The 56,903-nt window shown below is 58.9% G+C and carries 50 protein-coding genes, 1 tRNA gene and 1 riboswitch (2 of these 52 cut by a window edge); of the genes, 27 read left to right on the forward strand and 24 right to left on the reverse strand.

Annotated elements, in window-relative coordinates:
- From JHD62_RS00505 to JHD62_RS00520, 4 genes are all read right to left on the reverse strand, one after another.
- Nucleotides 1-548 carry the 5' portion of an enoyl-CoA hydratase/isomerase family protein gene (locus JHD62_RS00505; protein WP_199101328.1) on the reverse strand. Its footprint begins 250 nt before the window's first position, so only the first 548 of its 798 coding nucleotides appear in the window; its start codon is at nucleotides 546-548; its stop codon lies off the left edge, out of view.
- A gap of 9 nt (nucleotides 549-557) precedes the next feature.
- On the reverse strand, nucleotides 558-2,156 hold the full coding sequence (locus JHD62_RS00510; protein ID WP_199101329.1) for a carboxyl transferase domain-containing protein: 1,599 nt from the start codon (nucleotides 2,154-2,156) through the stop codon (nucleotides 558-560).
- Nucleotides 2,157-2,324: 168 nt separating this feature from the next.
- A complete protein-coding gene (locus JHD62_RS00515; protein WP_199101330.1) occupies nucleotides 2,325-3,494 on the reverse strand; it encodes an isovaleryl-CoA dehydrogenase in 1,170 nt (389 codons plus the stop codon).
- Nucleotides 3,495-3,633: 139 nt separating this feature from the next.
- Nucleotides 3,634-4,038, reverse strand: a complete 405-nt coding sequence (locus tag JHD62_RS00520; protein WP_045847119.1) for a MerR family DNA-binding transcriptional regulator — start codon at nucleotides 4,036-4,038, stop codon at nucleotides 3,634-3,636.
- A gap of 194 nt (nucleotides 4,039-4,232) precedes the next feature.
- Here JHD62_RS00520 and JHD62_RS00525 point away from each other — a divergent pair, with 194 nt between their 5' ends.
- Both JHD62_RS00525 and JHD62_RS00530 read left to right on the forward strand, forming a co-directional pair.
- On the forward strand, nucleotides 4,233-5,921 hold the full coding sequence (locus JHD62_RS00525; protein WP_199101331.1) for an AMP-binding protein: 1,689 nt from the start codon (nucleotides 4,233-4,235) through the stop codon (nucleotides 5,919-5,921).
- 96 nt (nucleotides 5,922-6,017) lie between these two features.
- Complete coding sequence (locus JHD62_RS00530) at nucleotides 6,018-6,695, forward strand: YecA family protein (RefSeq protein WP_199101332.1); 678 nt, start codon at nucleotides 6,018-6,020, stop codon at nucleotides 6,693-6,695.
- Between the two features lie 90 nt (nucleotides 6,696-6,785).
- Here JHD62_RS00530 and JHD62_RS00535 read toward each other — a convergent pair whose 3' ends face one another.
- Entirely contained in the window at nucleotides 6,786-7,730 is a 945-nt protein-coding gene (locus JHD62_RS00535; RefSeq protein ID WP_370541002.1) for a LysR family transcriptional regulator, read from the reverse strand.
- Nucleotides 7,731-8,007: 277 nt separating this feature from the next.
- On the opposite strand from JHD62_RS00535, the gene rhmD reads away from it, so the two are divergent.
- The 7 genes from rhmD (at nucleotide 8,008) to aldA (ending at nucleotide 14,730) form a co-directional block, all read left to right on the forward strand.
- Nucleotides 8,008-9,207 carry an L-rhamnonate dehydratase gene (rhmD, locus tag JHD62_RS00540; protein ID WP_199101334.1) on the forward strand — a complete coding sequence of 400 codons (1,200 nt, stop codon included), beginning with the start codon at nucleotides 8,008-8,010 and terminating at the stop codon, nucleotides 9,205-9,207.
- Nucleotide 9,208: 1 nt separating this feature from the next.
- Entirely contained in the window at nucleotides 9,209-9,568 is a 360-nt protein-coding gene (locus JHD62_RS00545; RefSeq protein ID WP_199101335.1) for an L-rhamnose mutarotase, read from the forward strand.
- The gene (locus JHD62_RS00550; protein WP_199101336.1) at nucleotides 9,556-10,455 is read left to right on the forward strand and encodes an amidohydrolase; all 900 of its coding nucleotides are present in this window, start codon (nucleotides 9,556-9,558) and stop codon (nucleotides 10,453-10,455) included. Before JHD62_RS00545 ends, JHD62_RS00550 begins: the two co-directional genes overlap by 13 nt.
- Before the next feature lie 4 nt (nucleotides 10,456-10,459).
- Nucleotides 10,460-11,518, forward strand: coding sequence for an L-rhamnose/proton symporter RhaT (gene rhaT, locus JHD62_RS00555; RefSeq protein WP_199101337.1), 1,059 nt, complete (start codon nucleotides 10,460-10,462; stop codon nucleotides 11,516-11,518).
- A 119-nt stretch (nucleotides 11,519-11,637) separates the two neighbouring features.
- Entirely contained in the window at nucleotides 11,638-12,405 is a 768-nt protein-coding gene (locus tag JHD62_RS00560) for an SDR family NAD(P)-dependent oxidoreductase (RefSeq protein WP_199101338.1), read from the forward strand.
- Between the two features lie 9 nt (nucleotides 12,406-12,414).
- Nucleotides 12,415-13,224, forward strand: a complete 810-nt coding sequence (locus JHD62_RS00565) for an HpcH/HpaI aldolase/citrate lyase family protein (RefSeq protein ID WP_199101339.1) — start codon at nucleotides 12,415-12,417, stop codon at nucleotides 13,222-13,224.
- A gap of 81 nt (nucleotides 13,225-13,305) precedes the next feature.
- Nucleotides 13,306-14,730, forward strand: coding sequence for an aldehyde dehydrogenase (gene aldA, locus JHD62_RS00570; protein ID WP_370541003.1), 1,425 nt, complete (start codon nucleotides 13,306-13,308; stop codon nucleotides 14,728-14,730).
- Between the two features lie 241 nt (nucleotides 14,731-14,971).
- Here the strand turns inward: aldA and JHD62_RS00575 are convergent, their stop codons facing one another.
- Entirely contained in the window at nucleotides 14,972-16,756 is a 1,785-nt protein-coding gene (locus JHD62_RS00575) for an acyl-CoA dehydrogenase C-terminal domain-containing protein (protein ID WP_199101341.1), read from the reverse strand.
- A gap of 183 nt (nucleotides 16,757-16,939) precedes the next feature.
- On the opposite strand from JHD62_RS00575, the gene JHD62_RS00580 reads away from it, so the two are divergent.
- The 6 genes from JHD62_RS00580 to JHD62_RS00605 all read left to right on the forward strand — a co-directional run bounded on the left by JHD62_RS00580 (nucleotide 16,940) and on the right by JHD62_RS00605 (nucleotide 23,586).
- On the forward strand, nucleotides 16,940-17,497 hold the full coding sequence (locus tag JHD62_RS00580; protein WP_199101342.1) for a DUF2062 domain-containing protein: 558 nt from the start codon (nucleotides 16,940-16,942) through the stop codon (nucleotides 17,495-17,497).
- Nucleotides 17,484-18,041 (forward strand): NUDIX hydrolase, encoded by a 558-nt coding sequence (locus JHD62_RS00585; RefSeq protein ID WP_199101343.1) that lies wholly within the window; start codon nucleotides 17,484-17,486, stop codon nucleotides 18,039-18,041. Before JHD62_RS00580 ends, JHD62_RS00585 begins: the two co-directional genes overlap by 14 nt.
- A complete protein-coding gene (locus JHD62_RS00590) occupies nucleotides 18,028-18,345 on the forward strand; it encodes a PilZ domain-containing protein (RefSeq protein ID WP_082086463.1) in 318 nt (105 codons plus the stop codon). The genes JHD62_RS00585 and JHD62_RS00590 overlap by 14 nt, the downstream gene beginning before the upstream one ends.
- 346 nt (nucleotides 18,346-18,691) lie before the next feature.
- A complete protein-coding gene (locus JHD62_RS00595) occupies nucleotides 18,692-20,620 on the forward strand; it encodes a PrkA family serine protein kinase (protein ID WP_199101344.1) in 1,929 nt (642 codons plus the stop codon).
- Between the two features lie 144 nt (nucleotides 20,621-20,764).
- Nucleotides 20,765-22,039 carry a YeaH/YhbH family protein gene (locus JHD62_RS00600; protein WP_045847217.1) on the forward strand — a complete coding sequence of 425 codons (1,275 nt, stop codon included), beginning with the start codon at nucleotides 20,765-20,767 and terminating at the stop codon, nucleotides 22,037-22,039.
- A gap of 32 nt (nucleotides 22,040-22,071) precedes the next feature.
- Entirely contained in the window at nucleotides 22,072-23,586 is a 1,515-nt protein-coding gene (locus tag JHD62_RS00605; RefSeq protein WP_199101345.1) for a SpoVR family protein, read from the forward strand.
- Nucleotides 23,587-23,595: 9 nt separating this feature from the next.
- On the opposite strand, the gene JHD62_RS00610 is transcribed toward JHD62_RS00605, so the two are convergent.
- The 4 genes from JHD62_RS00610 to JHD62_RS00625 form a co-directional block, all read right to left on the reverse strand.
- Nucleotides 23,596-24,372, reverse strand: coding sequence for an ATP-binding cassette domain-containing protein (locus tag JHD62_RS00610; RefSeq protein WP_199101346.1), 777 nt, complete (start codon nucleotides 24,370-24,372; stop codon nucleotides 23,596-23,598).
- Nucleotides 24,365-25,333, reverse strand: a complete 969-nt coding sequence (locus JHD62_RS00615) for an iron ABC transporter permease (protein ID WP_199101347.1) — start codon at nucleotides 25,331-25,333, stop codon at nucleotides 24,365-24,367. The genes JHD62_RS00610 and JHD62_RS00615 overlap by 8 nt, the downstream gene beginning before the upstream one ends.
- A 64-nt stretch (nucleotides 25,334-25,397) precedes the next feature.
- Nucleotides 25,398-26,204: a 4-hydroxy-tetrahydrodipicolinate reductase gene (gene dapB, locus JHD62_RS00620; RefSeq protein WP_062789062.1), complete on the reverse strand. Its 807-nt coding sequence runs from the start codon at nucleotides 26,202-26,204 to the stop codon at nucleotides 25,398-25,400.
- Complete coding sequence (locus tag JHD62_RS00625; protein WP_045847138.1) at nucleotides 26,201-26,587, reverse strand: outer membrane protein assembly factor BamE; 387 nt, start codon at nucleotides 26,585-26,587, stop codon at nucleotides 26,201-26,203. Before JHD62_RS00625 ends, dapB begins: the two co-directional genes overlap by 4 nt.
- Nucleotides 26,588-26,684: 97 nt before the next feature.
- Here JHD62_RS00625 and fur point away from each other — a divergent pair, with 97 nt between their 5' ends.
- From fur to JHD62_RS00640, 3 genes are read left to right on the forward strand one after another with little or no spacing between them, the layout of a single operon-like run.
- Nucleotides 26,685-27,119: a ferric iron uptake transcriptional regulator gene (gene fur, locus JHD62_RS00630; protein ID WP_199101348.1), complete on the forward strand. Its 435-nt coding sequence runs from the start codon at nucleotides 26,685-26,687 to the stop codon at nucleotides 27,117-27,119.
- Nucleotides 27,119-27,820 carry a leucyl/phenylalanyl-tRNA--protein transferase gene (gene aat / locus JHD62_RS00635; protein WP_199101349.1) on the forward strand — a complete coding sequence of 234 codons (702 nt, stop codon included), beginning with the start codon at nucleotides 27,119-27,121 and terminating at the stop codon, nucleotides 27,818-27,820. The genes fur and aat overlap by 1 nt, the downstream gene beginning before the upstream one ends.
- Nucleotides 27,807-28,544: an arginyltransferase gene (locus JHD62_RS00640; RefSeq protein ID WP_199101350.1), complete on the forward strand. Its 738-nt coding sequence runs from the start codon at nucleotides 27,807-27,809 to the stop codon at nucleotides 28,542-28,544. Before aat ends, JHD62_RS00640 begins: the two co-directional genes overlap by 14 nt.
- A gap of 60 nt (nucleotides 28,545-28,604) precedes the next feature.
- Here JHD62_RS00640 and JHD62_RS00645 read toward each other — a convergent pair whose 3' ends face one another.
- The 8 genes from JHD62_RS00645 to JHD62_RS00680 all read right to left on the reverse strand — a co-directional run bounded on the left by JHD62_RS00645 (nucleotide 28,605) and on the right by JHD62_RS00680 (nucleotide 34,612).
- A complete protein-coding gene (locus JHD62_RS00645) occupies nucleotides 28,605-29,072 on the reverse strand; it encodes a glycine zipper 2TM domain-containing protein (protein ID WP_045847142.1) in 468 nt (155 codons plus the stop codon).
- Nucleotides 29,073-29,087: 15 nt separating this feature from the next.
- Entirely contained in the window at nucleotides 29,088-30,128 is a 1,041-nt protein-coding gene (locus JHD62_RS00650) for a quinone-dependent dihydroorotate dehydrogenase (protein WP_199101351.1), read from the reverse strand.
- Between the two features lie 100 nt (nucleotides 30,129-30,228).
- Entirely contained in the window at nucleotides 30,229-30,819 is a 591-nt protein-coding gene (locus tag JHD62_RS00655; protein ID WP_199101352.1) for a malonic semialdehyde reductase, read from the reverse strand.
- Between the two features lie 36 nt (nucleotides 30,820-30,855).
- Complete coding sequence (gene motD, locus JHD62_RS00660) at nucleotides 30,856-31,677, reverse strand: flagellar motor protein MotD (RefSeq protein WP_045847145.1); 822 nt, start codon at nucleotides 31,675-31,677, stop codon at nucleotides 30,856-30,858.
- A 24-nt stretch (nucleotides 31,678-31,701) separates the two neighbouring features.
- Nucleotides 31,702-32,640 (reverse strand): S49 family peptidase, encoded by a 939-nt coding sequence (locus JHD62_RS00665; RefSeq protein ID WP_131354940.1) that lies wholly within the window; start codon nucleotides 32,638-32,640, stop codon nucleotides 31,702-31,704.
- Nucleotides 32,641-32,682: 42 nt separating this feature from the next.
- Nucleotides 32,683-33,042 carry a Rieske 2Fe-2S domain-containing protein gene (locus JHD62_RS00670; RefSeq protein WP_199101353.1) on the reverse strand — a complete coding sequence of 120 codons (360 nt, stop codon included), beginning with the start codon at nucleotides 33,040-33,042 and terminating at the stop codon, nucleotides 32,683-32,685.
- On the reverse strand, nucleotides 33,018-33,677 hold the full coding sequence (locus tag JHD62_RS00675; RefSeq protein WP_199101354.1) for an HAD-IA family hydrolase: 660 nt from the start codon (nucleotides 33,675-33,677) through the stop codon (nucleotides 33,018-33,020). The genes JHD62_RS00670 and JHD62_RS00675 overlap by 25 nt, the downstream gene beginning before the upstream one ends.
- Nucleotides 33,677-34,612, reverse strand: a complete 936-nt coding sequence (locus JHD62_RS00680) for an RluA family pseudouridine synthase (protein ID WP_199101355.1) — start codon at nucleotides 34,610-34,612, stop codon at nucleotides 33,677-33,679. Before JHD62_RS00680 ends, JHD62_RS00675 begins: the two co-directional genes overlap by 1 nt.
- Nucleotides 34,613-35,133: 521 nt before the next feature.
- On the opposite strand from JHD62_RS00680, the gene JHD62_RS00685 reads away from it, so the two are divergent.
- Both JHD62_RS00685 and JHD62_RS00690 read left to right on the forward strand, forming a co-directional pair.
- Entirely contained in the window at nucleotides 35,134-38,217 is a 3,084-nt protein-coding gene (locus tag JHD62_RS00685; protein WP_199101356.1) for an Rne/Rng family ribonuclease, read from the forward strand.
- 86 nt (nucleotides 38,218-38,303) lie between these two features.
- Nucleotides 38,304-38,379: transfer RNA gene (locus JHD62_RS00690), tRNA-Asn, on the forward strand.
- A gap of 72 nt (nucleotides 38,380-38,451) precedes the next feature.
- Here JHD62_RS00690 and JHD62_RS00695 read toward each other — a convergent pair.
- Genes JHD62_RS00695 through JHD62_RS00705 form a run of 3 tightly spaced genes read right to left on the reverse strand, consistent with a single transcriptional unit; the run spans nucleotide 38,452 to nucleotide 42,472 of the window.
- Nucleotides 38,452-40,398, reverse strand: coding sequence for a bifunctional diguanylate cyclase/phosphodiesterase (locus tag JHD62_RS00695; protein ID WP_199101357.1), 1,947 nt, complete (start codon nucleotides 40,396-40,398; stop codon nucleotides 38,452-38,454).
- A 29-nt stretch (nucleotides 40,399-40,427) separates the two neighbouring features.
- On the reverse strand, nucleotides 40,428-41,600 hold the full coding sequence (locus JHD62_RS00700) for a hypothetical protein (RefSeq protein ID WP_199101358.1): 1,173 nt from the start codon (nucleotides 41,598-41,600) through the stop codon (nucleotides 40,428-40,430).
- Nucleotides 41,601-41,623: 23 nt separating this feature from the next.
- Nucleotides 41,624-42,472, reverse strand: coding sequence for a metallophosphoesterase (locus JHD62_RS00705; protein ID WP_199101359.1), 849 nt, complete (start codon nucleotides 42,470-42,472; stop codon nucleotides 41,624-41,626).
- Nucleotides 42,473-42,790: 318 nt separating this feature from the next.
- On the opposite strand from JHD62_RS00705, the gene JHD62_RS00710 reads away from it, so the two are divergent.
- Complete coding sequence (locus tag JHD62_RS00710) at nucleotides 42,791-44,410, forward strand: methyl-accepting chemotaxis protein (RefSeq protein ID WP_199101360.1); 1,620 nt, start codon at nucleotides 42,791-42,793, stop codon at nucleotides 44,408-44,410.
- Between the two features lie 39 nt (nucleotides 44,411-44,449).
- Here the strand turns inward: JHD62_RS00710 and JHD62_RS00715 are convergent, their stop codons facing one another.
- Nucleotides 44,450-44,686, reverse strand: a complete 237-nt coding sequence (locus JHD62_RS00715) for a hypothetical protein (protein WP_199101361.1) — start codon at nucleotides 44,684-44,686, stop codon at nucleotides 44,450-44,452.
- A 228-nt stretch (nucleotides 44,687-44,914) separates the two neighbouring features.
- On the opposite strand from JHD62_RS00715, the gene JHD62_RS00720 reads away from it, so the two are divergent.
- Genes JHD62_RS00720 through JHD62_RS00730 form a run of 3 tightly spaced genes read left to right on the forward strand, consistent with a single transcriptional unit; the run spans nucleotide 44,915 to nucleotide 49,415 of the window.
- Entirely contained in the window at nucleotides 44,915-46,669 is a 1,755-nt protein-coding gene (locus JHD62_RS00720; protein WP_082086466.1) for a type I secretion system permease/ATPase, read from the forward strand.
- A complete protein-coding gene (locus JHD62_RS00725) occupies nucleotides 46,666-48,051 on the forward strand; it encodes an HlyD family type I secretion periplasmic adaptor subunit (protein WP_199101362.1) in 1,386 nt (461 codons plus the stop codon). The genes JHD62_RS00720 and JHD62_RS00725 overlap by 4 nt, the downstream gene beginning before the upstream one ends.
- Complete coding sequence (locus JHD62_RS00730) at nucleotides 48,051-49,415, forward strand: TolC family outer membrane protein (RefSeq protein WP_199101363.1); 1,365 nt, start codon at nucleotides 48,051-48,053, stop codon at nucleotides 49,413-49,415. The genes JHD62_RS00725 and JHD62_RS00730 overlap by 1 nt, the downstream gene beginning before the upstream one ends.
- A 70-nt stretch (nucleotides 49,416-49,485) precedes the next feature.
- Here the strand turns inward: JHD62_RS00730 and JHD62_RS00735 are convergent, their stop codons facing one another.
- Nucleotides 49,486-52,218 (reverse strand): putative Ig domain-containing protein, encoded by a 2,733-nt coding sequence (locus tag JHD62_RS00735; protein WP_199101364.1) that lies wholly within the window; start codon nucleotides 52,216-52,218, stop codon nucleotides 49,486-49,488.
- Between the two features lie 61 nt (nucleotides 52,219-52,279).
- Nucleotides 52,280-52,368, reverse strand: a riboswitch (cyclic di-GMP riboswitch).
- Between the two features lie 336 nt (nucleotides 52,369-52,704).
- The gene (gene rlmD / locus JHD62_RS00740) at nucleotides 52,705-54,294 is read right to left on the reverse strand and encodes a 23S rRNA (uracil(1939)-C(5))-methyltransferase RlmD (protein ID WP_199101365.1); all 1,590 of its coding nucleotides are present in this window, start codon (nucleotides 54,292-54,294) and stop codon (nucleotides 52,705-52,707) included.
- Nucleotides 54,295-54,507: 213 nt separating this feature from the next.
- Here rlmD and JHD62_RS00745 point away from each other — a divergent pair, with 213 nt between their 5' ends.
- From JHD62_RS00745 to hslO, 3 genes are all read left to right on the forward strand, one after another.
- Nucleotides 54,508-55,338 carry a L,D-transpeptidase gene (locus JHD62_RS00745; protein WP_233160468.1) on the forward strand — a complete coding sequence of 277 codons (831 nt, stop codon included), beginning with the start codon at nucleotides 54,508-54,510 and terminating at the stop codon, nucleotides 55,336-55,338.
- Between the two features lie 127 nt (nucleotides 55,339-55,465).
- Nucleotides 55,466-56,053, forward strand: coding sequence for an MFS transporter (locus JHD62_RS00750; protein ID WP_199101367.1), 588 nt, complete (start codon nucleotides 55,466-55,468; stop codon nucleotides 56,051-56,053).
- 2 nt (nucleotides 56,054-56,055) lie between these two features.
- Nucleotides 56,056-56,903, forward strand: the 5' portion of a protein-coding gene (gene hslO, locus JHD62_RS00755; protein WP_045847158.1) for an Hsp33 family molecular chaperone HslO. 31 nt of this gene lie beyond the right edge of the window; the window shows 848 of its 879 coding nt (coding positions 1-848); its start codon is at nucleotides 56,056-56,058; the stop codon falls past the right edge of the window.

The following is a 56,903-nucleotide window of genomic DNA, read 5'->3' on the forward strand; positions in this document are numbered from 1 at the left end:
TCATGCACCAGTCCGATACGGGCGGCGGTGGCGGCGTCAATGCGCTCGGCCGACAGGAAGTAGCGCCGTGCCTGCCGCCAGCCGATGGCATCGGCCACATAAGGGCCGATGGTGGCCGGAATCAGGCCCAGCCGCACTTCGGTCAGGCCAAAGCGGGCGGCTTCGGTGGCAATGGCAATGTCACATACGGTAGCCAGGCCGGTGCCACCGGCAATGGCCGGGCCGTGGATGCGGGCGATCACCGGTTTATGGCTGCGGTAAATGGCCTTGAGCATGGCGGCCAGTCGCTGGGCATCGGCCAGGTTTTCTGCCTCGCTGTAACCGGCGGCGCGGCGCATCCAGTCCAGGTCAGCCCCGGCGGAAAAGCTTTTGCCATGTCCGGCCAGCACGATGACACGCACGCTGTCGTCCAGTTGCAGTGCCTTGAAGGCGGCGGTCAGTTCGGCAATCAGGGTTTCGTTCAGCGCATTGTGCAGTTCCGGGCGATTCATCCACACAGTGGCGGCGCTGCCGTTATGACGGATATCGAGAGTCTGATACTGGCTCATGGCACTTCCTTACATGCGGAACACGCCAAAGCGTGTTTTTTCGATGGGCGCGGACAGGGCGGCTTCCAGTGCCAGGCTCAGAACATCGCGGGTCTGGGCCGGGTCGATGATGCCGTCGTCCCACAGCCGGGCGCTGGCGTAGTAAGGGTGGCCCTGGCGTTCGTATTGCTCGCGTACCGGTGCTTTCAGTGCTTCTTCCTGCTCGGCGGTGAAAGCATCGCCCAGTTGTTCCTTCTTGACCTGTGCCAGCACCCCGGCGGCCTGTTCGCCGCCCATCACCGAAATGCGGCTGTTGGGCCACATCCACAGCATGCGCGGGCTGTAAGCGCGGCCACACATGCCGTAGTTGCCAGCCCCGAAGCTTCCGCCAATCAGTACGGTGAACTTGGGTACGCTGGCGCAGGCCACGGCGGTAACCAGCTTGGCACCATCCTTGGCAATGCCGCCGTTTTCATACTTCTTGCCCACCATGAAGCCGGTGATGTTCTGCAGGAAAATCAGCGGAATGCCACGCTGGCAGCACAGTTCTACAAAGTGCGCTCCCTTGAGGGCCGATTCGGAAAACAGGATGCCGTTATTGGCGATGATGCCTACGCGCCAGCCATTGAGCCGGGCAAAACCGGTTACCAGCGTGGTGCCGTAGTTTTGCTTGAATTCGTCAAAGTCGGAATCGTCTACCAGCCGGGCAATGATTTCGCGCACATCAAACGGCTTTTTCGGGTCGGCCGGAATCACGCCGTAGATTTCCTCGGCGGCATGGCGTGGTGCTTTGGGTTCGGTGCGGTCCAGCACGCCTTGTTTGTGCCAGTTGAGGTCGGCCACGATGCGACGGGCAATGCCCAGCGCATGGGCGTCGTTCTGCGCCAGATGGTCGGCCACTCCGGAAATGCGCGCATGCACATCACCACCACCCAGTTCTTCTGCAGTGACGACTTCGCCGGTAGCGGCCTTTACCAGCGGCGGGCCACCCAGAAAGATGGTGCCTTGTTCCTTGACGATGACGGTTTCGTCCGACATGGCCGGTACATAAGCGCCGCCCGCGGTGCAACTGCCCATCACCACGGCAATTTGCGGAATGCCGGCGGCAGACAATTGGGCCTGGTTGTAGAAGATGCGGCCAAAGTGCTCCTTGTCCGGAAACACTTCGTCTTGCAGCGGCAAAAAGGCCCCGCCGGAATCCACCAGATAGACGCAGGGCAGGCGGTTTTCCCTGGCGATTTCCTGCGCGCGCAGATGCTTTTTCACCGTCATCGGGTAATAAGTACCACCCTTGACCGTGGCGTCGTTGGCGATGATCAGGCAGTCCACCCCGGCAATGCGGCCAATGCCGCTGATCAGGCTGGCACCCGGCGCATCGTCGTTGTACATGCCAAATGCCGCCAGCTGGGACAGTTCCAGAAAGGGCGCGCCGGGGTCCAGCAGCAGGTTGATGCGCTCGCGCGGCAGCAGCTTGCCACGGGCTGTGTGTTTGTCACGGGCTTTGTCGCCGCCGCCCAGTGCTGCCGTGGCGACTTTCTGTTTCAAGTCATCCACCAGCGCACGCATCTTGTCGGCATTGGCCTGGAAGTCCGGCGCGCGGGGGGAGAGTTTGGATTCGATGACTGGCATGGAGAGCCTCTTGTTTTTGTGCCGATCCGTCAGGTTTTTTCAAAGCCAAGTAAAGCAAGGCAAAACGAAGAGCGTGGAGAAAGCGGCTGAGGCAAGGTGCGCCGCCGCAGACAGTACATTGGGTACGGCCAGGCGGCGCAACGCGGCATCAGGCGTTTTATCCGGCTCTTAGCGTGTCTCGGCCATCAGTTCGCGGCCAATCAGCCAGCGGCGGATTTCACTGGTACCCGCGCCGATTTCATACAGCTTGGCATCGCGCAGCAGGCGGCCGGTGGCGTACTCATTGATATAGCCGTTGCCGCCCAGGCACTGGATGGCATCCAGCGCCATCTGGGTGGCGTTTTCGGCGGCGTACAGAATGGCCCCGGCAGCGTCCTTGCGGGTCTGGCGGCCGGTATCGCCACGGTCCAGCGCCTGGCCGACGGCATAGACATAAGCACGGCTGGCGGACAGCTTGACGTACATGTCGGCCAGCTTGCCCTGCATCAGCTGGAAGTCGCCAATGGCCTGGCCAAACTGTTTGCGGTCATTCAGATAGGGGACGACGATGTCCATGCAGGCCTGCATGATGCCCAGCGGACCTGCCGACAACACGGCGCGTTCGTAGTCCAGCCCGCTCATCAGCACTTTCACGCCATTGCCTTCGCCGCCCAGTACATTCTCGGCCGGGATTTCACAGTTGTCGAAGAACAGCGGATAGGTGTTGGAACCGCGCATGCCCAGCTTGTCCAGCTTGCTGCCGTGCGAGAAACCGGCAAAGCCCTTTTCCACGATAAAGGCGGTGATGCCTCTGGGGCCGGCATTGATGTCGGTCTTGGCATACACCACCAGGGTGTCGGCATCGCCGCCGTTGGTAATCCACATCTTGCTACCGTTCAGTACATAACGGTCGCCTTTTTTATCGGCGCGCAGCTTCATGCTGACTACATCGGAACCGGCATTGGGTTCGGACATGGCCAGCGCGCCCACGTGTTCGCCGGAAATCAGCTTGGGCAGGTAGCGGGCTTTCTGTTCGGCGCTGCCGTTCTTGCGGATCTGGTTGACGCACAGATTGGAGTGCGCGCCGTAGGACAGGGCGACTGAGGCCGAGGCACGGCTGATTTCTTCCATCACGATCATGTGGGCCAGATAACCCATATTGGCGCCACCGTATTCTTCTTCGGCGGTGATGCCCAGCAAGCCCAGGTCACCAAACTTGCGCCACAGGTCGGCCGGAAACAGGTTGTCACGGTCGATATCGGCGGCGCGCGGGGCGATTTCGGCGTCGGCAAAATCCTTCACGCTCTGGCGCAACATGTCGTAAGTGTCGCCGTGGTCAAAACGCAGGCTGCTGTACATGGTGTTTCTCCTCGGTGCCGGTCGTGGCGGCGGTGCCTGACGGGCTATTGTGATGGTCGCGTTACTGCTTTGAATATTGAATTACGTTTACGTAAGCGTCAATATGGTGTGGTAAAAAAACCTGCACGAGGGCAGGTGTTCAGGCGGGGTTGTCGGCCTTGGTGGTCATCTGGTCGATCACGCCACGGCAGTGTTTTTCCAGCGCGTCGATTTCCGCCAGCACCACGTCGATGTCACGCCGCTGTTCTTCCAGCTGCTCGCGCCTGGCCACCAGCAAATGCAGCAACTTGAGCGACTGGCTGGCTTCATCGCGGGCCAGATCATACAGATCAATGATTTCGCGTATTTCCGACAAGGACAGGCCAATGCGCTTGCCACGCAGGATAAGCCGCAGGCGGGCGCGGTCGCGGCGGGTGAACACGCGCTGGCGGCCATCGCGTTGCGGCTCGATCAGCCCTTGTTCCTCGTAAAAGCGGATGGTGCGCAGTGTGACGTCAAAATCACGCGCCAGATCCGAAATGGTGAAGACTTCCTGTTCTGTCATGGTATCTGCTTTCAGTATTTATACGGATTGTAGCGTTTTTCCCACGGCTTCTCATCATGATAGACGTATTACGTTTACGTAATCGTCAACTTGTGGGATTAATGCCAGAAAAATGGGCCGCGCCATGCAGCGTGGCTGCCGTCGCAAGGGAAACGACGCATCCGGATAAAGAGACCACAACAAGGAGACACACAATGCAGCACGCCAGCTACGTGCACGGAGCCAAGCAGCAGCCACTGATTGGCAAGACCATCGGCCAGATGTTTGACCAAGCCTGCCAGCACCACGCCCAGCGGGACGCCCTGGTAGTACGCCAGCAAGGCATACGCTGGAGCTATGCCCAGTTACAGGAGCAAGTGGACCGGATGGCGTGCAGCCTGATGCGTCTTGGCCTTGAACCGGGCGAGCGCATCGGCATCTGGTCGCAAAACAACGCCGAATGGGTGCTGACGCAGTTTGCCACCGCCAAGGCCGGGCTGGTGCTGGTGAATATCAACCCGGCTTACCGCCGTGCCGAGCTGGAATACGCCATCAACAAGGTAGGTTGCCGTGCATTGATTGCTTCGCCCAGCTTCAAGAGCAGCAATTACATCGAGATGCTGCAAGACTTGCTGCCTGAATTGGCAGGCAGCCAGCCTGGTCAACTCAAGGCCGCCCGCATGCCCAAGCTGGAATGGGTGATCCGCATGGGACAGCAGGCCACGCCGGGCATGTTGGGTATGGCCGAATTGTTGTCAGAACCGACCCCAGCCGAGCGGATGGCTTTGCAGCAGTTGGGTGATCGCCTGCAATTCGATGATGCCATCAACATCCAGTTCACCTCCGGCACCACCGGCAGCCCCAAGGGCGCCACGCTGTCGCATCACAATATTCTCAATAACGCCTTCTTTACCGGACAGGCCATGGGCTTCAGCCCGGCCGACCGGTTGTGCATCCCGGTGCCGCTCTACCACTGTTTCGGCATGGTGCTGGGCACGCTTACCTGCCTCACGCATGGGGCATGCATGGTGTTCCCGGCGGAAAGTTTTGATGCACTCAGCGTGCTGCAAACCGTGCAGGAAGAACGCTGTACCGCGCTGCATGGGGTGCCCACCATGTTCATCGGCTTGCTGGACCACCCGCAGTTCGCGCAATTCGACCTGTCCAGCCTGCGCACGGGAGTGATGGCCGGCAGCCCTTGTCCCATCGAGGTGATGAAGCGCGTCACCACCCTGATGCACATGTCGCAAGTCACCATTGGCTACGGCATGACGGAAACCAGCCCGCTCAGTTTCCAGAGCAGTGCCGACACCCCGCTGGACAAGCGCGTGTCCACCGTCGGGCAGGTGCATCCGCATGTGGAGGTCAAGATTGTCGATAACGATGGCCACATCGTGCCGCATGGCGAAACCGGCGAGCTGTTGACCCGTGGCTATTCGGTGATGCTGGGCTACTGGGACGACCCGCAGAAAACCGCCGACTCCATCGACCGGTCCGGCTGGATGCACAGCGGTGATCTGGCGGTGATGGATGCCGAGGGTTATGTGAATATCGTGGGCCGGGTCAAGGACATGGTGATTCGCGGCGGCGAAAACATCTACCCGCGTGAGGTGGAGGAGTTCTTCTACCGTCATCCCAAGATTCAGGAAGTGCAGGTGATTGGCGTGCCGGACGACCGCTTTGGCGAGGAACTGTGCGCCTGGATCAAGCTGCGCGATGGCGAAACCGCCAGCATCGACGACATGCGCGCCTTCTGCCAGGGCCAGATCGCCCATTACAAGATTCCGCGCTACATCGAGTTTGTCGACAGCTTTCCCATGACCATTACCGGCAAGATCCAGAAATTCGTCATGCGCCAGCAAATGAAGGAAAAACTGGGGCTGAACGACAGTCAGACCGCATAAACGCAGGTGGATCAAACTTTGTATGCACAGGCCCCGGCGAGCCGGGGCTTTTTTCGCTACAATGCGCCCATTCAATCTGACCGCTAGGAGCGCACCATGACTGATATCGTATTCAATGACGCCGATCTGGCCCGGCTGGAACAGTTGCTGACGCCCCTGTCGATCAGTGGCAGCACCATGCGCCCGGACGAAGTACAAGGCTTCTTTGCCGCGCTGGCCAGCGGACCGGATGCCGCCGACCGTAGCATGTGGCTGTCCGAAGTATTGGGCGATGCCCCGGCTTTTGAAAATGCCGAAGAACAGGCGGAGCTGGAAGCCCTGCTGCAAAAGCTGTTTGATGTCACCGCCCATGTGCTGGCCGATGGCCGCGAGCTGGACCTGATCCTCTACGCCGACGATGACAGTGATAGCGAAGACGATGAAGCCGACTACTGGCCGTGGTGCAATGCCTATCTCTACGCACTGGACGTGGTGGATACCGACTGGTTCGAAGCGGCGGACGATGAAGGCTTCGAAGACCTGCTGATGCCGATTCTGGTGCTGGGCGGCATGTTCGAGGAAGAAGACGGCGAAGACCTGGTCACTTTTACCGACGAGGAAAAGGAAGACTGCAAGGAACAACTTCCTGAGGCACTGATTGCCGTATTCAACTACTGGCGCGCCAAGGCACAGGCTCCGGCCACTGTTCGCCGTGAAGGCGAAAAGGTGGGCCGCAACGACCCTTGCCCTTGCGGCAGCGGCAAGAAGTACAAGGCCTGCTGCGGCAGCAACTGAGTTTTCTGCCGGTCTGCGGGCTGGTGCATGCCATACCTGAAAGCCTCCATGCGGAGGCTTTTTCTTTTACTGCCATGTGGTGGTCATGGTTCAGGATTGATGCAGGTATGAAATGAAATCCTGTTGTTCGGCACTAAGTGGTTCATGCTTGCGCGTCAAGATGCCAAAAGGAGGGAGTGGTATGTCTACCTTGATTGGCAATATCTGCACGATGCCCATCTCCAGATAGTCTGACATGGCAGATTCCGCTAACAGCATCACCGCATTGGTGCGTTGAATCAGTTGCAGCATGGAGTAAACCGAATTGCTCTCGATGATATTACCGGGCAAGGGCAGTGCGGCGTGCAGCAGATATTGCTCCAATGCCATGCGTGCCGGGCTGCTGGGCGCTTGTAATATCCATGGCCAGTTTCGTAGTAATACCGGCAATTCGATATGTTGCTGTTGCAATAAACTATGGTGTTTAGCCACCACCAGTCGCAATACTTCATTACCCATTGGCCAAAAATCAAAAGCCGCATCTTCGGTTTTCGGGCTGCGCCGGGCAATGGCCAGGTCGATACGTCCTTGTTCCAGCAAGTTCACCACTTCGTCGCTGGTGTCTCCCATCACGCGGATGCACAGCCGGGGCCTTTCCTGTTTCAAACGTGCAATTGCCGCCATGACCCGCTCGGGTGCCGCACCCATGATGGCACCCACTGACAAGTAGCCAAAGCCTTCTTTCTTCTGCAGTGCCAGCGTCTCCATACAGCCTTCCAGATGATGCAGGCTACGGGTGGCAAATTTGACCAGCTCCATGCCCAGTGCGGTAGGCAGCATGCCATGTGGCAGACGCTCGAACAGCCGGCAGTCAAACATATCCTCGATTTCCTGCAACATGCGGCTGGCCGCTGGTTGCGACATATACATGCCTTCCGCCGTGCGTTTCATATTCTGGTTATTCCCCAATAACACCAACATTTGCAAATGCTTGTAACGTAGGCGTTGCAGTAAATGACGGTACTGTGTTGCTGGCAGCATGGCAGTTTTATCCATAAGCAGAAGGTATTGCCAGTTAATTAAATGTAATTGGATGGTTCTTCGAGTATGTCGTAGTTTTGCTGCTGCCGCTTATTTTCTGAGTGTCATCAAAGGCCTGATATTTACCAAAGAAAATAAGGATAATTCCTGATTGAAGGGGGTGAATATTCTTATGTCGGTTTTTATTATTGGCTGTGATTAATTTCGCAAGTCATTCCAGTAAATTCATCCCGGATATTGATTTTTTTCTGATCAGCTTGGATTCGGATATTCAACGTCGGAGCAGTTCACCATGAAGCAAATGCCAGTCATCAAACACGTCCGTGCCTTTACCTTGCGAGGGGGTGGTGCGGATTATCACGATCAGGCCGATGGCCACTGGATAGACGACCACATCGCCACGCCGATGTCCAAATACCCGGCCTACCGGCAAAGCCGACGCAGCTTTGGCATCAATGTGCTGGGCACGCTGGTGGTGGAAGTTGAGGATAGCGCCGGCAATGTCGGTTTTGCCGTGACCACCGGCGGCGAACCGGCAGCTTTCATCGTCGAGCGCCATCTGGTGCGTTTCGTGGAAGGGGCCAAAGTCTGCGATATCGAGCGCATCTGGGACCAGATGTATCACGGCACCCTGTTTTACGGACGCAAGGGCCTGGTGCTCAATGCCATCTCCGGGGTGGATCTGGCCTTGTGGGATTTGCTGGGCAAGGTGCGGCAGGAGCCGGTGTACCAGTTGCTGGGCGGTGCGGTGCGGGACGAGCTGCAGTTTTATGCCACAGGTGCACGGCCAGACCTGGCCCGTGAAATGGGATTCATCGGCGGGAAAATGCCGCTGCACCACGGGCCGGCGGAGGGGGAGGACGGCCTGCAAAAAAACCTGGCCTTGCTGGCCAGCATGCGCGAGCGGGTAGGCCCGGACTTTTGGCTGATGATCGACTGCTGGATGAGCCTGGACCTGAATTACGCCACCCGTCTGGCACAGGAGGCTGCGGCGTTTGGCCTGAAATGGATAGAAGAAGCACTGCCGCCGGACGACTACTGGGGCTATGCCGCCTTGCGGCAGCAACTGCCGCTGGGCATGTTGTGTACCACCGGCGAGCACGAGGCCACGCGCTGGGGTTTTCGCATGCTGCTGGAAATGGGCTGCTGCGACATCATCCAGCCCGATGTCGGCTGGTGTGGCGGCATTACCGAACTGCTGAAAATCTCGGCATTGGCCGATGCGCATCAGGCGCTGGTGATTCCGCATGGCTCCAGCGTGTACAGCTATCACTTTGTCGCCACCCGTCACAACAGCCCGTTTGCCGAATTCCTGATGATGGCACCGCAGGCCGATCAGGTGGTGCCGATGTTCAGTCCACAGCTATTGCACGAGCCAGTGCCGGAAAACGGCCGCATGCCGGTATCGCGGCTGGACCGTCCCGGTTTCGGCGTGGAGCTTAATCCCGCCTGCACCTTGCATCGCCCCTACCTGCACACTCCGGGAGGCTGAGATGACGCATGGACAAACACTTTGCACCCTGGCTTTCCGCATGCAGTTGTTTCCGGGGCAAGCCGAGGAATATCAACGGCGCCATGCCGCCATCTGGCCGGAACTGCGCAGCGCGCTGCTGGATGCCGGCATTGTCGAGTACCGCATTTTTCATGATGACAAGGACGACGCCTTGTTTGCCGTGCTGTATTGCCGGCAGCCCGACCGGCTGGCTGAACTGCCCAGCCTGCCGGTGATGCAGCAATGGTGGGCCTATATGGCCGACATCATGGTGACCCAGCCAGACCTTTCGCCGGTACAGGTAGGCTTGCGCAGCATGTTTGTGCTGAGTACGGGGGAGGGGCTGTCATGCGCATCGTAGACGCCCATTGCCATTTCTGGTGGTTGGGGGGAGGGCAGTACCCCTGGCTGACCCGGCGCAAGCCCAATCTGCTGGGTGATTACGCCGCGCTGGCACGTGACTTCCTGTTGCCGGACTTGAGACAGCTGGCTGAGCAGGCCGATATCGAGCTGGTGGGCGTGGTGCATATCGAAGCCAATGCGACGGATGCACTGGAGGAAACCCGTCAACTGGAACACATGCTCGACTTGTCTGGCGATACCTTGCCAGTTGCTTTGCTGCCTTTTCTCGATCTGGCCAACCCTCAGGTGGCAGATCAGCTTGCCCGGCAACTGGCAGCTTCCACCCGCGTACGTGGCGTGCGGCAGATTCTCAACGTGCATGCCGACCCACAGTTCGACTACGTGGGCCGCCACTACATGCGCGAGGCGCAATGGCAGTGCGGGATGGCCTTGCTGGAACGCCACGGCCTGATCTTCGAATTGCAAATATACCCCTCACAAATGCAGGAAGCTGCTGCGCTGGCCAGGCGTTATCCGGCGGTGCGCTTTGCGCTGAACCATACCGGCATGTATGTGGATCGCCATGCCCCTGCCGGCTGGCGCGCGTGGCGGGATGGCATGCGGGCCTTGGCAGCCTGCCCGAATGTGCAGGTTAAGCTGAGTGGTTTCGGCATGCTCGACCACCACTGGACCGAGGACAGTCTGCGGCCGCTGGTGTACGAGGCCATCGACGCCTTCGGCAGCGCACGCTGCATGTTTGCTTCCAATTTCCCGGTGTGCAGCCTGTACACCTCCTACCGCAGGCTGTGGCAGGCCTATGACAATTTGCTGGCGCAGGCAGCGGCACATGAGCGTCGTGCCATGTTTGCCGACAACGCCTGGCGTTTTTACCAATTGGGAGACTAGCCAGATGGCCATCATTCTGCTGGGCCTGTTGTTTCATTTCATCGGCTCGTTTTCGTCCGCCAGTTTTTATCTGCCGTATCGCAGCGTGCGGCTGTGGTCCTGGGAAAACTTCTGGCTGCTGGGTGGCTTGTTTTCCTGGCTGATTGCCCCGTGGCTGGCCATTGCCCTGACCATTCCGGGTTTTGCTTCCATCCTTGAGGCGGCAGACAGCGGGACGCTGGGCTGGACCTATTTCTTCGGCGTGTTATGGGGCATCGGTGGCCTCACCTTTGGCCTGGCCATGCGCTATATCGGCCTGTCGCTGGGCATGTCCATCATCATGGGCCTGACATCCGCTCTGGGTGCCCTGATGCCGCCGCTGTTCAATGATCTGTTTGGCCGCGAGGATGGTTTGCGCCTGAGCCAGATGCTGCTCAGCAGCGGTGGGCAGATGGTGTTGCTGGGCGTGCTGGGCTCGCTGATCGGCATCGTGTTGTGCGGGGTGGCCGGCATGCGCAAGGAGCGCGAAGTCGATCTGGCAACCAAGCAAAGTGCGGTTCAGGAATTCAACATGAAAAAGGGCATCGCGGTTGCGCTGGTGTCCGGTTGCCTGAGTGCCTGCTTCAGCTATGGCATCAATGCGGGCAAACCACTGGCCTTGGCCGCGGTAGCGCACGGTGCCAATTCCCTGTTCATGAACAATCTGACCTTTGCCGTCATCATGCTCGGTGGCCTTACCACCAATGCGTTGTGGTGTCTGCACCTGTCCTTGCGCCGTCGCAGTCTGGGCGAGTTCGTCAATCGCAATACTCCCTTGCTGCGCAATTACCTGCTGTGCGCGCTGGGCGGCTTGCTGTGGTATCTGCAGTTCTTCTTCTACGGCATGGGCGAAAGCCGCTTGCATAACCCCACCAGCTCCTGGGTGCTGCACATGTCTTTCATCATCCTGATTTCCAATCTGTGGGGTGTCTGCCTGGGTGAATGGCGCGGCACTGCGCCGCAAACACGCCGCGTCCTGTTGCTGGGCATTGTGGTCATTATTGCCGCCATCGGCATGGTGGGTTTTGGTAGTGCAGTCCATTAAGCACGGCTGGCAAAGACGGGATTTGTCCTTGGTCCCGGCCTGCGGTGGTGGGCATGGGATCAAGGGTTTGCTGTAGCACATCGGGCTTGTATCGCCGGTATTCCTGAGGAGACAAAGCGATGTTGTTAGCAGGTAAGCGAGTGGTGATTACCGGGGCGTCCCGTGGCATAGGGCGGGCCATTGCACTGGGCTGTGCCCGCCATGGGGCGGATGTGATGCTGGGCCACAGTGGCCGCAGCAGTGCGGATGACATCCTGACCCTGCGTCACCAGATTGAGGTCCTGGGGCGCAAAGTGGCCGATCAGGCGGGTGATATCGGCGACCCGGACACCGGTGCCGCGCTGATTGCCATGGCCGTGGAGCACTTGGGCGGAGTGGATGTCTTCATCAGCAATGCAGGCATCTGTCCTTTCCATGCCTTTCTGGACATGCCGCACGAGACGTATTACCGCACGGTGAATACCAATCTCAACGGTGCCTATTTTGCGGTACAGGCGGCCGCAAGGCAGATGCAGCAGCAGGGCGAGGGCGGTGCCATCATTGCCGTCAGTTCCATCAGTGCCTTGGTGGGCGGTGGCATGCAAACCCACTACACCCCCACCAAGGCCGGTTTGCTGTCGCTGATGCAGTCCTGCGCCATTGCCTTGGGACCGTTTGGCATCCGCTGCAATGCCTTGCTGCCGGGCACCATAGAAACCGACATCAACCGGGAGGACCTGGCCGACCCGCATAAGCGCAACTACATGCAAAACCGCATCCCGCTGGGGCGGCTGGGGCAGCCGGAGGATCTGGTCGGCCCGGCGGTGTTCCTGGTCTCAGACCTGGCGCGTTATGTCACCGGGGCCAGCCTGCTGGTGGATGGCGGTATGTATGTCAATTTGCAATAGGAGTTGTCCATGCAGCTGCCAGACAATCATTTCAAATCTGCCTTGCAGCAGAGGTCATCAATATCACCCCGGTACGGTATCTGGGCTGGCATGGCTTCCGCCTATAACGCGGAAATCCTGGCGACCACCGGCCATGACTGGATTCTGCTCGATGGCGAACACGCCCCCAATACCGTGCCCACGCTGTTGGGACAGCTACAGGCGCTGGCGGCCTATCCTGTCAATCCGGTGGTGCGCATTCCGCATGGCGACCCGGCATTGATCAAGCAGGTGCTGGATATCGGTGCGCAAACCCTGATGGTGCCGATGGTGGAGAGCGCAGCACAGGCCGCAGCGCTGGTGCGGGCCATGCGTTACCCGCCAGCGGGGATACGTGGTGTCGGTGGGGGACTGATCCGCGCCACCCGCTGGGATGCAGTGGCGGATTACATAGCGCAGGCCGATCAGGCGCTGTGCCTCGTGGTGCAGATCGAATCTTCACTCGGGGTGGAAAACGCGGCGCAGATCGCTGCTGTGGAAGGGGTGGATGCCATTTTTATCGGCCCGGCCGACTTATCCACCAGTATGGGCCACGCCGGCAATGCCAGCCATGCCGACGTCCAGCACAGCATCCGCCACGTCATTGACAGCTGCCTGGCGCAGGGCAAGGCCTGCGGCATTCTGGCACCCAATGAGCAGGATGCCCGCCGCTATGCCGAGTGGGGTTGCAGCTTTATTGCCATCAGTATTGATATCCCGCTGCTGCGTCAGGCGGCATTGGCCAGCCTGGCACGTTTCCGTGCTTCTTCTTTATCTGTCACCAGCAAGCAGGGCTATTAACCATCCCCCGGCAAGAGCCCATGCTGGTGATGTGCGCCCAGCATGGCAACATGATTTTTCAGGAGCATTCCGATGTCTGAAATTCAGCAATTGCGTCATTACATCAATGGCCGTTTTATCGAAGGGGCCGATCACCATGTGGTGAGTAATCCGGCCAATGGCCAGATGCTGGCCCATTCTCCGCAGGCCTCCACGCAGCAGGTGGCTGATGCCCTGAGTGCTGCCCGTGCTGCTCAGCGTGACTGGGTTGCGCGACCGGCTATCGAGCGTGCAGCTTATCTGCGCAGTATTGCCGCCCTTGTTCGTCAGCAAGTGGATGTACTGGCCCGTACCATTAGCGCAGAACAAGGCAAAACCCTGGCGCTGGCCAAGGTTGAAGTGGGCTTTACGGCCGATTACCTGGACTACATGGCCGAATGGGCCAGACGCATCGAAGGAGAAGTCATCAGCAGCGACAGGGCCGGCGAGCAGATATTCCTGCTGCGCAAACCGCTGGGCGTGGTGGCCGGCATCCTGCCCTGGAATTTTCCTTTCTTTCTGATTGCCCGCAAGATGGCTCCGGCCTTGCTGACCGGCAATACCATCGTGATCAAGCCCAGCGAGGAAACGCCGATCAACTGCCATCTGTTCAGCCAGTTGGTAGCGCAGTCAGGCTTGCCGGCCGGGGTGTTCAATGTGCTGTATGGCCGGGGGGCGACCGGAGCTGACATGGCTGGCAGCGCGGACGTCGACATGATCAGCTTTACCGGCAGTGTGGCAACCGGCGCGCGCATTGCGGCAGCGGCAGCCCCGCATATCACCAAACTGAATCTGGAGCTGGGCGGCAAGGCACCTGCCATCGTACTGGCTGATGCCGACCTCGATCTGGCGGCGAGGGCCATTCACGCTTCTCGCATCATCAATACCGGTCAGGTGTGCAACTGTGCCGAACGGGTCTATGTCGAGCGTAAGGTGGCGGATGCTTTCATCGACAAGGTGGCCAGCGCGATGGCGGCAACCCGCTATGGCGACCCGCTGGCGGTGGCGGATATCGACATGGGGCCGCTGATCAACCGTCAGGCACTGGAAAGGGTGCAGGCAAAAGTGGCGCAGGCGGTGCAGGAGGGGGCGCAGCTGATTACCGGTGGCCAGGTGGCGGATCTGGGTGCCGGATTCCATTTCCAGCCAACGGTGCTGGCCGGCTGCCATGGGCAGATGGAGGTCATGCAGCAAGAGATATTCGGCCCGGTATTGCCCATACAGGTGGTGGACAGCATGGAGGAGGCCATTCCCCTGGCCAATGATTCCGAGTACGGCTTGACTTCATCCGTGTATACCCGCGATCTGGCCAAGGCGATGCAGGCAATGCGTGAACTGGACTTTGGCGAAACTTACATCAACCGGGAAAACTTTGAAGCGATGCAAGGTTTTCATGCCGGAGTGCGCAAATCCGGCATCGGTGGGGCTGACGGCAAGCATGGCCTGTACGAGTACACGCATAGTCATGTGGTGTATTTGCAGGCTTGAGTTGCATTGGTTTCTGCTGGGCATGAGTACTTGCTTGCCCGTGCTGTCATGCAAAAAGCATGACAGTGCGTGACGGTTTTGATTAGAATGAAACCGAGAGTACGAGCTCTCTTTTTTTCATTCCTTTATTCATAAGCCCGGGTTGTCCGGGCTTTTTTTTGTTTTCCGACAGCCACTTGGCGGCAGTCGGGCAAAAAAAACGGCCCCGCAGGGCCGTGCAAAGGGTAGAGCCAGCAATCAATCAGAAAGCGAAGTGTTCTTCGTCCAGCGACATCAGCGGTGCAGCACCACTCTTGATGCGCGCCAGCAAGGTATGCACTTCGGGGAAGAGTTTGGCCATGTAGAAGCGACCGGTGGCAATCTTGGCCTGGTAGAAGGCATCATCGCCCTTGCCCAGGCTGGCATGTGCCACTTCAGCCATGCGCGCCCACAACCAGGCATAGGTCAGATGGCCGATCAGGCGCAGGTAGTCGGTGGCCGCGGCACCGGCTTCGTCCTTGTTCTGCAAGCTGGCCATGCCCACGCCCATGGTCACTTCGCCCACGTCCTTCATCAATTTGGACAGCGGGGCAATGTAGTCGGCCAGCTTGTCATTGCCTTCATTGGCCTGGCAGAACTGGTGAATTTGCTTGGTGAACTTGCGCAGTTTCTGGCCTTGATCCAGCAATACCTTGCGGCCCAGCAGGTCGATGGCCTGGATGCCGTTGGTGCCTTCGTAGATTTGCGAGATGCGGCTGTCGCGCACCAGTTGCTCCATGCCCCATTCGCGGATGAAGCCGTGGCCACCAAATACCTGCATGCCCATATTGGCCGCCTCAAAACCATTGTCGGTCATGAAGGCCTTGGCCACCGGGGTGAGCAGGGCCACCAGGTCTGCCGCATCCTGCCGCTGTGCGGCATCCGGATGCTTGTCTTCGATATCCAGTTGCAAGGCCAGCAAGGCGGTCAATGCGCGGCCGGCTTCGGTATAGGCTTTCTGGGTCAGCAGCATGCGCCGCACATCCGGATGCACGATGATGGGGTCTGCTGCCTTGTCCGGGCATTTGGCACCGGTCAGCGCACGCATTTGCAGGCGTTCTCGTGCATAAGCCAGTGCGCCCTGGAAGGACGCTTCGCCAATGCCCAGGCCCTGCATGCCGCAACCCAGGCGAGCGGCGTTCATCATGGTGAACATGCAGGCCAGGCCCTTGTTGGCCTCGCCAATCAGCCAGCCCTGTGCCTCATCCAGATTGATCACCGCCGTGGCATTGGCCTTGATGCCCATCTTGTGTTCCAGACTGCCGCAGGCCACGGTGTTGCGGCGGCCATCTGCCAGGAATTTGGGCACGATGAACAGCGAAATGCCCTTCACATCCTTCGGCGCATCCGGCAAGCGGGCCAGCACCAGGTGGATGATGTTGTCGGACATGTCGTGCTCGCCAGCCGAAATGAAAATCTTGGTGCCGGTAATGCGATAGCTGCCATCGGCATTGGGCTCGGCACGGGTTTTCAGCAAGCCCAGGTCGGTGCCGCAGTGCGGCTCGGTCAGGCACATGGTGCCGGTCCAGCTGCCATCCACCAGTCGTGGCAGGTAAGTGGCTTTCTGTTCATCACTGCCGTGGGCGTGAATGGCGGCATAGGCGCCGTGCGACAGACCCGGATACATCGACCAAGCCACATTGGACGAACACTGCATTTCCATCACCGGGAAAGCCAGTGATTTGGGCATGCCCTGGCCGCCATAGGCCGGGTCACAGTCCAGCGCCGGAAAGCCCAGCTCGCAATATTGCTTGTAGGCTTCCTTGAAGCCCGGCGGGGTGGTGACGGCCTTGGTGCTGGGGTCGAACTGGCAGCCTTCTTCATCGGCCTGGCGGTTCAAGGGGGCCAGCTCGCTTTCACAGAACTGGGCGGCAGCTTCCAGATAGGAAGTGAAAATGTCCTGGGTGGCTTCTTCGTAGCCGGGCAGCTGCGGGATGATGTCCTGCACCTTGATCAGTTCGTTCAGTACGAAGTCAAAGTCGCGCAATGGTGCTTTGTATGCGGGCATGGTGTTTCTCCTGTAGGTTGCGCTGCCCGGGTTTTCCGGGTCGAATAGCCGTGAACGCAAGGCGGTTTGATTGCATGCGATTAATTCAAACGCTTGTTTAAATTATTCCGCCGGCTTTGACAACATCTTTTAGCGGCAGGCTGCTGCTGGTGTGGCATTACGACAACGGGAAGCATCATCTTCATGTCCGCTTTGCGAAAACTGCTGCAACGTGTCAGCAAGGGGCGTCACCACCTGTTGCAGCGCCCCTTGCTGCGCTGGCTGGGGCCATTACTGGACCAGCCGGCCTACTGGGCATTGAACCGGCGCAAAGTAGCGCGCGGTGTTGCACTGGGGCTATGCACCGGTTTGCTCCCCGGCCCACCCAAGCGGCTGTCCACCTTGCTGTTGGCGTTCTGCCTGAAAGTGAATGTGCCGGCTGCCCTGCTGGCAACGCTGTACAGCAACCCGCTCACCATCCTGCCACTTTATTTTCTGGCTTATTCCTGCGGACTGCTGTTACTGGGGGACCCCGCAGCAGGTACAATGAGCCAGCCTCCACTCTGGGAGAACCAGACCCTGTGGCAATGGAGCCGCCAGTTGCTTGACTGGCTGTTACTGCTGGGCTGGCCTTTGTTGTTGGGCTTGATGGTCCTGGGGCTGCTGTTGTCGGTGTCTGGCTATGTGCTGGTGATGCTGGGCTGGCGCTGGACGGTAGTGCGTAACTGGAAGAAAAGAAAGGCAGCACGTGGATCTTGTTGAAAAGCAATTGCAAACCGCATTGGTGTACGAAGGGGGTTTTCTGCAGGTACACAAGGACAAGGTATTGCTGCCCGATGGCGCCGAGGCCAGCCGCGAGTATATTCTGCACCCCGGTGCGGTAGCCATTCTGGCTCTCACGGCCGACCGTCAGCTGGTACTGGAGCGCCAGTACCGTTATCCCGCCGGTCGCGAGTTTGTGGAAATTCCGGCTGGCAAGATAGACCCCGACGAAGCCCCGGCGCTGACCGCCAGACGCGAGTTGCTGGAAGAAACCGGTTATCGCGCCGGGCGCTGGCTGCATCTGGGCACGGCGTATCCCTGTATCGGTTATTCCAACGAGCAGATCAGCTACTACCTGGCCGAGGATCTGGAACTGGGTGAGCGCGAACTGGATGAAGGCGAGTTTCTGGAAGTCTTCACCCTGCCGCTGGAGCAGGTGATGCAAATGGCGCTGAGCGGGGAAATCTGCGACAGCAAGTCCATTGTCGGCCTGCATTGGCTGGCTGCCCATCTGGACGGGAGATTGCCTGGTGCCGCCGTTTGACCCCTACCACGAACGGCGCGGTGCGCGCCGCTTGCAGATGGGCTGCAAGGCACGCATCAAGTCGCTGCACACCGGTGAAACACATTATGGCGAGTGTGTTGATCTTTCAGTGGACGGCATGGCCTTTCGTTGCTCCTACGTCCCCCAGCATGGCGAACGCCTGTCGGTGATTGTGCTGGCCCCTGCCGTGGGTGGTTTGCCGGGCAAGCCGCTGGCTGCGGAAGTGGAAGTCAGGCGCTGCAACGAGGTGAAGCGTGGCCAGGTCTATGAAATTGGCACGCGCATCATCCAGCGCAAAAGCTGAAACAGCTGCTTACAAATTGATACATCTATAAAAACCCCAGTACTTTTAGTCGGGGTTTTTTATGTCTTTGATTTTAAAAGATAAAAAATTCGCCATGCCAATGGCAAACTCATTTTCCAGGTTTTTTCTTTAGTCATACTAAGAAAATTCTCTATCTAATTCAGACACTTATCTAGATTTTTTAGTGTTTTCAATTGTTTTGTTGCTTTTGCTCTTGCTCTTCCCTGCATGTGCTATACCCAAAAAAAGAGAATCTGAAAGCCAGTCAGTACTCTAAATTTTGCAAGGGGACGGCGGGTGCATCACGCACACCGTGTGGACCTCTGCAACCAGCCAGGAGAGAGCCATGCACCCGGATATCTTGAGCCACTACGCCTCCCGTTACGACAAAACCCGTGAAGAGGAATACACCATCCAGGAGTATCTGGAAATCTGCAAGCGTGATTCCTCTGCCTATGCCACCGCCTCCGAACGCATGCTGGCGGCCATTGGCGAACCGGAGCTGGTGGATACCCGCCACGACCAGCGTTTGTCGCGTATTTTCTCCAACAAGGTCATCAAGGTTTACCCTGCCTTCCGTGAGTTTTACGGCACCGAAGAGGTGATCGAGCAGGTGGTGGCCTATTTCCGCCATGCCGCCCAGGGGCTGGAAGAGAAGAAACAGATTCTCTACCTGCTGGGGCCGGTGGGTGGCGGCAAGTCTTCCATTGCCGAAAAGCTGAAAGAGCTGATGGAGCAAGTGCCGTTCTACTGCCTGAAGGGCAGCCCGCTGAACGAGTCGCCGCTGGGCCTGTTCAACGTGGAAGAAGACGGTGCCATACTGGAAGAAGAATTCGGCATTCCGCGCCGTTACCTGAAAACCATCCCCAGCCCATGGGCGGTGAAACGGCTGCACGAGTTCAATGGTGATATCGGCCAGTTCAAGGTGGTGAAACGCTATCCCTCGGTGCTGCGCCAGATTGCCGTGGCCAAGACCGAACCGGGCGATGAAAACAACCAGGACATCAGCTCGCTGGTGGGCAAGGTGGATATCCGCAAGCTGGAAAAATATGCCCAGGACGATCCGGATGCCTACAGCTACTCCGGTGGCCTGTGCCTGGCCAACCAGGGTTTGCTGGAATTCGTGGAAATGTTCAAGGCCCCCATCAAGGTGCTGCACCCGCTGCTGACGGCTACCCAGGAAAGCAACTTCAAGGGAACCGAAGGCTTTGGTGCCATTCCGTTCGATGGCATCGTGCTGGCCCACTCCAATGAGTCGGAGTGGAAACAGTTCCGCAACAACAAGAACAACGAGGCCTTCCTCGACCGTATTTACATCGTCAAGGTGCCGTACTGCCTGCGCGTGACCGAAGAGATCAAGATCTACGACAAGCTGATCCGCAACTCTTCCCTGGGCAATGCGCCATGCGCACCGGGAACGCTGAAAATGATGGCCCAGTTTGCCATCCTGTCGCGCCTGAAAGAGCCGGAAAACTCCAGCTTGTTCAGCAAGATGCAGGTGTACGACGGCGACAACCTGAAAGACACCGACCCCAAGGCCAAGTCGCTGCAGGAATACCGCGACTATGCCGGGGTGGACGAGGGTATGAACGGGCTTTCCACCCGCTTTGCCTACAAGATCCTGTCCAAGGTGTTCAACTTTGATAATCAGGAAGTAGCCGCCAACCCGGTGCATCTGTTGTATGTGCTGGAGCAGCAGGTTGAGCGTGAGCAGTTCCCGGCTGAGCAGGAACAAAAGTACCTGACATTCCTGAAAGAGTATCTGGCACCGAAGTATGTCGAGTTCATCGGCAAGGAAATCCAGACTGCTTATCTGGAAAGCTACTCGGAATACGGGCAGAACATTTTCGACCGCTATGTCACCTTCGCCGACTACTGGATTCAGGACCAGGAATACCGCGATCAGGACACCGGCGAAATCTTCGACCGTACCTCGCTCAATGGCGAACTGGAGAAAATCGAAAAACCGGCCGGAATTTCCAATCCCAAGGACTTCCGCAACGAAATCGTCAACTTCGTGCTGCGGGCGCGGGCCAATAACGGCGGCAAGAACCCGACCTGGACCAGCTACGAAAAGCTGCGCACGGTGATCGAGAAGAAGATGTTCTCCAATACCGAAGAGCTGCTGCCGGTGATTTCCTTCAATGCCAAGGCCAGCGTGGAAGATGCCAAGAAGCACGAAGACTTCGTCAACCGCATGGTGGAAAAGGGCTATACCGCCAAGCAGGTACGCCTGTTGTGCGAATGGTATCTGCGGGTACGCAAGTCCTCCTGACCAAGCCGTGCTTGCCGGGTGCGTGCGCCCGGCATGGCGGCACCAATTCTGGCCCGGCCTGTCTTAATTGACAGGTCCGGCATGGCTTGGCGCAGGTGTGCAGGGATGCCCCGTCAGGCCGCAGGAGACAACAGCGAGGTTGCCATGTCCCACATCATAGACAGACGCCTGAACGGCAAGAACAAGTCCGCGGTCAACCGCGAGCGCTTCTTGCGCCGCTTCAAGGCGCAAATCAAGGAAGCCGTCTCCCGTGCGGTAAAGGGACGCAGCATCACCGATATCGAGAGTGGTGAGAAGGTGTCCATTCCGGTCAAGGATATATCCGAGCCGGTATTCCATCATGGCCAGGGCGGGGTGCGCGAACAGGTGCATCCGGGCAATGAGGAATTCATCCGTGGTGACCGCATTGCCCGTCCGCAAGGCGGAGGAGGGGGTGGAGGTGGTGGCAAGGCCAGCCAGGATGGCGAGGGTGAGGACGATTTTGTCTTCGAGCTGTCACGCGAAGAATTTCTCAATGTGTTCTTTGATGACCTGGCGTTGCCCAATCTGATCAAGACCCAGCTGATGGGGGTGGAAGAACTCAAGCAGGTGCGCGCCGGTTACACCAATGACGGCACGCCGGCCAATATCAGCATCGTGCGTTCCTTGCGCGGTGCGCTGGCGCGGCGGGTGGCCATGGCTGCGCCAACGCTGGCCCGGCTTGGTGAGGCCGAGGAGGATCTGGACGCGCTGCTGGAATCGGACGATGAAAGCACCCAGGAAGTGCGTGAGCAACGCAAGCGCATCCATCTGTTGCGCGAGAAGCTGGGCAGCATTCCCTTCATCGACCCCTTCGACCTGCGTTACAACAACCGCATCCAGCAGCCCAAGCCCACCAGCCAGGCGGTGATGTTCTGCATCATGGATGTGTCCGGCTCCATGGACGAGCAGAAGAAGGATATGGCCAAGCGCTTTTTCATCCTGCTGTACCTGTTCTTGCAGCGTAACTACGACAAGATCGAAGTGGTGTTCATCCGTCACCACACCAGTGCGGTGGAAGTGAATGAAGAGGACTTTTTCCATTCGCGCGAAAGCGGCGGCACCGTGGTGTCCTCCGCGCTCAACCTGATGGCGGACATCGTCAAGAAACGCTACAGCAGCAGCGAGTGGAACATCTACGCCGCCCAGGCATCCGACGGCGACAACTGGGACAGTGATTCGGCCAATTGCGGTCGCATCATGGAAGAACAACTGCTGCCTTACTGCCAGTATTTCGCCTACATCGAAATCACCGAAGGGGAGCCGCAGAACCTGTGGTACGAGTACCTCAAGGTCAAGGAGCGTCAGCGTCACTTTGCCATGCAGAAAATCCGCTCGGCCTCCGACATTTATCCGGTTTTCCGGGAGCTGTTCAAACGCCAGCCAGCCACGCGCGCTTGAGCGCAAGGGCTGTCAGCCAAGGGGAAAACAGCATGACACCCATTTCCACCGGGTCCGAATGGACCTTCGACCTGATTGACGAGTACGACCGCGAAATCCGCAAGATTGCGGTGGATGAATTCAAGCTGGATGTCTATCCCAACCAGCTGGAGGTGATTACGGCCGAGCAGATGATGGATGCCTATTCCTCCGTAGGCATGCCGGTGAATTATCACCACTGGAGCTTCGGCAAGCATTTCGTTTCCACCGAAAAAAGCTACAAGCGCGGACAGATGGGCCTGGCTTACGAGATCGTCATCAACTCCAGCCCCTGCATTGCCTACCTGATGGAAGAGAACTCCATGACCATGCAGGCGCTGGTGATTGCCCACGCTGCCTATGGGCACAACAGCTTCTTCAAGGGTAATTACCTGTTCCGCGCCTGGACCGATGCTTCGGCAATTGTCGACTATCTGGTGTTTGCCAAGTCCTACATCAGCAAATGCGAAGAGCGCTATGGCATTGATGCGGTGGAAGAGCTGCTGGATTCCTGCCATGCGCTGATGAACTACGGCGTGGACCGCTACAAGCGGCCACAAAAACTGTCGCTGGCCGAAGAACAGGCGCGGCAGGAAGAGCGCGAACAGTATCTGCAAATGCAGGTGAACGACCTGTGGCGCACCATTCCGCGCCGTGACCGGGATGACGCCAGCCGTGAACCACCGCGTTTTCCGGCTGAGCCGCAGGAAAACCTGCTGTACTTCATCGAAAAATCCGCGCCGCTGCTGGAGCCATGGCAGCGCGAGCTGGTGCGCATCGTGCGCAAGGTCGCCCAGTATTTCTACCCGCAACGCCAGACCCAGGTCATGAACGAGGGCTGGGCCACCTTCTGGCACTACACCATACTCAACCGCCTCTACGAGAAAGGGCTGGTGACCGATGGTTTCATGATGGAGTTTCTGCAAAGTCACACCAATGTGGTGTACCAGCCACCGGTGACTGCGCGCTGGTATAACGGCATCAACCCGTATGCGCTGGGTTTTGCCATGTATCAGGACATCAAGCGCATTTGCGAGAACCCCACCGAGGAAGACAAGGCCTGGTTCCCGGACCTGGCCGGTACAGACTGGCGTGCATCGCTGGAATTCGCCATGAAGAACTTCAAGGACGAGAGCTTCATCTCGCAGTACCTGTCACCCAAGCTGATCCGCGAATTCCGCCTGTTTGCCATTCGTGATGACGACCATGAGGACAAGCTGGAAGTGTCGGCCATTCATGATGAAAACGGCTACCGCGACATCCGCAGCAAGCTGGCCGAGCAATACAATCTGGGTTCGCGCGAGCCGAATATCCAGGTGTGGTCGGTGAATGTACGCGGGGATCGCAGCCTCACCCTGCGCCACACCATGCACAATCGCCGTCCGCTGGACGAAGGCAGTGCGCAGGAAGTGCTCAAGCACGTAGGGCGCTTGTGGGGCTTTGATGTGCGGCTGGAAAGCGCAGACAGCGATGGCAGCATTACCCAGCGCTTTGAAGTGAAATCCAATCTGGAGCTGCAACGCCTGTAGCCGCAGTGTTCAGCTGCCAGTGTGCGGTACAAAGGCCCGGACCTGTGCGTCCGGGCTTGTCAATTCTGCCAGCGCAACACCGTAAATGGCTTCCAGCTGCTGCTTGTGCATCACCTCTGCCGTCTTGCCGCAGGCCACGGCGCAGCCATCACGTAGCAGCAAGACCCGGTCGGCATGGCGCACGGCCAGGTTCAGGTCATGCATCACCGCCACAATGCCTATTCCCAGACTGCAGGCGATATGGTGCAGCCGTGCCACCATGGCATCGGCAATGGCAAAGTCGAGTGCCGAAGTGGCTTCATCCAGCAATAAATAGCGTTCGGGACTGGAAGAAACCAGTAATTGCAGCAGCGCGCGTGCCAGGTGCACCCGCTGGGCTTCGCCACCGGACAGGCTGCCCAGCGTGCGTTCCAGCAGCATGCCGGTATCACTCAAGGCCACTGCCTGTTGCCATGTGCTGTCCCCAACCGGGGCAGGGGCCTGATACGCCCCGGTGGCAATCAGTTCGGACACCCGCCAGCCCGCAGGCAGGGCCGGGTGCTGCTCCACTACCGCACGCTGCAAGGCCAGACTGGCCGCACCTTGACCAGTCAGTGGCTTGCCGGCCAGCCATACCTGTCCGTCGTCCGGTTGGCGATAGCCGGACATCAGCTGCAACAGCGAGCTTTTTCCTGCCCCATTGGGGCCAAGAATCACGCACAACTCACCCGGCTGCGCCTGGAGTGACACCTGGCGAATAACGGTTTTGCTGCCCAGCTTCAGGCTGACCTCTTGCAGTTCAAGCATGTTCGTCCTTGGCGTGACGCAGCAGCCACAGAAAGAATGGCGCGCCCAGCAGGCTGGTAATCACGCCAACCGGCAACTCCGCCGGCGCCAGCAGGCTGCGCGCCAGCCAGTCGGCACCCACCGTCAGCCAGGCACCAAACAAGGGCGCTGCCAACAGCAGCCGTCGTGCATCGCTGCCCAGCAGCAATCGCGCCAGATGCGGCGCCAGCAGGCCGACAAAACCGATCATGCCGCAGCTGGCCACCACCACACCTGCGGCCATGGAGGCCAGCAACACGATCAGCCAGCTTCCACGCCGTACATCAAAGCCAAGATGAAACGCCGCCGCTTCGCCCAGTTGCAGGGCATTGAGCAAGTGCCAATGACGGAACAGGCCCAGCCAGACCAGCGGGGTGGCCAGCAGCATCAAGCCTACCTGCTGCCATTGTGCACCGGCATAGCTGCCCATCAGCCAGAAAGTGACACTGCGCAGGGCACCATCAGGCAGCGTGGTAATCAGCAAGGTCAGCAGGCTGGCCAGCAAGGTGCTGATGGCAACGCCAGCCAGCAGCAAACGGGAACCGCTGGCCTGGCCTGCCAGCGCGCGCAGCAAGCTCAATGCCAGTACGCTGCCAGCAAAACCCGCCAGTGATACAGCCATCAGCCCGGCATGCAGGCTGAGTGCCAGCGCTGCGGCCAGGGCGGCGCCACTGTAAATGCCCAGCAAGCCGGGCTCTGCAAGTGGATTGCAAAAACGGGCTTGCACCGCACTGCCGGCACAGCCCAGCAGCATGCCACTGCAGGCGGCCATCAACAGGCGTGGCAGTCGTAATTGCCACAGTAACTGGCTTTCCAGCGCGGGCAGGGAGGAAGGGTGCAACAAGACGTGCAGACTGACGCCACTATCGTGCAGCAAGCTGCCCAGCCCGGTCAGCAGCAAGGCAGCAAGCAGGGGCAGGCAAACATGCAGGGTGCGTGACATCGGCAAGGGAAGGGAAGGCCGTGGGGAGCGAAGCCTGCCGTACAAGGCAGGCTTCTGGCGGGGCTTAACGCAGACCCAGTACGTCTTGCATGTCGAACAGGCCGGACGGCTTTTCCGACAGCCACTTGGCCGCGCGTACCGCACCATTGGCAAAGGTGGCGCGGCTGGAGGCCTTGTGGGTGATTTCCACGCGTTCGCCCAGCGCGGCAAACAGCACGGTGTGATCGCCCACTACATCGCCAGCCCGCACGGTGGCAAAGCCGATGGTGTTGGGGTCGCGCTCGCCGGTGACGCCTTCACGGCCATAGACTGCGCATTGCTTCAGGTCACGGCCCAGTGCGTCGGCAATCACCTCGCCCATGCGCAGGGCGGTGCCAGACGGGGCATCCACCTTGAAGCGATGGTGAGCTTCGGTAATTTCGATGTCGTAGCCTTCGTTCAGCACACGGGCTGCCATGTCCAGCAGCTTGAATGTCAGGTTGACCCCGACACTGAAGTTAGAGGCAAACACGATGCCGATCTTTTCGCTGGCAGCCTTGATGGCAGCCTTGCCGGCATCGTCAAAACCAGTGGTGCCAATAATCATTTGCACGCCGTGCTGCTGGCAGTGTTGCAGGTAGTCCAGCGTGGCTTCCGGACGGGTAAAGTCGATTACCACATCGGCACCGGACAGGGCGGCGGCAAAATCGCTGGCAATCTTCACGCCGGTCTGCTGGCCGATGAACAGGCCGGCATCCTGACCGATGAAGTCGGAACCGGCACGGTCAATGGCGGCATGCAGACGGGCACCGGGCGTGGCAAGGACGGATTCGATCAGCGTACGGCCCATGCGGCCGGCTGCGCCGACAATGACGATATTCAATTCACTCATTGTTTTACGGTTTCCTGGGCGGGAGCGGAAGCATCAGGCGGCAGTACGGCGCGCTCGGCCGGTTGTGCCGTGCCTTCTACCCGTACCATGGTGTCGCCTTCAAAGAACACGGTCAGCAGCTTCTTGTCCACCAGTGTGCCTTGCTTGGTATCCTGGTAAGGATAGTCCCAGCGGTTGCTGTGGAAAGGGTCGCTGAGCAGAGGCGTGCCCAGCAGGAAACGTACCTGCGAGCGGGTCATGCCTGGCTTGAGTTTTGCCACGGCATCTTCCGTGACATAGTTGCCCTGCTGGATTTCCATTTTGTAAGGGCTGATCCAGTGAAGGGGATTCATGGAGGTGCAGCCAGCGAGGGCAAGGATGGCAGCAATGATCAGGGCGCGCATGAGACTCCGATGAGCTGAGTATTATTTAAAGGCGATGTTAGGCAAAGCCGCAAAAAGGCTTTATCATGCTTCAAAAATCGACCCAATTTATATCACGATGAGCAAAGCCAGTCACCTTAAAGATATCGGCCTGAAGGCTACCGGCCCACGTCTGAAAATTCTCGACCTGTTCGAGCTGAGCGATGACCGCCACATGTCTGCCGAGGATGTCTATCGCAAACTGCTGGCCGAAAACATCGATATCGGCCTGGCCACCATTTACCGTGTCCTGACGCAGTTTGAACAGGCCGGTATCCTGGTACGCCACCATTTCGAGTCCGGCAAGGCGGTTTACGAACTGAACCAGGGCGGCCATCACGACCACATGGTGTGCGTGAAGTGCGGCAGCGTGATGGAGTTCTTCGACCCGGAAATCGAAGCGCTGCAGGATCGCATTGCCGAGCAACATGGCTTCCGCATCGCCGAACACGCCCTGTACCTGTACGGCGAATGTGTCGATTGCCAGGGTAAATCCGGCGCCAAAAACAAGTAATGATTCCCTGGCTTGGCCAAGAACTGGCGTTCCCCCCGGTTCGCACTGCACTGGCCGAGCCGGATGGCCTGTTGGCCGCAGGAGGCGATTTGTCTCCCGCGCGGCTGCTACTGGGCTACTCACTGGGCATCTTCCCCTGGTTCTCCGAGGGAGAACCCATCCTGTGGTGGTCGCCTTCCCGCCGCATGGTTCTGTTTCCCGAGCGACTGCATGTCCGGCGTTCACTGGACAAAGTGCTGCGCAACCGTCCCTACCGCGTCACCATCAATACGGCTTTCCGGCAAGTGATTGAAGCCTGTGCTGCGCCACGCGAGGGTGCTGCTGGCACCTGGATCATCCCGCCCATGGTGGATGCCTATTGCCGGTTGCATGCACTGGGTGCCGCCCATTCCTTTGAAGTGTGGATGGATGGTGAGCTGGCCGGCGGTTTGTATGGTGTGGGGCTGGGGCGGATGTTTTACGGTGAGTCGATGTTTTCGCACCGTACCGATGCTTCCAAAATTGCTTTCGTCCACATGGCACGTCACCTGGCGCGTCACGGGGTGGAGATGATCGATTGCCAGATGCACACCCCGCATCTGGAAAGCCTGGGCGCAATGCTGATTCCAAGAGCGAAATTTCTTGCTAAGCTGAAGCAAAGTACGCTTGAGCCCCAGGCGGACGGCATGTGGACCTATCGTTTCGACAATGAGCCATCGTGATCACCCGCAAGCGGTTGCCATTCATTTCTATGCCACCGCACCTTATCCCTGTAGCTACCTGGACGGACGACAAGCGCGTTCGCAGGTGGCTATTCCTGCTGAAGCCATTGATGCGGCGGTATACAGCCAGTTGGTAAAACTGGGTTTTCGCCGCAGTGGCCTGTATACCTATCGTCCGTATTGTGACAGCTGCCAGTCTTGTGTGCCGGTGCGTTTGCCGGTGGCGGACTTCAGCCCAAACCGCAGTCAGCGCCGTAGCTGGCAGCGCTTGCAGGCCATGGATGTCAGCCTGTTGCCGCTGGAATACCGTGACGACCACTACCAGCTCTATCACCGTTACCAGCAATTCCGCCATGCCGGTGGCGGCATGGCTGAAGACAATGTCCAGCAATATTCGGAGTTCATTCTCAAGAGCGGGGTGGACAGCATGCTGGCGGAGTTTCGTCTGGACGGCGCATTGAAGATGGTCAGCCTGATTGATCGGCTGGGGGATGGGCTGTCTGCGGTCTACACTTTTTATGAGCCGGAAGATGCCAGGGCAAGCTACGGTGTATTCAATGTGATGTGGCAGGTAGAGCTTGCCCGGGCATGGGGTTTGCCATATTTGTATTTGGGCTACTGGATAGGGGAGTGCCGCAAGATGGCTTACAAATCCCAGTACCGGCCGCTGGAGCAATTGCGTGATGGCCGCTGGATACCGATGCAGCAGCCAGATGCTGCTTGAGCGGGCTGAAACAAAAACAGGCTGACATTGTCAGCCTGTTTGTTTTTACCGCGGAGTGCTTCAGTACGGAACCACGCGGTCGTCGCCACCGCCGGTAAGGACGCGGACACGCTGACCGGCGGCCAGCGGGATGTCAGCATCCTGTACAATGGAAATCAGGCGGCCACTGCCATCCAGCCGGACAGTCACTTCCAGGGCATTCTTGGTGCCCAGGCTGCGCTGGGCTGCCTGGGTGCCAAAGCCACCGGCCAGTGCGCCGACAATGCCGCCGGCAATCGAACCACGACCACCGCCCAGCTCACTGCCAGCCAGACCGCCCAAGGCGGCGCCGCCAAGGGTCAGCAATTCGTTGTTCTTGCCTTCCATCTTGACATTGTTTACCGAAACCACGGTACCCAGCTCTACGGTTTGAGCGCGGCGCATCTGCCCCTGGGAATAGACGGCAGCCGAGTCGGAGGTGGCGCAGCCAGCCAGCAGGCCGAGCGAGAGGCTGCCCAGCAAGGTCAATCGAGTCAGTTTGTAGAACATTTCGGCTCCTCGAAATCAGTTTCGGGTTTGTTGTTGCAAGTGACGGGCAATCGCCTGGCTGCATTGGCTGATCAGCGGTGGGCCCTGGTAGATCAGGCCGCTGTACAGCTGCACCAGCGTAGCACCGGCTTGCAGTTTTTCCACGGCATCTGCACCACTGCAAATGCCACCAACACCTATGATGGGCAAGCTGCCATCCAGTTCACGTGCCAGTTTGCGGATCAGCTGCGTCGAGCGCTCCCGTACCGGTGCGCCAGACAGGCCACCGGCTTCATCCTGCAGCGGATGACCGGCAATTTCCACCCGTGACAGCGTGGTATTGGTGGCGATGACGCCATCAATCTGGTTGACGGTCAGCAGGCGGGCAATATCGGCAATCTGTTCGTCGTCCAGGTCCGGGGCAATCTTGACCGCCAGCGGCACATAGCGGCCATGCTGGTCTGCCAGTTGTTGCTGGCGCGTTTTCAGGGCGGACAGCAAGCGGGACAGTTCATCTCCCTGTTGCAGCTGGCGCAGATTCTTGGTGTTGGGCGAGGAAATGTTGACCGTGATGTAGCTGGCATAGGCATACACCTTGTCCAGGCAGATCAGGTAGTCGTCCACCGCGTTTTCAATCGGGGTGACGGCGTTCTTGCCGATATTGATGCCCAGCACGCCATTGAAATGGCAGTTGCGCACATTGTTCAGCAGGACATCCACGCCACGGTTGTTGAAACCCATGCGGTTGATGATGCCCTGGTGCTCCGGCACACGGAACAGGCGCGGTTTTGGGTTGCCATCCTGCGGACGGGGTGTGATGGTGCCGATTTCCAGAAAGCCGAAGCCCAGAGCCGCCAGTGCATCAATGTGGTCACCATTCTTGTCCAGTCCGGCCGCCAGTCCTACGGCATTGGGAAAGGTCAGTCCCATGGCCTTGACCGGTGCGCGCGTGGCGGTCGGTGTTGCCAGTGAGAGCAGGCGCAGCTGGTGTGCCTTGTCCAGCAGGTGCAGGGTTTGTTCGTGGGCGGTTTCTGCGTCAAATCTGAACAGCAGAGGGCGCAGAAGGGGGTAGAGCATCGGCGTCTCCGGAGTGAATATGGCCGCTAGTATAACCGGGGCGGCCGGTGAAACCGAAGTTTTGACGGTCAGCAGGAGGGCTGACCGTCAGAATGGAGGTTCAGAGTATCTGGCAGGCGTCGGCAAAATCGAAGCGTGGCGCACGCGGATGCAGCTTGCCGGCTTCGCCATAGCCCAGGTTGATCAGGAAATTGGATTTGAACCGTCCATCCGGGAAAAAGGCCTGATCCACGCCGGCATTGTCAAAGCCGGACATCGGGCCGCAATCCAGTCCCAGCGCGCGCGCAGCCATGATCAGGTAAGCGCCTTGCAGGCTGCTGTTGCGTGCGGCGGTGGATTCAATCGCTGCAGCATTGCCTTCAAACCAGCTCTTGGCATCGGCATGCGGGTACAGGCGCGGCAGGTGTTCGTAAAACTGCATGTCCTGCGCCACGATCACGCAGACCGGTGCGCTGAGGGTTTTTTCCACATTGCCTTCCATCAGGAAGGGACGCAGCTTTTCCTTGGCCGCAGCGCTCTTGAGAAAGACGAAGCGGGCGGGAGATGCATTGGCGCTGGTCGGGCATTGCTTGAGCAGGTCGAATAGCTGGTGCAGGGTTTCATCGTTCACGGCACGGTTTTGCCAGTGACCGTGGGTGCGTGCATTGTAAAACAGCTGTTCCAGTGCAGTGGTGGAAATCGGGGTGGTCATGGTCTCCTCCTGACGGGCTTTGTTCTGGGCTGATGGTTATTTTGCCGGCGGCGTAGCCACGGGTGCTGGAGTGGTGGACGGTTGTGATGGCAAGACTTCTGCCTCGTTCTGGTCTTCGGCCAGCACGGTGATGGATACGCGACGGTTGGTGGCGCGGCCATCTGGCGTGGCATTGTCCGCTACCGGCAGGTTTTCACCACGCCCGACAGCAACCAGGCGTGAAGGATTGATGCCGTTTTCCTGGAACAGACGCACCACGCTGCCCGCACGTGCGGCAGAGAGCTCCCAGTTGGACGGGTAGGTGGAGGTCTTGATCGGCACGTTGTCGGTGAAGCCTTCCACCCGGATCTGGTTGTCCACCTTGGACAGCAGGGCAGCCATGCCGGCCATGATCTGCCGCGACTGGTCATTCGGCGATGCCTGGCCTACCGGAAACAGGGCGGTATCGCGGATGTCCACGGTAACGCCTTTGGGGCTTTGGGTGATGTTGACCTGACCGCCCTTGACCAGCGGGTCCATCACCTTGGCCAGGTCCGCCGCCAGTGAACCCTGCTTGGAGGCCGGGTCGATGTGGTGGTCTCCCTTCACCGCCTTGGCAATCGGTTTGGTGTCGGGAATTTCAATCATGGTATTGGCCCCGCCGGTGGGTGGGGTAGTCTGGATGTTTACTGTGGAGCCACTGCGAAAGGCATCGACAATGGCAGAGGACAGCACGCGGTATTTGCCTTCGTTGACCGAGGAAATGGCATACATCACCACGAAGAAGGCAAACAGCAGGGTAATGAAGTCAGCATAGGAAACCAGCCAGCGTTCGTGGTTCTCGTGTTCTTCTTCCTGCCGGCGTCTTCTGCGTGCCATTGGGTGCTCCGTAACGGTAAAGAGTCAGAATAGGCGGGTGTTGAACAGGCTGCGTACGCCGCCGGCAAACTCCACGCCAATCTTGCGTGCCACACGGCTGGACAGGTCATCCTGCTGGGTGTAGTCCACGGTCTTTTCCGCCTTGATCACGTCGCGTGCCACCGAGCGGGTGCTGCCCAGACCATCTGCCAGCCCCAGCGGAATGCCTTTTTCACCAATCCATACCATGCCGGAAAACAGCTGCGGGTCGTTCTTCAGGCGGCTGCCGCGTCCGTCCTTGACGGCCTTGATGAACTGCTGATGGATGTCATCCAGCAGTTGCTGGCGAATGGCTTCCTGCTTGGGGTTGGTGGGGGAGAAGGGGTCGCCCATCGCCTTGTTTTCACCGGCGGTTTTCAGGCGGCGTTCCACGCCCAGCTTGTCCATCAGGCCGGTAAAGCCAAAGCCGTCCGACAATACACCGATGGAGCCGATAATGCTGGCCTTGTCGACAAAAATCTTGTCAGCAGCGGCGGCAATGTAATAGCAACCGGAAGCGCACACTTCCTGCACCGTGACATACACCGGTATGGCCGGATGCTGCTTCTTCAGGCGGCGGATTTCGTCATAGGCCATGCCGGACAACACCGGGCTGCCACCCGGGCTGTTGGCCTCGATGATGATGCCGCGCGTGCCGTGGTCGCTGTAGGCGTCTTCCAGGGCAGCGCTCAGTTTTTCGGCGGTATTGTTCTCGCTGTCGATCACGCCCTCCAGGCTGATGACAGCGGTGTGGCCGCCACCGGTAAGGGCTTCGGCCGATTTGTCTTCATTGCGCAGGAAGGCAGTGGCCAGCAGGCCGCCAATAATGCCCAGCCACACCAGGCGGAAAAAGATTTTCCAGCGTCGGGCTCGGCGCTGTTCCACCAGGGCCGCCATGGCCAGTTTTTCCACCAGTTGACGTTCCCAGTTCGGAGTGTCGTTCATTGCAGTTGCCTTGATTGCGAATGTCGGCAGTCTAACAAAAAATCAGTCTGGCATGATATCCAGCCACACCTTGTCATCTTCTTCATATAAAGGCAGGGCTTGCAGGCTTTGCCCGTGGCAGGGGCCGCTGACGCAACGGCCATTATTGGGCAGGTAGAGCGCGCCGTGCATGCTGCACACCAGGTATTGGCCGGAGAGGTCGAACACATTGCCGTCTTCCAGGTCCAGTTCGATGGGGATGTGGCGGCAGGCATTGACATAGCCATACACCCGGCCCTGATAACGCAGGGCGATAGCCGGCTGTGGCTTGCCATCCGGTCCGGTGATTTCAAAGCGTACCGCGCGGCCGCTATCGACCAGCGCGCTGCTATCGCAGATCAGTCCAGTCGTTCCAGCAGCCATTGCTGCAACTCCGCAAAACTGTGGACGATGGTTTGCGGCTGGCAGTCCTGCAGCAGCTTCACGTCGTGTGCACCGTAACTCACGCCCACGCCATGAGCGCGCGCATTCAGTGCCATGTTCAGGTCGTGGCTGGTATCGCCAATCATCACGGTGCGCACCAGCTCCACACCCAGCTCGTCGCTCAGTTCCTGCAGCATGGCCGGATGCGGTTTGGAATGGCATTCGTCTACGGTGCGGGTGGCATCAAACAAAGGCCCCAGGCCAGTTTCCGCCAGCAGGCGATTAAGGCCCACCCGGCTGTTGCCAGTGGCTACTGCCATGAACACGCCGCGTTCGCGCAGGGCGTGCAGGCCTTCGCGCACACCATCAAACAGCGTCACGCCATCGTCACTGCTGCGGTAATGGCGGATAAAGCTTTCGGTGAGTGCCTTGTGCTGGCTGTCATCGAGGCCAGGGCAGGCCATGTGCAGGGCCTGGTCCAGTCGCAGGCCGATGACATGGCTGGCCGCCTGGCGGTCTGGCACCGGCAGGCCCAGTTCGCGGCAGGCATTCTGGATGGAGTGGGTAATGTGCGCGGTGGAGTCCATCAGCGTACCGTCCCAGTCGAATACCAGTAAATCGTATGCGCGTGCCATCAGCTTCTCAGCCTCTTTAAATAATTTTCCAGCTCGGCAGGCAGCGGTGCTTCCAGTTTGAGCGTCTCGCCTGTCAGCGGGTGGGGCAGGGTCAGGCTGCGCGCGTGCAGGAACATCCGCTTGAGGCCGCTGCGTGCCAGTTCCTTGTTGAGCGCAAAGTCGCCGTATTTTTCATCACCGGCAATCGGGCAGCCACTGGCCTGCATGTGCACGCGGATCTGGTGGGTACGGCCAGTGCGCAGGTGTGCTTCCACCAGGGTGAAGTCGGCAAAGCGTTCCACAATGCTGAAATTTGTGTGAGCAAACTGGCCGTCCTCACCTTCGGCGACCTTGACGCGACGTTCGCCATCAGCGGTATGGAACTTGAACAAGGGCAGCTTGACGGCTTTCTTGCTGGGGTCCCATTGGCCGATACCCAGTGCCAGATAGCGTTTGTCCGGCACATTGGCACGCATCATGTCGTGCAGCTTTACCAGTGCCGAGCGTTTCTTGGCCAGCATCAGCAAGCCGGAGGTTTCGCGGTCCAGCCGGTGCACCAGTTCCAGGTATTTCCAGTCCGGATGGGCCTTGCGCAGTTGTTCGATCACACCAAAGGACACGCCGCTGCCGCCATGTACGGCCACGCCGGCTGGCTTGTCGATCACCAGCAGGGCATTGTCCTCGTACACCACCGGGAAACTGCCCGGCGGCACGTCATTGACCGGGCGTTCGGCCAGACGGATGGGCGGAATGCGGATGATGTCGCCCGCCTGGATGCGATAGGACGCGTCGCTGCGCCCCTTGTTCACCCGGACTTCGCCCGAGCGCAGAATGCGGTAAATATGGCTTTTTGGCACGCCTTTGAGGATGCGTACCAGAAAGTTGTCCAGCCGCTGGCCGGAATCTCCCTCGTCCACGTCAAGAAACGTGACGGAGTCTTTGCGAATGTCAGTCATATTGCTTATACTTCGTGCGCTCGACCGCACATTTCAGTGCGATGACAGCGTTCCGGAAAGCCATGGTCACAGGCAGTATTGCCGCGTGATGCTGCTGCGGGAAAGTGAACCGGCCGGCAGGGTAATGACCCTGACCTGATGCCGCGTCAACCGGCCGCAGCCAAGGTTAACTCGCTCACCAAAAAGCAGCGATGGTAATGCATTTAGTCGCATAACGCACTCACCAGTATTCCATTTCCTGATGCAAAGCCAGTCAGGAGATATTGCAGCAAAGTTTGACCCGGCACGATGCTCTCCAGTTTGTCCAGGCTGCCCGTGATGGCAACCCGGAAGAAAATATCCGTTGCGCTAATGCGCTCAAACCCCCGGGCTCGTGTGAAATTACGTCAGGAAGTAGGCTTGATATCTCGGTTGTAATGATCTTTATACCAACACTTCTTTCGGAAAGCGCCCATCACTAGTCTCTGGGCCGTCAAATACTGGCTGCATCCCTTGCGTGAGTGCCTGCGCAGGGAATATTCATGAAACGCATGCTGTTTAATGCAACGCAGGCTGAAGAGCTGCGCGTTGCCATCGTCGACGGGCAAAAGCTCGTTGACCTCGATATCGAAACCGTTGGCAAGGAACAACGCAAGGGGAATATCTACAAGGGCATCATCACCCGTATCGAGCCCTCCCTCGAAGCGTGCTTTGTCGATTACGGCACCGAACGTCACGGCTTTCTGCCGTTCAAGGAAGTATCCCGTTCCTATTTCCAGGGCTATGACGGTGGCCGTCCGCGCATTCAGGACGTGCTGCGCGAAGGCATGGAAGTGGTTGTCCAGGTAGAAAAGGACGAGCGTGGCAACAAGGGCGCAGCCCTCACCACCTATATCAGCCTGGCTGGCCGCTATCTGGTCCTGATGCCGAACAACCCGCGTGGTGGTGGTGTATCGCGCCGCATCGAGGGTGAAGAACGTCAGGAACTGAAAGACCTGCTCTCCCAGCTGGAAGTCCCCAATGGCATGAGCCTGATTGCCCGTACCGCCGGTATCGGCCGCAATCTGGAAGAACTGCAATGGGACATGGGTTACCTGATGCAGCTGTGGCGTGCCATTGAAGGCGCGGCAGGCTCGCAAAGCGCGCCTTTCCTGATTCTGCAGGAAGGCAGCCTGGTGATTCGCGCCATCCGTGACTACTACCATCCGGACATCGGCGAAATCCTGATCGACACCGACGAAATCTACGAACAGGCCCGCCAGTTCATGAGCCACGTGATGCCCAACATGGTGCACCGCGTGAAGCTGTACAAGGATCACGTACCGCTGTTCTCCCGCTTCCAGATCGAACACCAGATCGAAACCGCCTTCTCGCGCAGCGTGCAGCTGCCGTCCGGTGGTGCCATCGTGATCGACCACACCGAAGCACTGGTCTCCATCGACGTCAACTCCGCCCGCTCCACCAAGGGTGCCGACATCGAGGAAACCGCACTGCGCACCAACGTTGAAGCCGCCGAAGAAATCGCCCGCCAGCTGCGTCTGCGCGACCTGGGCGGTCTGATCGTGATCGACTTCATCGACATGGAAAACCCGAAGAACCAGCGCGAAGTGGAAAACAAGCTGCGCGATGTGCTGAAGCACGACCGCGCCCGCGTGCAAATGGGCAAGCTGTCCCGCTTCGGCCTGCTGGAACTGTCGCGTCAGCGTCTGCAACCGTCGCTGGGTGAAACCAGCCACGAGCCGTGCCCGCGCTGCCATGGCATCGGCTTCATCCGTGGTACCGAGTCCTCCGCACTGCACATCCTGCGCATCATCCAGGAAGAGGCAATGAAGGAAAACACCGGTGCGGTACACGCACAGGTGCCGGTAGATGTTGCCACCTTCCTGCTGAACGAGAAGCGTGCCGAAATTCACTCGATCGAAGAGCGTCTGGACGTGGATGTGGTGCTGATTCCGAACATTCATCTGGAAACCCCGCACTACAAGATCGCCCGTATCCGTCACGACGATCTGGCTGAACTGGGCGATGGCCCGAGCTACCTGCGCGTGGAGGTGCAGGAAGAAGACATCATCACCAACTTTGGTCAGGAAAAGCCGAAGGCCGAACGTCAGGAAGCCGCAGTCAAGGGCATTACCCCGCAACAGCCGGCCCCGGTATCCTCCCAGCCCGTTGCCGCTGTTGCACCGGTGGTGGCCGAGCAGGGCGTGGTCAGCCGCTTCTTCGGCTGGGTGAAGAGCCTGTTTGCCGAGCCGGAAGCTGCTCCGCAGGAAACCGAGAAGAAAAAAACGGCCGCTGCCGGCCAGCGCGAAGGTCAGCGCAATGGCAACCGCCAGCGTAATAACGAGCGTCGTCCGGGCAGCCAGGCTCGCCGTGACCATCACGATCGCCGTCAGGGTGAAGAGGCCGGCAAGCGCCCGACCGAAGCACGTGCCGATGGCGAGCGCCAGGATGGCCGTCGTCAGCGTGGCGAGCGCGGTGATCGACAGGAGCGTCCGGAACGCGTAGAACGCCCGGAACGTGCCGAGCGCACCGAACGCGCAGAACGTCCGGAACGTGCCGAGCGCAGCGAGCAGCCGCAACGCGAGCCGCGTCAGCGCCGCGAACGCGAACCGCGTGAAAACCGCGAAGCGCGTGAGCAGAATGCCCGTCCGCAGACTGAAGAGCGTAGCGAACAGGCTGCACCGCAGGCCGCCGAGAAGCCGTCCCGTCGCCGCCAGCAGACTGAGCGCAACGAAGCCGACAAGCCGCTGGCTGCCGCTCAGGAAGAACTGAACCTGAATGGGGCCGAAGGCGTGGAAGTGGCTGCCGAGTCCGCTGAACAGCAAGAGCGTGGCGAACGTGGTCGTCGTCGTCGTGGTCGTCGTGACCGTCGTCGTGACAATGTTGAAGGTGATAGCACCGCTCAGGTGGCAGAAGCTGCCACTGGTGATGTGACTGCCGAACTGGCTGTTGCTGGCGTGGCTGCCGCTGCTGCCGTTGCGGTGGTTGCCGAAGCGGTTACCCAGCCGGCTGCAGAAGCTGCCGTTGCAGTGGACGCGGTGGAAGTTGCCGCTGCCCCGGTCGAGGTAGCGCAAGAAGTTGTTGCTCCGGCGGTTGCACCGGTTGAGACGGTTGCTGTTGAAGCCACCCCGGTTGAAGCCGCATCCGAACCGGTTGTGCAGGCAGAACAAGTGGTGGTGGCCGAAGTCGCTGCACCTGCTGCAGTTGTCGTTACCGAAGCTGCTGTGGCTGTCGAGACTGTGGAAGTTGCCGAAGTGGCTACCCCGCTGGAGCAGGTCACCACCGTGGCAGAAACCACGCTTGAGCAGGCCGAGGTGGTGGTTGCCGCCGAACCGGCACCTGCCGAACAGCCTGCTGCTGCGCAAGTTGCAGAAGTTGCCGTGAGCGAGCCTGTGGCCGTGGCTCCGGTGGTCGTGGAAACTGTGGCTGCAGCCCAGCCCAAGATCGAAGCCGAATTGCCGGCTGATCTGGGTGGTCTGGTAATGGTTGCCACCAAGGCGGTGTCTGAAGTCGTGGTGCCGCAGGTTGAAGTACCTGCCGGTCCGCGTCGTCGTGATGTGGTACGTCAGACTGAAGAGCAACCGGTAGCGATTGAACTCAAGCAGGTGGAAACCCGCAACAGCTGATGCATTGCATGGCCCCTGCAAAAACTATGTGCAGGGGCTTGACGGTTTTGCAATGAGTTTATAAAATAGCTTACTCTTTAGGCGATTCCCTGATAGCTCAGTCGGTAGAGCGACGGACTGTTAATCCGCAGGTCGCAGGTTCGAGCCCTGCTCGGGGAGCCAACAGATTCAAACAGAAGCCCACCTGCACGGTGGGCTTTTTGTTTTTGTCCCCTGCATCAACTGCTGTGTTTGTCAGTTTCGGTGCGCTTCGCTGGATGAGGCGTAGCTGAAGAAAGCTTCCACCGGCAGTGGTTTGCTGTAGTAGTAGCCTTGGCCAATGTCGCAGCCGGCATGACTCAGAAAGGTTGCCACTTCCTCGCTTTCTATTCCCTCTGCCACGACGGTAAGCCCCAGGTTATGCGCCAGCTGGATGGTGGATTTCACAATGGCGATGCAGCTTTTCTCCGTTGTCAGGTTAGTGACGAAACTCTGGTCTATCTTCAGCTCGTTCACCCGCAGGTCCTTCAGGTAGGACAGGGACGAATAACCAGTCCCGAAGTCGTCAATTGATTGCCGGAAGCCCATCCTGTGCAATTGATCCACCGTCATCATGAATTGGTCTGGCGAGTCGGAAAACGAGCATTCGGTAATCTCCAGCACAATGTTTTCAGCAGGTATTGCATGAAAGGCCAGCAAGTGGCGCAGGTCTGAAATCAGCTCGGGGTCGGCCAGGTTGCGTGCCGACAGATTGACTGAAAAGTGCAGGTTCATGCCTGCTTGCCGCCATTGTGCCGTTTGGCGGAAAAATTCGGACAGCAGCCATTTGGTAAATGGCTTGATCAGGCCTGAACTTTCGGCAACCGGAATGAACTCGGCCGGGGAAATATACTGCCCGCTACCGGTACGCCAGCGCGCCAGTGCTTCTGCTCCCACCAGCCTGCCGGTTTTCAGGTCGATTTGCGGCTGGAAATGCAGGCTGAGCTCCTGCGTGCTCAGTGCATGGCGCAACTGACCAAACAAAAGGTTACGCCGGACAAATTGCTGGTTCAGCTCCTCGTTGTAAATGGATATGTCCAGCTTGTTGGCACGGCCATGCAGCATGGCCTGCTCTGCCTTGAGCCACAGCTCGGCAGGGGTTTGTGCATGCTGGGGGTAGAGTGCAATGCCGATGGTGTTTTCAATGTGGATGGGGTAGTTGTCCACCTGATAGCTCAGCGAGATATCGGACACCGCTTCGGCCAGCTTGCATGGCTGGGTATTTTGCAAATCGGCCTGGTAGAAAAAACCGAATTCGTCGCGGCGCAGCCGTCCCAGGCAGCCTATCTTGCCGTAGCGGTCCTGTAGCGAACGGGCAATGGACTCCATCAGCAAGTCTCCGCCTCTCTCCCCCAGGATGTTGGATATTTCAAACAGCCGCTCCAGTCGCAGGTCAATCACCACAATGGCTTCCTGAGCCGGATTGCACTGTGCGATGGTCTCCTCCAGCAGTACGTTCAGCCGATTGCGGTTGGGCAAGCCCGTGACTTCATCATGCTGGGCCAGAAACTGTAGCTGATCCAGATAGGCACGTGCGCGTGCGGTATTGGTTTCCACCTTGTCGTGCAGCATTTCTTCAAAGCGGGCGCGCACCAGATTGAATGCAGCGGCCATGGTGGAATAAAACAGCAAGGCCGGAATCATCTGGCCCACATAAGCATCCGGGTAATGCCAGGCATGCGGCAGATTGCCAAGCAGCTTTACCGCCAGCCAGCATACGGCCACCCAGGCCAGGCAATACAGCCAGCCAAGGCGTTGTCCCTTGATGAAGAATGCCAGGAATGGATAGGTGAATACCCACAGTACGCCACTGCCTTCCAGTCCCCCGTATACGATGAGTGCGCTGGAAATGAAAATGCCGTACCACAGGATGAGTGATTCCGCCCAGCGAATGGCCCGCTCGATATTCAGCAATAAAAACGCGGGCAGCAAGAACAGGACGGCGACGATGATTTCGGCTTGTGCCAGTTCTTCAAAGTGAAACTGGTAATAATTGACCAGCGCAAACACCAGGGTTACGGGTAAAGCCAGTGCAATGGCGATGACCGCCTGCTTGCGCCTTTCCTCCAAAGTGCTTACCGCTTGTACATTCAATCCCAGCAGTGAGCACACCGTACGTAGCACTGCATCGTAAGTGATGAGCGCTCTGGCAGTTTTGGTCATGATTTCCCCGATCGCATCGACCAAGCACGCTAACAGCGCCAGACAATCCTCATGAACTTCCCTGCCTTGGCTGTTTTGTATATGTCAGGTGGAGTGATGGAGTTGCGGGCAAACAGGACCTTGAAAAGAGCGTGACGTTGCAGTTGCAAACCAATCAACCCATGTACACTTTTATAGCAAAAATAGACAAACTCGGAGCAGCTGAAGCGATGAAATGTCTTGCCATCATCAAACTGAAAGTCATACGCGCTACCAATACGGCTTAGTGCAGCATGGCGTGCTGCACTCACCACATCGGCCACATCCACCGGTAAATGCTGCTGCAATTGCTGGTTTATAGCCGACTCAGGTTCGCTCAATGCTGCCATCCCGGGCAGGGACTTTGCCAGGCTGCCACTCTCTTTCTGTAGCGGGCCTTGCAAACGGATCACGCACAGATAATCGCAGCGGGTGAAGGTCAGGATGTCTTCCACAAACACGCCGCGCGACATCGAGTGAATCACCATCTGCCGTCCGGTCTGGAAGTAGGCCGGGTCATGCCTGACAGCTTCTTTTTCTGCCTCGCTGGCTTCCGTCCAGCCTGCATTACCGCTGGCTACCTTCAGTTCACTGGCGGCCAGTATGCGGTCGGCCTCGGTCAGTTCACCCACGTACAAGGCGGCATGGGAATAATACTGCGCGTCATTTCCGCTATTGCCCGCCATATTGATGAAAGCGCCATCGATGAAATGGTCAAAACCCCTGAGCAGGATATCGCCCGGCTGCAATGGCAGGCCATCCTGCCCGCCTTCAAGCAGACTGCGAATGGCGCGTGCATCAATTTTGTAACCGCCCGGATCCTCCTGCACGCAGTAAGCCATGCTGATTGGACCGCTGCGAAAGCTTGCGTATTTCAATGTCCCTATCCAGTTGATGAGGCGGTCTATCAGGAAATTACCCAAGCCTTTCCAGCCGCCATATTGCGGATTGTCCCAGTAGGTGGGGCGGGAGGGGGGCAGGGCTACGCCAAACAGATTGAGGACAAACAGCAGGATGATGGCCAAGGACATGAAAATGGCGCGGTAAGCGGGCGGCAGCAGCCATGCCAGTAACACAAGCAATGGGCTGAACAGGGTGGTAATCATCATGAAGCGCAACAGCAGATAGGCGGGGCGTGCCAATATGGCCAGCAACAGCAACAAAAACTTGTCGATGATTTTCATGTGCTTTCATTCCCCTCCGGCCATTAATCAAGGCGCAGCATGCTGGTGTGCACCACGCGGGTGTCGGTGTCGATCTGGCGGTAGCGCAGACGGTCGCAATCATCATCGGTAGCGGTGGACGATCCGCCATCAAACGCTTGCGGGATGCCGTATTTCTGACTTTCCGAACTGCAATCAAGCCCGTAATGCATATGACCGAACAGCAGTAATTGCACCCGGTCCTGAATGATCTTGCACAAGGAGTACGCATCCTTTAGCCGGCGGAAACTGCGGGTGACGCCAGCCAGCAGGTGAATGGCCAGATGACCGTCTCCCACATCCGGTGCGACGCTATAGCCGTAGTAAAACGGGTGGTGATGCAAGCACAGGATGATGCGCTTGTCCCTGATGTCGGGCTGGTCCAGCAAGGTGTTGAGTGCTGCCAGCTGGCTGCTGCCCAGATGGCCTTCGGCAAACCAGCGCTGGTACCACACCAGTTCTGCGGCGTTGGAATCCAGCAGGATCAGCACATGCGCAGCATCAAGGTGATGGACTACCGGAAAGCAGGCGGGCTGATCGTGGAAAATCCACTGGTGATAATCATGGAGAAAAGCATGCGCTGCCTGGTTGTTGATGGCCATTGCATTGCCATAGTCGTGATTGCCGGGGCAGAGATACACCCGATAGCCGGCGGCGGACAAGCGGGCTAATTGCTGGCAACCGGCTGCGCGGTTTTCGGCACTGGCGCTATCGATGACATCACCGGTATGAATCAGCAGGCATTCCTGTGGTGGCAGCGGAGGGTGGTCGATCAGTCTGTCTATCAGGCGGGAAAATCGCAGTGCATTATCATTTTTGCCCAGATGCGTATCGCTGATATGGATTAATTTCACGGTTCTACACCTGTCCGGCTGAAATCCGCCTGATTGATCTGGCCAAATCACCTGCTTCACTTATAAGCAGCTGACAAAGCGACTTCAAGGCGAATCTCGGTGCGACCAGCCCTGGCTAGTCCCTTGTTTGCCGTGCCGACCCGCCCTGTCTGTTTTGCCGCAGTGGCTGCAAGTTCTCATCGTCATCATCCGGGCACTCATGTATAAAACAGCAAGCCCTGCGCAATGGACGGCACTTTCCCGGCCGGTCATTTACAGATGGGGCAGGACCAGTCAGAAGCATGTCCAACAATAACAAACCGAAAAGGAAGTCGGAGGATGACAATCAAGCTGAAAATCACGCTGCTACTATCCATTGCCTTGCTGGCACTGCTGGTGGTCAGCGCAGTGGGGCTGTGGCAGCTGAGTGCGGCACAGGCCCGTTTCGAGTACATCAGCAGCAATACCTTTCCCAGTCTGAAAGCCTTGCAAAGTGCGCAAGTCGCCATGTACGACATGCGGACCTCGCTGCGCAACCATGTATCCCATGTGCAGCAGGACAAGAAGCAGGAAGACGAAAAGGCCATCGAAAGCAAGCGCCTGCAGTTTGACAAGGCTGTCGGCCAATATGAGACCGAACTGGCGGTGGATGACACCGACCGGCAGATGGTGAAGCAGGCCAAGGCCGACATGGCGCAATACCGTACTGCCATGGACGAGTTTTTCAACAACTCTCGTTCCAATTACATGTCGGTGGCCACGGCCATGCTGGAGAGCGGCACGCTGTATCAGTTGTCCGGCAAGCTGGAAGCGGACCTGAACAAACTGATCAACTACAACTACCAGCTGGGCAACCAGCAAAACGAAGCCAATCATGCGGCCTATGTGATGGCCAAGTGGTTGCAGATGTCGCTGGCACTGGCGGCCTTGTTGCTGACTGCCATTGGCGGCTGGTGGCTGATCCAGGCCATTACCCGCTCCTTGACCGACATGCAGCACACCATGGAACTGCTCAGCCGGCAGCGGGATTTCAAACTGCGGGTGCGCAACGACAGCAGTGATGAACTGGGTCGCACCGCCAAGGCATTCAATTCTCTGCTGGACAGCCTGCAACAGAACCTGCAACAGCTGCAGCATGGTGCCCAGGATGTGATGGCATCGTCGCACCAGATGAACGAGGCAGCCGATACCATCTTCCAGGCGGCATCCGCGCAGAGCGAATCCTCTGCGGCAGTGGCAGCCACCATCGAGCAGATGACGGTGAGCGTCAATCATGTGGCCGAGCGTGCCGACGAAGCGCAGCGCCTGTCGCAGACATCCAGCCAGCAAGCCGAAGCGGGCTCGGTCACCATCAGTCAGACCATCAGCGATATTCGCGATATTTCAACCGCCATTGCCAGTGCCGGGCAGGCATTGCGTGGCCTGAATGCGCAGAGTCAGCAAATCATGTCGGTGGTGCAGGTGATACGCGATGTGGCAGACCAGACCAATCTGCTGGCGCTCAATGCGGCCATTGAAGCAGCGCGGGCCGGGGAAATGGGACGCGGCTTTGCCGTGGTGGCCGACGAAGTGCGCAAGCTGGCTGAGCGTACTGCCAGCTCCACCCAGGAAATTTCAGCCAGCCTGCAGGCCATGCAGCAGGCTTCAGCAGCGGTGGTGGCGCAGATGAACAATGCCGAGCAACTGGTGGAGGGTGGGGTAAGCCGGGCGGATGAAGCAGACCGGGCCATCCTCAGCATTGGCGAAGCGGCTGCCGGAACCACCGGCATGGTGGCTGACATCTCGATGGCCATCAAGGAGCAAGGCGCAGCCAGCAACAGCATTGCCCGGCAGGTGGAGCGCATTGCCCAGATGTCGGAGCAGGCCAATGCGGTGGCGGCGCAAACGGCGGGTCATGCCAGGTCACTGCGCAGTCAGGCCGAGCAGCAGATGAACATCATCAGCCAGTACCAGCTTTAGTCCGCATAACAACAGGCCATGTCACCGGGCGTGGCCTGTTCATTTACCCCGGTATTCCACCCGTTCCAGCATTTCTTCCACTGCGCGTTGCAGCGCCAGGGCACTGCCATCGGCACCGGGCAGGTCGGCAAAATCGGTCCATTCGCCATAGCGCAGCTGCCAGCCATGGAAGTTGGCCTCATCCATGCGCAGGATGAACTCCGGCACGGAAAACACCTTGCCATCCGCAGTGCTGAGTTGACGATAGACAATGCTGCTGCTGTCCTGGACAAACATGATCTGTTCTTTCGCTGATGGCAAATACGCGCACCTACCATACCCCAGTACAGAACGTCCCGCCAACAAGCATGGCGGATGAGATGGCGCGGCAAAGCTTAAACCCTGCCACTAAAATGGGGGTAGGGGGAGAAACATGCCAATGGTAAGATTGCTTGCATTTTTTAACACGCCCAGCAGGCAGAGCCGCCTGACTGCGCTACGCATGCCATTCCGAGACACCATCCAATGAAACGTCTTTTGCAGTCGCGCTCCGAACTGGCACAGGTCATGCTGCTGTTCCGGCAGGCTTTTTATCAGCTGGCCGGTTTCAGTGCAGTCATCAATCTGCTGATGCTGCTGCCTTCCATCTACATGCTGCAGATTTACGACCGGGTACTGCACAGCCGCAATGAAACCACACTGCTGATGCTGACCCTGATGGTGGTGGGCCTGTACGGGCTGATGTCGGTGCTGGAGATGGTGCGCTCCTCGGTGCTGATTCGCGTAGGTAACCGGCTGGACATGCAGCTTAACTTCCGCGTATTCACTGCCGCCTTCGAACGAAACTTACGCCGTAACAATGGCAATGCCAGCCAGGCCCTGCACGACCTCACCACGCTGCGCCAGTTTCTCACCGGCAATGGCCTGTTTGCCTTTTTCGATGCGCCCTGGGCACCGATTTATCTGGTGGTGACCTTCATGTTCCACTGGATACTGGGTTTGTTCGTGCTGGCCGGCATGCTGATCCTGTGTGCGCTGGCCTGGCTGACCGAGCTATCCACGCGCAAACCGCTGGGTGAGGCCAATCAGGCTGCCATTGCGGCCAGTAACTATGCCAACAACAATCTGCGCAATGCCGAGGTGATTGAGGCCATGGGCATGCTACCGGCGTTGCGCGAGCGCTGGTTCCTGCTGCAAAGCCGGGTGCTGGAAAAACAGACGGAAGCCTCGGACCGTGCTGCCCGCATCGGTGCGGTTTCCAAGCTGATCCGGCTGGCCTTGCAATCGCTGGTGCTGGCAGTGGGAGCGGTGCTGGCCATCCAGAATGAAATTTCCCCCGGCATGATGATTGCCGGTTCCATCCTGATGGGCCGCGCCTTGCAGCCGGTGGAAATGGCCATCGCCACCTGGAAGCAGCTGATTTCGGCACGTGCGGCTTACCAGCGGCTGGATGACTTGCTGACCGAATATCCTGCCCGTATCAGCGGCATGAGCCTGCCGCGCCCGCAGGGCAATGTACAGGTGGAAGGCCTGGTGGCGGCAGCGCCCGGCAGCGCCTTGCCCATCCTGAAAAACATCAGCTTTGCCATGCAGCATGCAGACGTAGTAGGCATTGTCGGCCCCAGTGCCGCGGGCAAATCCACATTGGCGCGCCTGCTGGTGGGTATCTGGCCAGCGCAGTCGGGCAAGGTGCGGCTGGACGGGGCGGATGTGTTCCAGTGGAACAAGGACGAACTGGGCCCCCATGTCGGCTATCTGCCGCAGGATATCGAGTTGTTTGAAGGCAGCATTGCCGAAAACATTGCCCGTTTTGGCAAGGTGGACTCGGCACTGGTGATTGAAGCCGCCACCCGCGCCGGGGTGCACGAAATGATTCTGCGCTTCCCGCAAGGCTACGACACCCGCCTGGGCGATGGCGGCAACATGCTGTCCGGTGGCCAGAAGCAGCGCATTGGTCTGGCGCGTGCCATCTATGCCAGCCCGGCCTTTGTGGTGCTGGACGAACCCAACTCCAATCTGGATGACGTGGGCGAGCAAGCCCTGATCCATACCGTGATGGACCTCAAGGCGCGGGGCTGCACCGTGGTGCTGATTACCCATCGCACCAGCATTCTCAATGCAGTGGACAAGCTGCTGGTGATGCGCGACGGTCAGCTGCATTTGTTCGGCCCGCGCGACCAGGTGCTGTACGCATTGAACCAGGCTACCCAGCAGGCCCTGCAACAACAAGCCGCCATGCAGCAACAGGCAGGCAAGAATCCGGATGAAAGCGTGGCATGAATCTGTTCCGCAAACTGACAGCATTGCGCCGGGATCAGGCTACGCCTGCTACCCCGTCTGCGATTGAACCCTTTGGCCGGGTGGATACCGACGACAAGCGCGTGGGGCGCTGGGGGCTGAAAGTGTTGTTGATTGGCTTCGGCGGTTTTGTGCTGTGGGCGGCACTGGCCCCGCTGGACGAAGGGGTGACCGCCAACGGCAGCGTGATCGTCGCCAGCAACCGTCAGAGCGTGCAGCACCTGACCGGTGGCAGCGTGGAAAAACTGCTGGTGAACGAAGGCGATGTGGTGCGCAAAGGCCAGGCCCTGCTGACATTGAACGACACCGAAGTGCGGGCGCAGATGGGCAGCATCCTGGCGCAGTTCATCACCGCTCGTGCCATTGAGGACCGCTTGCTGGCCGAGCGCGAGGGCAGCGCCAGCTTGCGCTTTTCTGCCGAGCTCGATCAGCTGGGGCAGGAGCTGCCGGGTAATGAAACCCGCGTGCAGCAGGCCAAGCAGCTGCAAACCCAGTTGTTTCATACCCGGCGTGACGGCCTGCGTGACGAACTGCAAGCACAGGATGAAAACATCAAGGGCTTGCAGGAGCAATTGCGTGGCCTGCAAGGCATGAAGGCCGCCCGTGCCGAACAAAGCAAATGGCAGGACAAGGAGCTGGAAGGCATTCGCGACCTGGCGGCAGGGGGCTATGTGCCCAGGAACCGCCTGTACCAGCTTGAGCGTGGCGCGGCGGAAATCCGTGGCCAGTTGGCCGATACCATCTCCAGCATTGGCCGGGTGCAGGATGGCATTGCCGAAACCCGGCTGCGCCAACTGGCGCGCAAGCAGGAATACCAGAAAGAAGTGGAGTCGCAGCTCACCGACATCCAGAAAGAAACCGCTACCCTGCGCGACCGGCTGGCCGCCCAGCGCTACGTACTGCACAACAGTACCATCCGCGCGCCGCTGGCTGGCCGGGTGCTGGGCTTGAAAATCCATACCGTCGGCGGTGTGGTACAGGCGGGGCAGCCATTGATGGAAGTGGTACCGGACAATCAGCCCCTGCTGATCGAAGCCATGGTGGATCCGGCGATGAGTGCCAAGGTACGCCCCGGTCTGCCGGTGGATGTCAGCTTCCCGGCGCTCAACCAGCAAACCACCCCGGTGATTCCCGGCGAGGTGGCCACCTTCTCGGCGGACCGCTTGCTGGATGCCAGAACCGGCATGCCCTACTACCTGGCGCAGGTGAAGGTGACCCCGGCTGGCATGCGGCTGCTGGGAGATCAGCAGGTCAAGCCCGGCATGCCGGCCAGCATTGTCATCAAGAGTGGCGAGCGCACCATGCTGCGTTATCTGCTCAAGCCGGTGCTCGATCGCATGAATCTGGCCTTCAAGGAAAGCTGATGACCGACCGTCCGCTGTTTCGCCCTGCGCTGCTGGCTGCGGCTTGTCTGTTGGCGATGCCTGCCCTGTCTGCAGGCTATGGCTTGCTGGAAGGCCTGCAACTGGCCCGCGCCTACGACGCGCAATATCAGGCCGCCACCGCCGAACGCGAAGCCGGCGAAGCCAATGGCCCGATGGGCCGCGCGCAATTGCTGCCCACCGTCAATGCCAGCTTCAACCGTAGCAAGGTCACCGGCAGCGATACCGCACCGGATTTTACCGGTGCCATCTCCACCTCGCCGCTCAATTACATGAGTCAGGACGCCGCCATCCAGTTGCGTCAGCCATTGTTCAACCTGCAACGCTGGGCGTTGTACCAGCAGGGGCTGGCGCGGGTGGACTACAGCCACGCGCTGTTTGCCCGCAAGGAAAACGAGCTGGTGTTGCGCTATCTGTCGGCCTATCTGGGGGTGTTGCTGTCACAGAAAAACCTGGCACTGAGCGAAGCCAAGCTGCATGCGCTGCAAGCTGCACGTACCCAGGCACAGAAGCTGTTTGATCAGGGTGATGGCACGGTGACCGATATTCACGATGCGGAAGCCCGCATGGCCATGGCCGAGGCGGAATTGCTGGAAGCGCGCAGCATGCAGCAGATTGCCGAACGTACCTTGCAAACCACCACCGGCCAGCGCAGCAGCGAACTGGCCGAACCGCAGGAAGACATCGGCCGCTATCTGGGCCCGGAAGGAGAACTGGCACAGTGGCGCGACAAGGCCCTGGCCAGTAGCCCGGACATTCAGGCAGCACAACAGAACCTGCGTATTGCCGAGCAAGAGCTCAAGCGTAGCCGCGCCGGCAATTATCCGACGCTGGATCTGGTCGCCAGCAAGGACCGTTCCAGTGCCAGTTCGGTCTCGACCATCAACCAGCGCATCAGCCAGAACGTGATTGGCGTGGAGGTGAGCCTGCCGCTGTTCAACGGTGGCTACAATAGCGCCCAGCTGGCCCAGAGCGCGGCACAGTATCGACAGGCGCAGGCGGAACTGGACAATGCCCGCGCCCAGGTGGAGCTGGAAGTCAGCCGGCAGTATTACGGCGTGAGCACCGGGGCGCGCAAGGTGGTCTCGCTGCAAAAAGCGGTGTTCTCCAGTGCCGAGACGGTAAAGGCCAGCAAGCTTGGACTGGTGGCCGGGGTGAAGACGCTGACCGACATCCTCAATAGCGAGGAGCAGCTGTATCAGGCGCGGCGTGATTTGCTGTTGGCACAGTACAACCAGCTGGTGAGCTGGATTGCACTGCGTGCGGCCAGCGGTACCATCGAGCAGGGGGACCTGGCCTTGCTGGACCGCCACTTCCAGTCCGGCAAGCCGCAGTCCTCACCCTGATAGCAGGGCGGGACCAAAACAAAATGGCCTGCTGTGCAAGGACAGTAGGCCGTTTTTGTTGCTGACTGGCTCAGGCTGCGTGCAGATCAGTTGGTGCCAGTTGCTGAACGCCAACCAGCGAGATGGTGGGCGCTGCCTCACCAACCACTCCATGGGTCGCGGCCACGGCACCCAGCGTCAGCGAGAAGGTTTCGCTGGCGGACAGGCCTGCCGTATCGGTGGCTTTCACCGTGATGATGGCCGATTCAGTCTGGTGACCCAGTGTGGCGGTAAAGCTGTCGTTCTGGGAGTTGAAGGTAATCCAGCTCGGCAGGGCCTGGCCGTTGGACTGGCTGGCACCGTAGGTCAGGGACAAGCCTTGCGGATCGGTAAATGTTCCTTGCGGCACGCTGATATTCAGCGTGCCATTGGCATTGAAACCGACCATCAGTGGCAGCGGGTTCACCACCGGTGCCTTCAGTGCCGTGGCGATATCGTTGATGGAAAAGGTTTCCGAGGTGGACAAGCCGGCGCTGTCGGTAGCGGTGAGCTTGACCGAGAAACTGCCTGCCGTGGTCGGCGCGGTGCCGGAGAAGGTTTCGGTCTGGGCATTGAAGTTCAGCCAGCTGGGCAAAGCCTGACCATTGGCCAGCGCAGCCTTGTAGGTGACCGCCAAGCCTTGCGGATCGATAAAGGTGGTGGACGGCAGGGTAAAGCTGAAGGCCTTGCCGGCACTGATGGTTTGCGTGGCGGTCTGTTGGTTCAGTGTCGGGGCAGCATAACCATCGTTCAGGGTGAAGGTTTCCGAAGTGGACAAACCGGCCTGGTTGCTGGCTGTTACTTGCAGTGACAGCGAAGTCGTGGCTGTGGGTGCGGTGCCGCTGAAGGTTTGGGTCTGGGCGTTGAAGCTGAGCCAGGACGGCAGTGCAGCCCCGCTGGCCAGCTTGGCGGTATAGCTCAGCGTTTCGCCTTGCGGATCGGTAAAGGTGCCGGTCGGCAGAGCAATGCTGAAGGTGTGGCCAGGTGTCACCACCTGGGTGGCGGTAGCCTTGGCCAGCGTCGGTGCCAGTGCTGTATCAGTGATGGAAAAGGTTTCGCTGGCAGACAGACCGGAAGTGTCCGTTACCTTTACCATTACCTGGGTGCTGCTGCTGGTGAGCGGCGTAGTGCCGGACAGGGTGTTGGTGCTGGCGTTGTAAGTCATCCACGACGGCAGCGCCTGGCCATTGGCCAGTGTCACCTTGTAGTTCAGTGCCTGGTTTTGCGGGTCGGTAAATACATTTGCCAGCGATACCGAGAAGGCATGGTTGGCGGCAATTGTCTGATCAGCAGTCTGGGCGGTGATGACCGGTGCTTTCGGGGTGACGGGGACCGAGCCGCCGGCATTGTCCACGGTGATGGTATCGCCAGCGGCCAGCAGGGTAGCGAGGCTCACTTCAAAGGTGGTGTTCCAGTACTGGCCGGTCTGGCTGCCCCATGGGTTGCGGATTTCCAGATTGCCATTGGCAGCATCAATGCCGTAAACCGACATGGCGTGGCCGGCCACTAGTTGCACCTTGCCTGCGGCGTCGTAGCTCCAGGTGTAGGACGACAGCACTACATCATCACCGGCAGCCAGATGGGTTTTGAGCGAGCTCAATACCGTAGCATTGCTCAGGCCGCTTTGAGAACCGGTACCGGACAAGGAAGAATTGTAAGTACGGCACAGCCAGCTGGTGCCGCTGCCGCTGTAGTCGGTAATCTGCGAAGCACCGGTAATGGATTCCAGTGCGTAATCAGGCAGGCCGCCGTTACCGATGGCGGTGAAGCTGTTGCCGCTATAGCTGTTGCCGGTGGTGACATTGATGGCCTGCAACTGGGCGTAGGCCTTTTCCAGCAAGGTGGCCCACATATTGGGGCCGGAGTTGCAACCGGTTTGCAGCACATTGTTGACGGTGACGTATTCGGTCACGCCCTTGACGTGGAATGCCACGCCGTAACTGCCATTACCGTTGTCGGTAATCATGTTCTTGATGATGCCGGAATTCTGCATCGCCACTTCGGCAATCGACGACAGGAAGTAGCAATCACCCAGTCGGCCCTGATTGATGTCACTGGCCAGCGGGCCGCTGCTGCCGAACAAGGCTGCCGTGCTGGTGGCGTAGGTAATCTTGACCGTGCTTCCATCAACCGTGGCGGTAGAAGTGGGCAAGTCCGTACCTTGCAGCCATTTGCCATTCAGATTGCTCAGTTGGGCCGCGCTGGAGCCGACAGCCAGATTGCCAAGCGAACTGGAACTGGCCGCGCCACCGGTCCAGCTGCTGTTGGCAGCATTGCCGTTTACCAGCGCATTCAGGGTGTACTGGGAATAGGACGACGCCGTTTCACCTACATTCAGGTTGGTGACAATGGTTTTCAGGTCGTTGAACTGGCTGGTGGACAGCGTGCTCTTGCTGCTGGTCAGTTCGGCAGCCAGGTCGGTCACCATCTTGGCCAGGCCCGCTTCGGTCACGTTGCCGGACATGGCGTTCATGTCGGCTTTCAAGGCGGCATCGGTCAGCGTGGCAATCCAGCTGGGAGCGGTGGTGCTGCCGGTTTTTACCGTGGTGGTCGTGGTCGTGGTGGAAGTGGCCAGGGCGGCAGTGGATGCCGTGCTTGTGGTACTTACGCTTGCTGCACTGACAAAGGGTAGCGCCGAACGCAGCATGGCACCTTGCACAGGTAGCGCAATATCGTGCAATACGTTGTTGGCCAGACCGGTCAATATCGTGTCGGCAGTCTGCGAGCCAGAAGCATTGTCCAGCGGGTTGTTCGACTGGCGAGAGAGGGTATTGGAGGCGCTCATGTGCTTTCCTTCAGTAGTATCCGACAAACCCAAAGGTGCACATGCAGCCACGCATCGCGTAGCGGGCAACTGGCTGACATGGGGGCAAGGCCTCCGGTAGTCCCTTTAGTTTTGCGTCACCGGCTTTCACCGGCTTTGCCTGTAATGAGCTAATTCTAGAGGGGATTTTTCTTTATTTACAATTGTTAATTTGTGGAATGTCGTTGATAAACCACATATTTTATAGGGTTGTTTATGAATGCTATCAGGCCATGAGTAATACAAGGCTGCCAATACACAACCCCCGCTTCCCTGGCTCGCAATGACGTCACTGAAACAGCGCTGAAGTCAGACAAAAACAAACCCCGGTATCCGCGTGTCCTTGAGTTCTACACGCGCTTCCGGGGTCTTGATTCTTGAAACATAGCTGTCGGTCAGGTGCGCCTGCATCGTTCGCTCCGGGGTGACAACTGGGGTCGAACGCTACAGGCAAACACCTAAAACAGCTTATTCCTTGCTGGAAACATCCTCGCCAGCGGCAGCGGCATCGCGTGCCTGCTGCTGGGCCGCACTTCTGGCGTCGTAATACTCTTTGTTATCCAGATAGTGCTGACGGCGGGCTTCCTTGGCAGCGGCTTTTTCTGCGAGTTCAGCCTGTTTACGGGCTTCTGCCTCGGCTTCCTGCTGCTTGCGGGCCTGGCGCTTGGCTTCGCGGATGGCTTCTTCTGCCGCTTCCATCTCCGCCACTTCCTTCAGGCTCTTGGCCGGGCCGGTTTTTTCGAACCAGGCGACGGACTCGACGTGGGCGGTGTGCGGGAACATGTTAATGATGCCTGCCGCCTTGAGGGTGTAGCCCTTGGTGTGCACCAGTACGCCAGCGTCGCGTGCCAGCGTGGCCGGGTTACAGGACACATAGACAATGCGCTGCGGTGCGGTGTCGTCGGTCATGGCCTTGAGCAGCTGGATGGCACCGTCGCGTGGCGGGTCGACCAGCATCTTGTCGAACTTGCCCAGTGCGGCAAAGCTTTCCGGTGTGACTTCAAACAGGTTGGCCATTTCATAGCTAACCTTGTCCTGCAGGCCGTTGTGGGTGGCGTTTTCCACCGCACGCTTCACCAGTGCCTGGCTGCCTTCCATGCCGTGTACGGTGGCTCCGGAGCGGGCAATGGGCAGGGTGAAGTTGCCGATGCCGCAGAACATGTCGGCAATGCGTTCGCCCGGCTGCGGGTCGAGGAAGCCCAGCGCACGCGACACCATCACTGCGTTGATTTGCGGGTTCACCTGGGTGAATTCGGTGGGGTAGTACGGCATTTCCACGCTGTATTGCGGCAGGCTGTAGGTCAGGCGCGGTGCATCCAGCGGGTAGATGGGGTAGCAGGTGTCCGGGCCGCCGGGTTGCAGCCAGATCTGTACCGGACGATCGGGCTGGCGATGGGTGTCGGCAAACTGTTGCAGCAGTTTTTCATCGGCGGCATTTATGGCATCCATATTGCGGAATACCAGGATGTCCACCTTGTCGCCTACGGCAACTTCCACCTGCGGCATGCGGCTGTTGATCGACAGTCTGGCGATCATCTCGCGCAGCGGCATGATCATGTCGGAGATGTTTTTCGGCAGAATATGGCATTCACTCATTTCTGCGATATAGCTGGAATGCTTTTCGTGGAAGCCCACCAGCACGCCGCCTTTCTTTGGCACCATGCGGGCCGACAGGCGTGCGCGGTGACGGTAATGCCAGGTGGGGCCGGCAATCGGGGTGAGAATGCGCTCAGCCTTAACCTTGCCGATGAATTTGAGGTTGTCTTCCAGCACGCGCTGCTTGATGGCCACCTGGGCGGTGAATTCCACATGCTGCATCGAGCAGCCGCCACAGGTCCCGAAGTGCGGGCAACGCGGCGTGGTGCGCATGAAGCTTTCCTTCAGCACGCTGGTGGTGTCGGCGTTTTCGTACGTGGGTTTTTTGCGGTATGCGCTGTATATTACCTTTTCATAAGGTAATGCACCGTCGATGAAAATGGTCTTGCCGTCGACGTGGGCGACCCCGCGGCCTTCGTGGTCAAGGGATTCGACCAGAGCAATGGTCTGTTGCTGAGTCATTGTATTGATGTGGGAAATCAGGCGTAAAACCGGGATTTTCTCAAAATATGCGCTGCTGCGCAGGGGTTTTTGCCGGGGCGGGAATTTGCTGATTTCTGTTATCATGTTTTTCGTGAAAAACCATGGGTCTGGTGCACAATGAAGTTGTCGCTTTCCTTTCTTGTTCCTGCTGCTGTCTGGGTGTCCTCCTCTGCGTCGATCATGGCTGCCAGCATGCCCGAGCCTGATATCCAGCTGAGTCAGGCCGGTCAGCATCTGGTGGTGAATCTGCCGCAGGCCCGCCTGTTTTTTTATCAGGATGGCCAGTTGCAAAGGATTTACCCGGTGGCGGTCGGCAAGATGCTGACCCAGACCCCCATTGGCAGCTATGCCATTACCGGGGTGTACCGCGACCCCAGCTGGCATGTGCCCAAATCCATTCAGGAAGAGCAGAAGAACCAGGGCAAGCCGGTGCTGACCGTCGTGCCGCCAGGGCCGGACAATCCGCTTGGTCCGGTATTCATCCGCTTTGGTGAGGCTCGCCTGGGGCTGGGTTTTCACGGCACCAATGCGCCGGCTTCCGTGCCCGGTTTTCGCAGCCATGGCTGCATCCGTCTGAAGAACCCGGATGCACTCAGCCTGGCCGATGCCGTGCAAAAGGGCGCGGCGGTCACCATTGCCTATCAGACGGTATTGCTGAATCAGGACCAGGCCGGCGATTTGTGGCTCACCGCCTATAAAAACCATTACAAGCAGGATGACCCGTCTTTCCCCCATCTGGCCGACAGCCTGCTGGAGTGGCAGCGCACGCACGGCGTTGCCGTGGTGGGGCGTCGGGTGGATCAGGCATTGAAAGAGCGCAGCGGCAAGCCGGTGTGCCTCACCTGCAAGCACCAGCCCGGTGTGCCGGGTGAACTGGCCGCCGTGCGCTGGCTGTCCCTGCCGCCCAAGGAGGGCATGCCGGTGGAACAGCAGGCCGAGCCGCAGAATGTGACGAATCCGCAGTCCTATAATTCAGCCGGTAACAAGCTAAAAGCTGTGAAGAAGCCCGCCGTGGTGTTGTAAGCAGGGTTCAGGCAGTCCGGGTTACAGGCCGACGCAAGTCGGCTTGTTGCCTGTTGCGGGGCAGGCTTGCATTTTTGCCATGCGGCCCTATATTAGCCCCTTCCCTTGCAAGCAGGCGCATCCGGCAATGACAACCATTGTGGCAGTAAGAAAAGGCGGGCAGATTGCCATTGCCGCCGACAGCCAGACCACCTTTGGTGACGACCAGAAACTACTGGCCAGCTACGACTGTTTCCATAACAAGATTTTCCAGCACGGAGACAGCTATCTTGCCATTTCCGGTTCTGCTGCCCATGACCTGGTGCTGCAAGGTGCGCTGAAGGAACTGAAGAAAAAGGATTTCTCCAGCCGCAAAGGCATTTTCGATACCTTTCGCAAGCTGCATCCCAAATTGAAAGACGGGTTTTACCTGCGTCCGGAAGAGGACGAGGAAGACCCTTATGAATCCAGCCAGATGATGGTGGTGATTGCCAATCCCCACGGTATTTTCGGTGTTTACCCCATGCGCGAGATCTACCAGTTTTCGCGTTTCTGGGCGATAGGTTCGGGACGCAAATTCGCCATGGGCGCGATGTTTGCCGCTTACGAGCAGGATTTGAGTGCACAGGAAATCGCAGAAATCGGCGTGCGCGCCGGTTGCGAATTCGACGTCAATTCCTGCTTGCCGATGACCGTCTATACCGTAGAAGTGGCAGAAGACACCGCCAAGGAATGAACATGAGCCAACACGATACTTTGCAACGATTCCTGTTTGATGGCGCACCGGTGCGCGGCGCACTGGTCCGTCTGGATGGCGCCTGGCAGCAGGTGCTGGCCCGCCGTGCCTATCCCGCACCGCTCAAGAACATTCTGGGCCAGATGATGGCAGCTGCGCAGCTGATGTCGGCCAACCTGAAATTTGACGGTGCCCTCATCCTGCAATTGCATGGCAGCGGCCCGCTGCGCCTGGCCGTGGTGGAGTGCAACCATGACCGCACGGTGCGCGCTACCGCCAAGTGGGATGGCGATCTGCCCGAAGCTCCCATTCTGGATTTGCTGGGTGGTGCCGGACAGTTTGTCATCACGCTGGAACCCAAGCTGGACAAGTCGCAAACCTGGCAAGGCATTGTGGCGCTGGAAGGCGACAGCATCGGCCAGATGCTGGAAAACTACATGCTGCGTTCCGAGCAGCTGGATACCCGCCTGGTACTGGCCAGCAATGACAGCACCGCAGCCGGCATGCTGCTGCAACGCCTGCCCGACGGCCATGGCGAACCGGAAGGCTGGGACCGCGTCCGCATTCTGGGTGGCACATTGCAAGCCGACGAGTTGCTGACCCTGCCGGCAGCCGACATCCTGCACCGCCTGTTCCATGAAGAAACCGTGCGGGTGTTCGAACCCGAAGCCGTCAGCTTTTCCTGCAATTGCAGCCGCGAGCGCGTGGGCAATATGCTGAAGATGCTGGGCGGCCAGGAAGTGGGCGAAGTGCTGGTGGAGCAGGGTAGTGTGGAAATTGTCTGCGACTACTGCAACCAGCATTATGTGTTTGATGAAGAGGACGCCAACGAGCTGTTCGATTACGACCT

The sequence above is a fragment of the Aquitalea sp. ASV11 genome (genome assembly GCF_016429185.1).
GTDB lineage: Bacteria > Pseudomonadota > Gammaproteobacteria > Burkholderiales > Chromobacteriaceae > Aquitalea > Aquitalea pelogenes.

Bases quoted from the DNA above. Each gene is read 5' to 3' on its own strand.
- JHD62_RS00510 (WP_199101329.1), bottom strand. From the start codon at position 2,156: ATGCCAGTCATCGAATCCAAACTCTCCCCCCGCGCGCCGGACTTCCAG.
- JHD62_RS00515 (WP_199101330.1), bottom strand. From the start codon at position 3,494: ATGTACAGCAGCCTGCGTTTTGACCACGGCGACACTTACGACATGTTG.
- JHD62_RS00520 (WP_045847119.1), bottom strand. From the start codon at position 4,038: ATGACAGAACAGGAAGTCTTCACCATTTCGGATCTGGCGCGTGATTTT.
- JHD62_RS00525 (WP_199101331.1), top strand. From the start codon at position 4,233: ATGCAGCACGCCAGCTACGTGCACGGAGCCAAGCAGCAGCCACTGATT.
- JHD62_RS00530 (WP_199101332.1), top strand. From the start codon at position 6,018: ATGACTGATATCGTATTCAATGACGCCGATCTGGCCCGGCTGGAACAG.
- JHD62_RS00535 (WP_370541002.1), bottom strand. From the start codon at position 7,730: ATGGATAAAACTGCCATGCTGCCAGCAACACAGTACCGTCATTTACTG.
- rhmD (WP_199101334.1), top strand. From the start codon at position 8,008: ATGAAGCAAATGCCAGTCATCAAACACGTCCGTGCCTTTACCTTGCGA.
- JHD62_RS00545 (WP_199101335.1), top strand. From the start codon at position 9,209: ATGACGCATGGACAAACACTTTGCACCCTGGCTTTCCGCATGCAGTTG.
- JHD62_RS00550 (WP_199101336.1), top strand. From the start codon at position 9,556: ATGCGCATCGTAGACGCCCATTGCCATTTCTGGTGGTTGGGGGGAGGG.
- rhaT (WP_199101337.1), top strand. From the start codon at position 10,460: ATGGCCATCATTCTGCTGGGCCTGTTGTTTCATTTCATCGGCTCGTTT.
- JHD62_RS00560 (WP_199101338.1), top strand. From the start codon at position 11,638: ATGTTGTTAGCAGGTAAGCGAGTGGTGATTACCGGGGCGTCCCGTGGC.
- JHD62_RS00565 (WP_199101339.1), top strand. From the start codon at position 12,415: ATGCAGCTGCCAGACAATCATTTCAAATCTGCCTTGCAGCAGAGGTCA.
- JHD62_RS00575 (WP_199101341.1), bottom strand. From the start codon at position 16,756: ATGCCCGCATACAAAGCACCATTGCGCGACTTTGACTTCGTACTGAAC.
- JHD62_RS00580 (WP_199101342.1), top strand. From the start codon at position 16,940: ATGTCCGCTTTGCGAAAACTGCTGCAACGTGTCAGCAAGGGGCGTCAC.
- JHD62_RS00595 (WP_199101344.1), top strand. From the start codon at position 18,692: ATGCACCCGGATATCTTGAGCCACTACGCCTCCCGTTACGACAAAACC.
- JHD62_RS00600 (WP_045847217.1), top strand. From the start codon at position 20,765: ATGTCCCACATCATAGACAGACGCCTGAACGGCAAGAACAAGTCCGCG.
- JHD62_RS00605 (WP_199101345.1), top strand. From the start codon at position 22,072: ATGACACCCATTTCCACCGGGTCCGAATGGACCTTCGACCTGATTGAC.
- JHD62_RS00610 (WP_199101346.1), bottom strand. From the start codon at position 24,372: ATGCTTGAACTGCAAGAGGTCAGCCTGAAGCTGGGCAGCAAAACCGTT.
- JHD62_RS00615 (WP_199101347.1), bottom strand. From the start codon at position 25,333: ATGTCACGCACCCTGCATGTTTGCCTGCCCCTGCTTGCTGCCTTGCTG.
- dapB (WP_062789062.1), bottom strand. From the start codon at position 26,204: ATGAGTGAATTGAATATCGTCATTGTCGGCGCAGCCGGCCGCATGGGC.
- JHD62_RS00625 (WP_045847138.1), bottom strand. From the start codon at position 26,587: ATGCGCGCCCTGATCATTGCTGCCATCCTTGCCCTCGCTGGCTGCACC.
- fur (WP_199101348.1), top strand. From the start codon at position 26,685: ATGAGCAAAGCCAGTCACCTTAAAGATATCGGCCTGAAGGCTACCGGC.
- aat (WP_199101349.1), top strand. From the start codon at position 27,119: ATGATTCCCTGGCTTGGCCAAGAACTGGCGTTCCCCCCGGTTCGCACT.
- JHD62_RS00640 (WP_199101350.1), top strand. From the start codon at position 27,807: ATGAGCCATCGTGATCACCCGCAAGCGGTTGCCATTCATTTCTATGCC.
- JHD62_RS00645 (WP_045847142.1), bottom strand. From the start codon at position 29,072: ATGTTCTACAAACTGACTCGATTGACCTTGCTGGGCAGCCTCTCGCTC.
- JHD62_RS00650 (WP_199101351.1), bottom strand. From the start codon at position 30,128: ATGCTCTACCCCCTTCTGCGCCCTCTGCTGTTCAGATTTGACGCAGAA.
- JHD62_RS00655 (WP_199101352.1), bottom strand. From the start codon at position 30,819: ATGACCACCCCGATTTCCACCACTGCACTGGAACAGCTGTTTTACAAT.
- motD (WP_045847145.1), bottom strand. From the start codon at position 31,677: ATGGCACGCAGAAGACGCCGGCAGGAAGAAGAACACGAGAACCACGAA.
- JHD62_RS00665 (WP_131354940.1), bottom strand. From the start codon at position 32,640: ATGAACGACACTCCGAACTGGGAACGTCAACTGGTGGAAAAACTGGCC.
- JHD62_RS00670 (WP_199101353.1), bottom strand. From the start codon at position 33,042: ATGGCTGCTGGAACGACTGGACTGATCTGCGATAGCAGCGCGCTGGTC.
- JHD62_RS00675 (WP_199101354.1), bottom strand. From the start codon at position 33,677: ATGGCACGCGCATACGATTTACTGGTATTCGACTGGGACGGTACGCTG.
- JHD62_RS00680 (WP_199101355.1), bottom strand. From the start codon at position 34,612: ATGACTGACATTCGCAAAGACTCCGTCACGTTTCTTGACGTGGACGAG.
- JHD62_RS00685 (WP_199101356.1), top strand. From the start codon at position 35,134: ATGAAACGCATGCTGTTTAATGCAACGCAGGCTGAAGAGCTGCGCGTT.
- JHD62_RS00695 (WP_199101357.1), bottom strand. From the start codon at position 40,398: ATGACCAAAACTGCCAGAGCGCTCATCACTTACGATGCAGTGCTACGT.
- JHD62_RS00700 (WP_199101358.1), bottom strand. From the start codon at position 41,600: ATGAAAATCATCGACAAGTTTTTGTTGCTGTTGCTGGCCATATTGGCA.
- JHD62_RS00710 (WP_199101360.1), top strand. From the start codon at position 42,791: ATGACAATCAAGCTGAAAATCACGCTGCTACTATCCATTGCCTTGCTG.
- JHD62_RS00715 (WP_199101361.1), bottom strand. From the start codon at position 44,686: ATGTTTGTCCAGGACAGCAGCAGCATTGTCTATCGTCAACTCAGCACT.
- JHD62_RS00720 (WP_082086466.1), top strand. From the start codon at position 44,915: ATGAAACGTCTTTTGCAGTCGCGCTCCGAACTGGCACAGGTCATGCTG.
- JHD62_RS00725 (WP_199101362.1), top strand. From the start codon at position 46,666: ATGAATCTGTTCCGCAAACTGACAGCATTGCGCCGGGATCAGGCTACG.
- JHD62_RS00730 (WP_199101363.1), top strand. From the start codon at position 48,051: ATGACCGACCGTCCGCTGTTTCGCCCTGCGCTGCTGGCTGCGGCTTGT.
- JHD62_RS00735 (WP_199101364.1), bottom strand. From the start codon at position 52,218: ATGAGCGCCTCCAATACCCTCTCTCGCCAGTCGAACAACCCGCTGGAC.
- rlmD (WP_199101365.1), bottom strand. From the start codon at position 54,294: ATGACTCAGCAACAGACCATTGCTCTGGTCGAATCCCTTGACCACGAA.
- JHD62_RS00745 (WP_233160468.1), top strand. From the start codon at position 54,508: ATGCCCGAGCCTGATATCCAGCTGAGTCAGGCCGGTCAGCATCTGGTG.
- JHD62_RS00750 (WP_199101367.1), top strand. From the start codon at position 55,466: ATGACAACCATTGTGGCAGTAAGAAAAGGCGGGCAGATTGCCATTGCC.